The sequence below is a fragment of the Marinilactibacillus sp. XAAS-LB27 genome (assembly GCF_036039175.1).
Taxonomy (GTDB): domain Bacteria; phylum Bacillota; class Bacilli; order Lactobacillales; family Carnobacteriaceae_A; genus Marinilactibacillus.
The window spans coordinates 519,044-576,714 of record NZ_JAYXKP010000001.1 but is presented as its reverse complement, the minus strand read 5'-3'; the positions used below and the strand labels follow the sequence as shown (position 1 = coordinate 576,714).

56 protein-coding genes (2 of these 56 running past the window's edge) are annotated in these 57,671 nt (G+C 37.2%); 53 read left to right on the top strand and 3 right to left on the bottom strand.

Translation table 11 applies throughout. The annotated features are described in order from the left end of the window. The 26 genes from VXN63_RS02800 to VXN63_RS02675 all read left to right on the top strand — a co-directional run. Nucleotides 1-406, top strand: partial view of an alpha/beta hydrolase gene (locus VXN63_RS02800; RefSeq protein WP_327756436.1) — the 3' portion only. 212 nt of this gene lie to the left of the window's left edge; the window shows 406 of its 618 coding nt (coding positions 213-618); its start codon lies beyond the left edge, outside the window; the stop codon is at nucleotides 404-406. A 123-nt stretch (nucleotides 407-529) separates the two neighbouring features. Beyond that, nucleotides 530-895, top strand: a complete 366-nt coding sequence (locus VXN63_RS02795) for a DUF2187 domain-containing protein (protein ID WP_327756435.1) — start codon at nucleotides 530-532, stop codon at nucleotides 893-895. A gap of 243 nt (nucleotides 896-1,138) precedes the next feature. After that, a complete protein-coding gene (fabT, locus tag VXN63_RS02790) occupies nucleotides 1,139-1,594 on the top strand; it encodes a fatty acid biosynthesis transcriptional regulator FabT (RefSeq protein ID WP_327756434.1) in 456 nt (151 codons plus the stop codon). Beyond that, complete coding sequence (locus VXN63_RS02785; protein ID WP_327756433.1) at nucleotides 1,591-2,577, top strand: beta-ketoacyl-ACP synthase III; 987 nt, start codon at nucleotides 1,591-1,593, stop codon at nucleotides 2,575-2,577. The genes fabT and VXN63_RS02785 overlap by 4 nt, the downstream gene beginning before the upstream one ends. 21 nt (nucleotides 2,578-2,598) lie before the next feature. Next, nucleotides 2,599-2,826, top strand: coding sequence for an acyl carrier protein (locus VXN63_RS02780; RefSeq protein ID WP_225744172.1), 228 nt, complete (start codon nucleotides 2,599-2,601; stop codon nucleotides 2,824-2,826). Nucleotides 2,827-2,851: 25 nt separating this feature from the next. After that, nucleotides 2,852-3,805, top strand: a complete 954-nt coding sequence (fabK, locus tag VXN63_RS02775) for an enoyl-[acyl-carrier-protein] reductase FabK (RefSeq protein WP_327756432.1) — start codon at nucleotides 2,852-2,854, stop codon at nucleotides 3,803-3,805. A 162-nt stretch (nucleotides 3,806-3,967) separates the two neighbouring features. Then, nucleotides 3,968-4,903 (top strand): ACP S-malonyltransferase, encoded by a 936-nt coding sequence (gene fabD / locus VXN63_RS02770; RefSeq protein WP_327756431.1) that lies wholly within the window; start codon nucleotides 3,968-3,970, stop codon nucleotides 4,901-4,903. 17 nt (nucleotides 4,904-4,920) lie between these two features. Further along, a complete protein-coding gene (fabG, locus tag VXN63_RS02765) occupies nucleotides 4,921-5,658 on the top strand; it encodes a 3-oxoacyl-[acyl-carrier-protein] reductase (protein WP_327756430.1) in 738 nt (245 codons plus the stop codon). 16 nt (nucleotides 5,659-5,674) lie between these two features. Continuing rightward, on the top strand, nucleotides 5,675-6,916 hold the full coding sequence (gene fabF, locus VXN63_RS02760; protein WP_327756429.1) for a beta-ketoacyl-ACP synthase II: 1,242 nt from the start codon (nucleotides 5,675-5,677) through the stop codon (nucleotides 6,914-6,916). A 3-nt stretch (nucleotides 6,917-6,919) separates the two neighbouring features. Continuing rightward, the gene (gene accB / locus VXN63_RS02755; protein WP_327756428.1) at nucleotides 6,920-7,408 is read left to right on the top strand and encodes an acetyl-CoA carboxylase biotin carboxyl carrier protein; all 489 of its coding nucleotides are present in this window, start codon (nucleotides 6,920-6,922) and stop codon (nucleotides 7,406-7,408) included. Between the two features lie 51 nt (nucleotides 7,409-7,459). Beyond that, a complete protein-coding gene (gene fabZ / locus VXN63_RS02750; RefSeq protein WP_327756427.1) occupies nucleotides 7,460-7,891 on the top strand; it encodes a 3-hydroxyacyl-ACP dehydratase FabZ in 432 nt (143 codons plus the stop codon). A 75-nt stretch (nucleotides 7,892-7,966) separates the two neighbouring features. After that, entirely contained in the window at nucleotides 7,967-9,340 is a 1,374-nt protein-coding gene (locus VXN63_RS02745) for an acetyl-CoA carboxylase biotin carboxylase subunit (protein ID WP_327756426.1), read from the top strand. Nucleotides 9,341-9,342: 2 nt separating this feature from the next. Then, nucleotides 9,343-10,197: an acetyl-CoA carboxylase, carboxyltransferase subunit beta gene (gene accD / locus VXN63_RS02740; protein ID WP_327756425.1), complete on the top strand. Its 855-nt coding sequence runs from the start codon at nucleotides 9,343-9,345 to the stop codon at nucleotides 10,195-10,197. 67 nt (nucleotides 10,198-10,264) lie between these two features. Next, nucleotides 10,265-11,047, top strand: coding sequence for an acetyl-CoA carboxylase carboxyl transferase subunit alpha (locus VXN63_RS02735; RefSeq protein WP_327756424.1), 783 nt, complete (start codon nucleotides 10,265-10,267; stop codon nucleotides 11,045-11,047). A 312-nt stretch (nucleotides 11,048-11,359) separates the two neighbouring features. Then, nucleotides 11,360-12,112 carry a hypothetical protein gene (locus tag VXN63_RS02730; RefSeq protein ID WP_327756423.1) on the top strand — a complete coding sequence of 251 codons (753 nt, stop codon included), beginning with the start codon at nucleotides 11,360-11,362 and terminating at the stop codon, nucleotides 12,110-12,112. Nucleotides 12,113-12,315: 203 nt separating this feature from the next. Further along, nucleotides 12,316-13,623: a trigger factor gene (gene tig, locus VXN63_RS02725; protein WP_327756422.1), complete on the top strand. Its 1,308-nt coding sequence runs from the start codon at nucleotides 12,316-12,318 to the stop codon at nucleotides 13,621-13,623. A gap of 211 nt (nucleotides 13,624-13,834) precedes the next feature. Then, a complete protein-coding gene (gene clpX / locus VXN63_RS02720) occupies nucleotides 13,835-15,091 on the top strand; it encodes an ATP-dependent Clp protease ATP-binding subunit ClpX (protein ID WP_327756421.1) in 1,257 nt (418 codons plus the stop codon). 194 nt (nucleotides 15,092-15,285) lie between these two features. Beyond that, on the top strand, nucleotides 15,286-15,891 hold the full coding sequence (yihA, locus tag VXN63_RS02715; RefSeq protein WP_327756420.1) for a ribosome biogenesis GTP-binding protein YihA/YsxC: 606 nt from the start codon (nucleotides 15,286-15,288) through the stop codon (nucleotides 15,889-15,891). Next, nucleotides 15,888-17,045, top strand: coding sequence for a hypothetical protein (locus VXN63_RS02710; protein ID WP_327756419.1), 1,158 nt, complete (start codon nucleotides 15,888-15,890; stop codon nucleotides 17,043-17,045). The genes yihA and VXN63_RS02710 overlap by 4 nt, the downstream gene beginning before the upstream one ends. 166 nt (nucleotides 17,046-17,211) lie before the next feature. Next, nucleotides 17,212-18,513 (top strand): GTPase ObgE, encoded by a 1,302-nt coding sequence (gene obgE, locus VXN63_RS02705; RefSeq protein ID WP_327756418.1) that lies wholly within the window; start codon nucleotides 17,212-17,214, stop codon nucleotides 18,511-18,513. A 36-nt stretch (nucleotides 18,514-18,549) separates the two neighbouring features. Beyond that, entirely contained in the window at nucleotides 18,550-19,497 is a 948-nt protein-coding gene (gene rnz, locus VXN63_RS02700; protein WP_327756417.1) for a ribonuclease Z, read from the top strand. After that, nucleotides 19,497-20,285 carry an SDR family NAD(P)-dependent oxidoreductase gene (locus tag VXN63_RS02695; RefSeq protein WP_327756628.1) on the top strand — a complete coding sequence of 263 codons (789 nt, stop codon included), beginning with the start codon at nucleotides 19,497-19,499 and terminating at the stop codon, nucleotides 20,283-20,285. The genes rnz and VXN63_RS02695 overlap by 1 nt, the downstream gene beginning before the upstream one ends. 72 nt (nucleotides 20,286-20,357) lie before the next feature. Beyond that, complete coding sequence (locus VXN63_RS02690) at nucleotides 20,358-20,765, top strand: LapA family protein (protein WP_327756416.1); 408 nt, start codon at nucleotides 20,358-20,360, stop codon at nucleotides 20,763-20,765. A gap of 20 nt (nucleotides 20,766-20,785) precedes the next feature. After that, nucleotides 20,786-21,655, top strand: a complete 870-nt coding sequence (locus VXN63_RS02685) for a DegV family protein (protein ID WP_327756415.1) — start codon at nucleotides 20,786-20,788, stop codon at nucleotides 21,653-21,655. 86 nt (nucleotides 21,656-21,741) lie between these two features. Beyond that, a complete protein-coding gene (gene recJ, locus VXN63_RS02680; RefSeq protein WP_327756414.1) occupies nucleotides 21,742-24,057 on the top strand; it encodes a single-stranded-DNA-specific exonuclease RecJ in 2,316 nt (771 codons plus the stop codon). Between the two features lie 30 nt (nucleotides 24,058-24,087). Then, nucleotides 24,088-24,600 carry an adenine phosphoribosyltransferase gene (locus tag VXN63_RS02675; protein ID WP_327756413.1) on the top strand — a complete coding sequence of 171 codons (513 nt, stop codon included), beginning with the start codon at nucleotides 24,088-24,090 and terminating at the stop codon, nucleotides 24,598-24,600. Nucleotides 24,601-24,672: 72 nt separating this feature from the next. On the opposite strand, the gene VXN63_RS02670 is transcribed toward VXN63_RS02675, so the two are convergent. Continuing rightward, on the bottom strand, nucleotides 24,673-25,008 hold the full coding sequence (locus tag VXN63_RS02670; RefSeq protein WP_327756412.1) for a winged helix-turn-helix transcriptional regulator: 336 nt from the start codon (nucleotides 25,006-25,008) through the stop codon (nucleotides 24,673-24,675). Nucleotides 25,009-25,122: 114 nt separating this feature from the next. On the opposite strand from VXN63_RS02670, the gene VXN63_RS02665 reads away from it, so the two are divergent. Further along, on the top strand, nucleotides 25,123-26,196 hold the full coding sequence (locus VXN63_RS02665; protein WP_327756411.1) for an LLM class flavin-dependent oxidoreductase: 1,074 nt from the start codon (nucleotides 25,123-25,125) through the stop codon (nucleotides 26,194-26,196). Nucleotides 26,197-26,208: 12 nt separating this feature from the next. Beyond that, on the top strand, nucleotides 26,209-26,778 hold the full coding sequence (locus VXN63_RS02660; protein WP_327756410.1) for an NADPH-dependent FMN reductase: 570 nt from the start codon (nucleotides 26,209-26,211) through the stop codon (nucleotides 26,776-26,778). Nucleotides 26,779-26,846: 68 nt separating this feature from the next. Here VXN63_RS02660 and lexA read toward each other — a convergent pair whose 3' ends face one another. Further along, nucleotides 26,847-27,482: a transcriptional repressor LexA gene (gene lexA / locus VXN63_RS02655; protein WP_327756409.1), complete on the bottom strand. Its 636-nt coding sequence runs from the start codon at nucleotides 27,480-27,482 to the stop codon at nucleotides 26,847-26,849. A 269-nt stretch (nucleotides 27,483-27,751) separates the two neighbouring features. On the opposite strand from lexA, the gene VXN63_RS02650 reads away from it, so the two are divergent. From VXN63_RS02650 to VXN63_RS02630, 5 genes are all read left to right on the top strand, one after another. After that, a complete protein-coding gene (locus VXN63_RS02650) occupies nucleotides 27,752-27,994 on the top strand; it encodes a DUF896 domain-containing protein (RefSeq protein ID WP_327756408.1) in 243 nt (80 codons plus the stop codon). A 127-nt stretch (nucleotides 27,995-28,121) separates the two neighbouring features. Next, nucleotides 28,122-30,119 carry a transketolase gene (gene tkt, locus VXN63_RS02645; RefSeq protein WP_327756407.1) on the top strand — a complete coding sequence of 666 codons (1,998 nt, stop codon included), beginning with the start codon at nucleotides 28,122-28,124 and terminating at the stop codon, nucleotides 30,117-30,119. A 262-nt stretch (nucleotides 30,120-30,381) separates the two neighbouring features. Further along, on the top strand, nucleotides 30,382-30,627 hold the full coding sequence (locus VXN63_RS02640) for a YneF family protein (protein WP_327756406.1): 246 nt from the start codon (nucleotides 30,382-30,384) through the stop codon (nucleotides 30,625-30,627). A 167-nt stretch (nucleotides 30,628-30,794) separates the two neighbouring features. Continuing rightward, nucleotides 30,795-32,546, top strand: coding sequence for an ABC transporter ATP-binding protein (locus tag VXN63_RS02635; RefSeq protein WP_327756405.1), 1,752 nt, complete (start codon nucleotides 30,795-30,797; stop codon nucleotides 32,544-32,546). Continuing rightward, a complete protein-coding gene (locus VXN63_RS02630; protein WP_327756404.1) occupies nucleotides 32,546-34,336 on the top strand; it encodes an ABC transporter ATP-binding protein in 1,791 nt (596 codons plus the stop codon). Before VXN63_RS02635 ends, VXN63_RS02630 begins: the two co-directional genes overlap by 1 nt. A 35-nt stretch (nucleotides 34,337-34,371) precedes the next feature. Here VXN63_RS02630 and VXN63_RS02625 read toward each other — a convergent pair whose 3' ends face one another. Beyond that, on the bottom strand, nucleotides 34,372-34,965 hold the full coding sequence (locus VXN63_RS02625; RefSeq protein WP_327756403.1) for a lysophospholipid acyltransferase family protein: 594 nt from the start codon (nucleotides 34,963-34,965) through the stop codon (nucleotides 34,372-34,374). A gap of 241 nt (nucleotides 34,966-35,206) precedes the next feature. Here VXN63_RS02625 and rpsB point away from each other — a divergent pair, with 241 nt between their 5' ends. From rpsB to dnaK, 20 genes are all read left to right on the top strand, one after another. Then, a complete protein-coding gene (rpsB, locus tag VXN63_RS02620; protein WP_225744143.1) occupies nucleotides 35,207-35,965 on the top strand; it encodes a 30S ribosomal protein S2 in 759 nt (252 codons plus the stop codon). A 52-nt stretch (nucleotides 35,966-36,017) separates the two neighbouring features. After that, nucleotides 36,018-36,902, top strand: coding sequence for a translation elongation factor Ts (gene tsf, locus VXN63_RS02615; RefSeq protein WP_327756402.1), 885 nt, complete (start codon nucleotides 36,018-36,020; stop codon nucleotides 36,900-36,902). 145 nt (nucleotides 36,903-37,047) lie between these two features. Next, a complete protein-coding gene (gene pyrH, locus VXN63_RS02610) occupies nucleotides 37,048-37,779 on the top strand; it encodes a UMP kinase (protein WP_327756401.1) in 732 nt (243 codons plus the stop codon). Next, entirely contained in the window at nucleotides 37,772-38,329 is a 558-nt protein-coding gene (gene frr / locus VXN63_RS02605; RefSeq protein WP_327756400.1) for a ribosome recycling factor, read from the top strand. The genes pyrH and frr overlap by 8 nt, the downstream gene beginning before the upstream one ends. A gap of 391 nt (nucleotides 38,330-38,720) precedes the next feature. Further along, nucleotides 38,721-39,461 carry an isoprenyl transferase gene (locus tag VXN63_RS02600; protein WP_327756399.1) on the top strand — a complete coding sequence of 247 codons (741 nt, stop codon included), beginning with the start codon at nucleotides 38,721-38,723 and terminating at the stop codon, nucleotides 39,459-39,461. A gap of 23 nt (nucleotides 39,462-39,484) precedes the next feature. Continuing rightward, nucleotides 39,485-40,267, top strand: coding sequence for a phosphatidate cytidylyltransferase (locus VXN63_RS02595; RefSeq protein ID WP_327756398.1), 783 nt, complete (start codon nucleotides 39,485-39,487; stop codon nucleotides 40,265-40,267). 28 nt (nucleotides 40,268-40,295) lie between these two features. After that, nucleotides 40,296-41,555 carry an RIP metalloprotease RseP gene (gene rseP / locus VXN63_RS02590; protein ID WP_327756626.1) on the top strand — a complete coding sequence of 420 codons (1,260 nt, stop codon included), beginning with the start codon at nucleotides 40,296-40,298 and terminating at the stop codon, nucleotides 41,553-41,555. Nucleotides 41,556-41,576: 21 nt separating this feature from the next. Further along, entirely contained in the window at nucleotides 41,577-43,286 is a 1,710-nt protein-coding gene (locus VXN63_RS02585; RefSeq protein WP_327756397.1) for a proline--tRNA ligase, read from the top strand. A gap of 169 nt (nucleotides 43,287-43,455) precedes the next feature. After that, the gene (locus tag VXN63_RS02580; RefSeq protein WP_327756396.1) at nucleotides 43,456-47,787 is read left to right on the top strand and encodes a PolC-type DNA polymerase III; all 4,332 of its coding nucleotides are present in this window, start codon (nucleotides 43,456-43,458) and stop codon (nucleotides 47,785-47,787) included. Nucleotides 47,788-47,977: 190 nt separating this feature from the next. After that, nucleotides 47,978-48,448 carry a ribosome maturation factor RimP gene (gene rimP / locus VXN63_RS02575; protein WP_327756395.1) on the top strand — a complete coding sequence of 157 codons (471 nt, stop codon included), beginning with the start codon at nucleotides 47,978-47,980 and terminating at the stop codon, nucleotides 48,446-48,448. A 58-nt stretch (nucleotides 48,449-48,506) separates the two neighbouring features. Then, nucleotides 48,507-49,949: a transcription termination factor NusA gene (nusA, locus tag VXN63_RS02570; RefSeq protein ID WP_327756394.1), complete on the top strand. Its 1,443-nt coding sequence runs from the start codon at nucleotides 48,507-48,509 to the stop codon at nucleotides 49,947-49,949. A gap of 83 nt (nucleotides 49,950-50,032) precedes the next feature. After that, entirely contained in the window at nucleotides 50,033-50,326 is a 294-nt protein-coding gene (gene rnpM, locus VXN63_RS02565) for an RNase P modulator RnpM (RefSeq protein WP_327756393.1), read from the top strand. Next, a complete protein-coding gene (locus VXN63_RS02560) occupies nucleotides 50,319-50,618 on the top strand; it encodes a L7Ae/L30e/S12e/Gadd45 family ribosomal protein (protein WP_225744132.1) in 300 nt (99 codons plus the stop codon). The genes rnpM and VXN63_RS02560 overlap by 8 nt, the downstream gene beginning before the upstream one ends. Before the next feature lie 21 nt (nucleotides 50,619-50,639). Next, nucleotides 50,640-53,009: a translation initiation factor IF-2 gene (gene infB / locus VXN63_RS02555; RefSeq protein ID WP_327756392.1), complete on the top strand. Its 2,370-nt coding sequence runs from the start codon at nucleotides 50,640-50,642 to the stop codon at nucleotides 53,007-53,009. A 72-nt stretch (nucleotides 53,010-53,081) separates the two neighbouring features. Then, nucleotides 53,082-53,432 (top strand): 30S ribosome-binding factor RbfA, encoded by a 351-nt coding sequence (rbfA, locus tag VXN63_RS02550; protein WP_327756391.1) that lies wholly within the window; start codon nucleotides 53,082-53,084, stop codon nucleotides 53,430-53,432. A 160-nt stretch (nucleotides 53,433-53,592) separates the two neighbouring features. Further along, nucleotides 53,593-54,510 carry a tRNA pseudouridine(55) synthase TruB gene (gene truB, locus VXN63_RS02545; RefSeq protein WP_327756390.1) on the top strand — a complete coding sequence of 306 codons (918 nt, stop codon included), beginning with the start codon at nucleotides 53,593-53,595 and terminating at the stop codon, nucleotides 54,508-54,510. Nucleotides 54,511-54,518: 8 nt separating this feature from the next. Further along, nucleotides 54,519-55,475 carry a riboflavin biosynthesis protein RibF gene (gene ribF, locus VXN63_RS02540; RefSeq protein WP_327756389.1) on the top strand — a complete coding sequence of 319 codons (957 nt, stop codon included), beginning with the start codon at nucleotides 54,519-54,521 and terminating at the stop codon, nucleotides 55,473-55,475. 162 nt (nucleotides 55,476-55,637) lie between these two features. Further along, nucleotides 55,638-56,666, top strand: coding sequence for a heat-inducible transcriptional repressor HrcA (gene hrcA, locus VXN63_RS02535; protein ID WP_327756388.1), 1,029 nt, complete (start codon nucleotides 55,638-55,640; stop codon nucleotides 56,664-56,666). Between the two features lie 22 nt (nucleotides 56,667-56,688). After that, nucleotides 56,689-57,225: a nucleotide exchange factor GrpE gene (gene grpE / locus VXN63_RS02530; protein ID WP_327756387.1), complete on the top strand. Its 537-nt coding sequence runs from the start codon at nucleotides 56,689-56,691 to the stop codon at nucleotides 57,223-57,225. Between the two features lie 52 nt (nucleotides 57,226-57,277). Next, a protein-coding gene (gene dnaK, locus VXN63_RS02525; RefSeq protein ID WP_327756386.1) for a molecular chaperone DnaK crosses the window boundary here: on the top strand, nucleotides 57,278-57,671 show its beginning. It continues 1,442 nt past the right edge of the window; only the first 394 of its 1,836 coding nucleotides appear in the window; it begins with the start codon at nucleotides 57,278-57,280; its stop codon lies beyond the right edge, outside the window.

Below are 57,671 nucleotides of genomic sequence, written 5' to 3'. Positions count from 1 at the left end.
AGATGAAGACAGCTTAAAAGAAGAAACGGTTAAAATGTATGATTTTTTAAGCGCTGCTTCAAAAGAATATGCTTTTAATAAAAAACAATTAGTCGTCCTAGGTTATTCTAATGGCGCAAATATCGCTGGAAGTTTGCTATTTCACTATGATGATGCTTTTTATCAAGGGATGTTATTACATCCAATGGTGCCATTAAGATCTGTTCAATTACCAGATTTGTCAAATCAAAGAATTTTTATTGGTGCTGGTGAAAATGATCCGATTTGTCCGCCAGAAGAAACAAAAGAGCTTGAGCAATTATTAAAACAAGCGAATGCAAGTGTACAAATGTATTGGGGAAGAGACGGACATAGTCTTTCTAATGCAGAACTTGAAGCAGCTTCAATGTGGTATGAAAACCTGTAAAGTATCTTAAAACAGCAGATTCATGCCTTAGAATGACATTGATCGATTAAATGACTAATTTATGTTATAATAGATTAGAGACATTTAATATAGATCTGAAATTCTAAGACTAAGGAGATTTTTATGGCTAATGAAAAAATTACCGATGAAGTTCAAGTTTTAGTTGAAACCGAACTTCGAAAAGGTGCCAGCAACTCCCGAATTGCTAATTTACTGGATTTGCCTTATAAAGAAGCTGTCGAGATTATTGAATCGATAAAAGAAGATCTGAGACCGGATATTGGTGACGAAATCGTCTTTTTCTTTAGAGATGAACCAATGGAAGGTGTCATAGAAAAGTTGCTTATGAATAGCGCAATCGTTAAAATCAACTGGGATCAGTCAGCGGAAAGAATGCATGATTTGATGGAAGAAAAAACAGTTGTAAACTTCAAAGATATTGAAGGATTTAAAAAGCAAGTAAGCGACGAAACAGAAGAATTAGATTAATTAGTGTAATCAAATAACTTGGAGACCTACTCATATAGAGCCGGTCTTCAAGTTATTTTTTTTGTTAAATTAAAATATTCTTATTTTGATTTTTAGCGAAGCTTGGTATTGCGGGATTCGTGTAAGAGAAACTTAAGAAATAAATTTTTTCTTGACACTAATTCAAATGTATATTATATTTTGATAGTCAAATAATTTGATAATCAAAGTATATTGACTGAGTGAAGAAATGGAGGAGTTGGTGTGGACCCATTAGTTAATGAAATCAATAAATATCTTGTTACGATATTCAATGATGTATTGATGATTGAAGAGAAAACACTACAATCCAGTAGGTTTAAAGATGTTTCTATCAAAGAGATGCACACGATTGAAGCGATAGGCATGTACGAGCAACTTACGACCAGTGAAGTAGCAAAAAAATTGGGCGTAACAGCTGGGACATTAACGGTTTCGGTCAATAATTTAGTGCGTAAAAATTACGTCGAAAGAGTACGTACTGACCATGATAGAAGAGTTGTAAAACTATCTCTTAGCCCTACAGGACGTTTACTGTATAGACTTCATGATAAATTCCACAGAGATATGGTAAGGGAAACCATTGCAGAGATGGACAAAGACCAATCAGAAATTCTAATGCTAGGCTTGAAAAATCTACATGATTTCTTAGAGCGTACAAAGGAGCAGTTACCGAAGTGAGTAATCAAGCGAAAGTTAAAATTTGTTCAGTTGGAAAATATATTCCTGAAAAGATTCTTACAAATGAGGATCTGACAGAGTGGTTGGATACTTCTGACGAATGGATTAGTTCACGTACAGGTATAAAGCAAAGACATATTAGCACGACTGAGAATACCTCTGATCTAGGCACAAAAGCTGCTGAGAATGCATTAGCTAATAGCGGTGTAGACGTAAGTGAAATTGGATTGATTATTGTCGCAACAATGTCACCTGATTCACAGTCACCGTCAGTAGCGTGCAAGGTACAAGCTAATATTCAAGCAATAAATGCAATAGCATTTGACTTGAACGCTGCTTGTTCTGGATTTGTGTATGCCAGTTCGGTTGCTGAAAAAATGTTATCTGTTAGTTCCTATCGTTACGCGCTAGTTATTGGTGCAGAAGTGATGTCTAAAGTAGTGAATTGGTCAGATCGTTCTACCGCCGTGCTTTTCGGAGATGGAGCAGGGGCTATGTTACTTGAAAGAAATGATCATACCCAAAGCTTTATCAATGAAGATATTCATGCTGACGGATCTAGAGGAAGTGCGCTTACTTCTGGAGAAAGTTCGGTTCAGAATCCGCTGACTCCTGAAAAAGAAACGGATGCTCACCTGAAAATGAGCGGACGAGACATTTTCGATTTTGTTGTCAGATCTGTTCCAAAGAGTATTAACGATGTAGTAGAAAAAAGTCAACTTCAACTTGAAGATGTCGATTACTTTTTATTACATCAGGCAAATGCTCGATTGATCAAAGCAGTGTCTAAGAAACTTAAACAGCCATTAGACAAGTTTCCTCAAAATATCCAGCACTATGGAAATACATCGGCGGCTAGTATACCGATATTATTGGAAGAATTAATAGAAAATGGAGACATCCAGCTCGGAAATAATCAAACTATCGTGCTGACCGGCTTTGGTGGCGGGTTAGCATGGGGATCACTGTTAATCAAACTATAAAAAAATTTGGAGGAACAAATAATGTCAACTTTCGAAACTATTCAAGAAATCATCGTGGATCAATTAGATAAAGAAAAAGAAGAAGTACAATTAAACACAAACTTCCGTGAGGAATTAGAAGCAGACAGCTTAGACTTATTCCAAATCATCAACGATATTGAAGATGAATTTGATATCAAAATTGAAACTGAAGAAGGTTTAAATACTGTTCAAGATATCGTTAAATATGTAGATGAGCAACTAGCTTAATTAATATTTAGAAGGGAGCTCCTATATGAATCAGGCACTAATGGAAAAAATTGGAATCAACTATCCTATTATCCAAGGAGCAATGTCATGGGTAGGCACACCTAGCTTAGCGGCTGGGGTCTCAAATGCTGGTGGATTAGGTATGATAGGGGCTGGTCATGAACCGGGAGAATTCGTACGTAAATTGATCCGTGAAACTAAAGAAATGACAGATAAACCTTTTGGAGTAAACGTTCTTCTTCTATCACCTTACGTTGATGAAGTGGTTGAAGTCGTTTGCGAAGAAAAAGTTAAAGTCATTTCTACAGGTGCGGGTAGCCCGGGGAAATACATGAAAAAGTTCAAAGAAGCTGGTATCGTGGTCATTCCAGTTGTTGCTTCGGTTGCTCTTGCAAAACGAATGCAAAATGACGGCGCGGATGCAATTATCTGCGAAGGAATGGAAGCCGGTGGACATATCGGTAAATCTACAACTATGACACTTGTTCCTCAAGTGGTTGATGCAGTTACGATTCCTGTAATCGCTGCAGGCGGTATTGCGGACGGAAGAGGCGTTGCAGCTGCCATCATGTTAGGAGCTTCAGCTGTCCAGTTAGGTACTAGATTCGTTGTAGCTACTGAAAGTATCGCCCATGAGAACTTCAAAAAAAGAGTCATAAAAGCTAGAGATATTGACACTGTAGTAACAGGTCTCATTACCGGCCACCCAGTTCGTGTTTTAAGAAATAAACTGACACGAGAATATCTACAAGTCGAAAAAGAAATCACAAGTGACGAAAACCCAGATTTTTCTAGGTTAGAAGAATTAGGAAGAGGCGCACTTAGACGTGCAGTTGTTGATGGGGACAAGGATACAGGTTCTTTCATGGCAGGACAGAGTGCTGGACTAGTCAAAAAAGAACAATCATGTAAAGAAATTGTAGAAGAACTCATGCAAGAATACAAAGAGCTAACATCTAATCCTGTAGTATTTGCATAACAAAAAAGACCATCTATACTTTGAAAAAAATCAAAGTATAGCGGTCTTTTGATTATAAAGGGAATGTAGAACATATAAGTAGACTTCATTGCTTTATGACATTCCCTGGAAATAATCAATAAAAGAACGATAAAGCTTCGTAGTAGAAAGGATATCTATAATATGTCTACAGCATTTTTATTTAGCGGGCAAGGCGCTCAATACGACGGTATGGGTAAAGAATTATATGATCAATATGGAAGTGTAAAGCAAACCTTCGATAAAGCAAGTGAAGCACTATCTATAGATATAGCTGAATTAGCTTTTAATCAGAATGAGAAATTACATTGGACACCATTGACGCAGCCAGCCATTTTAACGTTAAGTCATGCGATTGAACAATTGATGCAAGAAGCCGGAATCAAACCCGATATGGTAGCAGGATTGAGTTTAGGTGAATATACTGCACTGGTTTCCTCAGAGGTTTTTACATTTGAAGATGCAGTAAAGCTTGTTCATAAAAGAGGACAATTTATGGACGAAGCCGTCCCAGAAGGTGTAGGCGCAATGGCCGCAGTTATGGGATTAGAATCTGAAGTCGTTGAAAAAATATGTGACGAGATCAGTGAGACGCATTATGTACAAGTAGCAAATTATAATATGCCAGGTCAAATTGTTGTCGCTGGAATAAAAGCCGGTGTCACTCAAGCTATTAAAGAGCTTGAAGATGCTGGTGCTAAAAAAGTGATTCCGCTAAATGTAAGTGGTCCATTCCACACCAAATTACTTGAGCCGGCAGCGAAAAATTTGGAAATTGAGCTAAAAAATATTAGAACAAAAGAATTTCTCTATCCTGTATACAGCAATACGAATGCGAGAACTTATGAGACTATAGACGAAGTCATACCGACACTTGTTCAACAAGTAATGTCTCCCGTAAGATTTGAACAGATGATTCGTCAGATGATCAAAGACGGAGCGGATAATTTTGTAGAATTGGGCCCGGGCAAAACACTGAAAACATTTGTCAAGAAAATAGATCGTAGTGTTTCAGTTATGAATGTAGAGAATGACAAGCAATTGCATAAAGCAATTGAAGCGCTTGCGCATACCAACTAACAATTAGAGGTGAAAAAGTGGTAGATAAGATTAAAACAGTTATCGTTACAGGAAGTTCACGAGGCATTGGAAAAGCTATTGCTTATGCTTTTGCTAAAGAAGGCCATAATATTGTATTGAACGGCCGTAAAGAAATTTCAGAAGAGCAAATTTCTGAATTAAGTGCATTCGGCGGAGAAGTCTTTGCTTGTGCTGGAGATATCAGTGATCCAGAATTTGCAACAAAGCTTATCAAAGATACGAAGAAGAAATTTGGTAGTGTAGATGTTTTAGTAAATAATGCTGGAATCACGAGAGACAACTTACTTTTAAGAATGACTGAAGAAGAGTTTGATCAAACGATTGATATCAACTTAAAAGGGACATTTTATACAACTAAAGCTGCTTCAAGATTTATGCTTAAGCAAAAAAGCGGAAGTATTATCAACCTAGCAAGTGTTGTAGGGCAAACTGGAAATGCTGGACAAGCTAACTATGCTGCAAGTAAAGCAGGTATTATCGGTTTCACTAAATCTGTAGCTAGAGAATTAGCGCCAAGAGGGATTACAGTAAATGCAATCGCTCCAGGATTTGTCGAATCTGACATGACCGATGTATTAGCAGACACAGTCAAAGACACGATTATGACTCAAATCCCATTACAGAGATTAGGTCAACCAGAAGAAGTGGCAGAAGCTGCTTTATTCTTAAGTAAACAAAACTATATTACTGGACAAGTCATCAATGTTGATGGCGGAATGGTAATGAACGGATAATTAGGAGGATATTAAAATGCGTAGAGTCGTTATAACAGGTTTAGGTGCAGTAACACCTTTAGGAAACAACGTAAATGAATTTTGGGATGGTTTGAAGACAGGTAAAAACGGAATCGGCCCTTTAACAAAATTTGACGGAACACCAATTAATGTCCATGTCGCTGGAGAAGTTAAAGATTTCAAAGCGAAAGATAGAATGGATGGCAAACTGGCTAAAAGAATGGATGTATTTTCTCAGTATGGTGTAGTAGCAGCACTTGAAGCGATGGAAGATTCTAAATTAGACGTTGATTCTATTGATGCAAGTCGTCTTGGCGTAATGGTAGGCTCTGGTATCGGTGGATTAAATGCGATGCAAAACCAAATCATTAAAATGCATGAAAAAGGATTGGACCGTGTAGCACCTTTCTTCGTACCGATGGCAATTGGTAACATGGTAGCAGGAAATATTTCAATTGCTACTGGTGCAAAAGGACCAAACTTATCCATCGTTACAGCTTGTGCTTCTGGTAATAACTCTATTGGTGAAGCCTTTAGAAATATCAAACATGGCTATGCAGATTATATGCTTGCGGGTGGTGCTGAAGCGAGTATTAACGAAATTGGAATGTCAGGATTTGCTGCTTTAACAGCTTTATCAAATGCTGAAGATCCAGATAGAGCGTCAATGCCATTTGACAAAGATCGTCAAGGATTTGTTATGGGTGAAGGTGCTGCGGTACTCTTGCTTGAAAGTCTAGAGAGCGCTCAAGAGCGTGGTGCGAAAATCTATGCTGAAATTGTAGGTTATGGCGCAACTGGAGATAGTTATCACATGACTGCTCCGACACCAACTGGTGAAGGTGCTGCTAATGCGATGATTCATGCAATGAAAGAAGCGAATATTGAACCTGCTCAAGTAGGATATATTAACGCTCACGGGACATCAACTCCTGCAAATGATTCTTCTGAAACAGTAGCACTTAAGAGAGCGCTTGGAGAAGAAGTAGCATACAATGTACCGATTTCAAGTACTAAAGGTAGTACAGGTCACCTTTTAGGTGGAGCGGGTGCCATTGAAGCGGTAGCATGTATCAAAGCACTGCAAGAAGGTATACTACCTCCAACAATCGGACTTGAAACTGCAGATGAAGATTGTGATCTAGATTATATTCCCAAAGAAGCAAGACATAAAGAAATCATGTATGCTTTAAATAACTCATTAGGCTTCGGAGGGCATAATGCAGTTACTTGTTTCAAAAAATGGGAGGATGCTTAACACATGGACTTTGGACAAATCAAAGAACTTATCGAAAAAATAGATGCTTCAAGTTTGAAGATCTTTGAATTATCGAATGAAGCCGTATCTATCAAGATGAGTAAAAACGATACAGCAGCTGTTTCTAATGAAGCGCCGCGACCGTCAGAAGTTGTTGCGCCTAAACCAGTGAGCAATGCTTCAAACGTGACTGACATCAGTTCGACAGTTAAAGAAGAAGTTACACCAGTAAGTGAAGATTTAGAAGGCGTTCATGAAGTGACCGCACCTATCGTGGGAACTTCTTATCTCGCTTCTTCTCCAGACAAACCTGCTTTTGTTAAGGCTGGAGATGTTATCGAAAAAGGTCAGCCTCTAGTCATTATTGAAGCAATGAAAGTCATGAACGAAATTAAAAGTGATGTTAGTGGAACAGTCCACAAAGTCTTAGTTGAAGATGGCCAGCCAATCGAATTTGGTCAACCACTCGTTCAAATCAAAGACGTAAAATAACACACGTATGTAAAAGACAATCTAAACTAACTATTTGAGGAGCACTTAAAAATGACTACTATGAACATTAAAGAAATCCAAGAACTAATTCCAAACCGTTACCCAATTTATTTTATTGATAAAGTAACTGAAATGATTCCTGGAGAACACGTTACAGCAATCAAGAACGTAACCATCAACGAAGAATTTTTCCAAGGACATTTCCCTGGCGAACCTGTAATGCCAGGTGTATTAATTGTTGAGAGTCTGGCTCAAGCTGGCTCGATTCCATTACTTAAATTGGATCAATTCCAAGGACAAACAGCTTATCTTGGTGGACTAAATAAAGTTAAATTTAGAAAAAAAGTTGTTCCAGGTGATATCTTAGAATTAAAAGTAGACATCGTTAAACTTAAACAATATGCTGGTATCGGAAAAGGTGTCGCATATGTTGATGGGAAAAAAGTCTGTGAAGTTGAAATGACGTTCATTATTGGCCGTTAAAAAAACTTTGTTTTAAAACACCTTACAATCTATTCTATATAGATTTACAATTTTGATTTTAAGGAAGGTCATATAATGTTTCAAAAGATATTGATTGCCAATCGAGGAGAAATAGCCGTTCGAATTATCAGAGCCTGTCAAGAAATGGGGATTCAAACTGTTGCTGTTTACTCAGAAGCAGATGAAGATGCACTTCACATGCAACTGGCTGATGAAGCAGTTTGTATAGGACCAGCTAAAGCAAGCGATTCTTATTTGAATATGCAAAACATTTTAAGTGCTGCTGTGATTACTGGAGCACAAGCCATTCACCCGGGATTTGGATTTCTTTCTGAAAATAGTACCTTCGCAGCCATGTGTGAAGAAGTCAATATTGTTTTTATTGGCCCTGATAAAGAAACCATTGACCAGATGGGGAACAAGGCAAATGCTCGAGAAATGATGCGTAAAGCAAATGTGCCGATCGTACCTGGTAGTGACGGATTCTTAGTCACTGACGAAGAAGTTCTTGAAACAGCAGAGCAGATCGGGTATCCTGTTATCGTTAAAGCCGTAGCCGGTGGTGGTGGTAAGGGTATGCGTGTTGTCGAATCTGAAGCACAATTGATTCAAGCTTTCAATCATGCTAAATCTGAAGCGAAAGCTGCTTTCGGTGATGACCGTATGTATATGGAAAAAATTATTTCTCCTGCTAAGCACATTGAAATTCAATTGCTTGGTGACCATCACGGTCATGTGATTCACATTGGAGAAAGAGATTGTTCAATGCAACGTAACCACCAGAAAATTCTTGAAGAAGCGCCTTCTCATGTACTTACAGAAGAACAAAGAGAAGAAATTGGCGCCGCTGCAGTAAGAGCTGCTGAATATGTAGGATACAAAAATGCAGGAACTGTAGAGTTTCTAATGGATGATAGTGGGGCTTTTTATTTCATGGAAATGAACACTAGAATTCAAGTAGAGCACCCGATTACTGAAATGATTTCAAATTTCGATATCGTACAAGAACAGATAAAAATAGCAAATAATGAACCTTTGTCAATAGATCAGGATACACTTAAGTTAAGTGGTCATGCATTGGAGTGCCGTATCAACGCTGAAAATCCTGCTTTTAACTTCGCACCGTCACCAGGTGTTATAAGCTACTTAAACCTGCCTTCTGGAGGTAATGGATTAAGAGTTGACACAGCATTATTTGCTGGTGGAGAGATCCCACCATATTATGACGCTATGATCGCTAAAGTCATCACGCACGGTAAAACGAGAGAAATTGCCATTGCCAAGATGAAAAGAGCTCTAAAAGAAATGATCGTTGAAGGGATACAGACCAATTTACAATTCCAGCTTGATCTGCTTGATGACGAAACATTTTTAAGTGGTAAGTATGATACAGAGTATCTTGAAAAAAGTTTTATTCCTAAATGGCAGAATGAGTTAGAGGAGGGATAAGTATGCGCCTTTTTAAAAAGCGTCCTTACATTTCTATACAAAAAGCAACACAGGACTCTGAAAGAGCGCCATTTGTTCCTGATGGTATGTTCGTTAAATGTCCCAACTGTAAACAATCCATCTATTCAAAAGATCTAGGAAATGAAAGAATTTGTCCTAACTGTCAGTATGCTTTTAGAATCAGTGCACAGGAGAGAGTAAACCTGACAATTGATGAAGGAACTTTTGTGGAGTGGGAAGAAGATATCGTTTCGACAGACCCATTGAATTTCCCAGGTTATGAAGAAAAGCTGAATAAAGCTCAAATCAATTCTGGATTAAGAGAAGCGATTTTGACTGGTGAGGCTAAAATCAGTGATCATAAAATAGCAATCGGTATTATGGATTCTAATTTTATTATGGGAAGCATGGGTCAAGCTGTTGGTGAGAAAGTCACACGCTTGTTTGAAAAAGCAACCAAAGAACAGTTGCCTGTCGTTTTATTTACAGCATCGGGTGGAGCTAGAATGCAAGAAGGTATTTTATCCCTAATGCAAATGGCTAAAACGAGTGCTGCAGTTAAGAATCATTCAGATAAAGGCCTGCTGTATTTAACTGTCCTTACAGATCCTACAACTGGTGGCGTAACGGCTAGTTTTGCAATGCAAGGCGACATCATCCTGGCTGAACCAGGTGCTTTGATTGGCTTTGCTGGAAGAAGAGTCATTGAGCAGACCATCAAAGAATCTGTGCCTGATGACTTTCAGTCGGCTGAAAAAGTGCTGGAAAATGGTTTTGTTGATCATATCGTACCTCGTAAAGAATTAAGAGACATGATCGGTAAACTATTAAACATGCATGCTCCTTTAACTCGCTAAGCATATTCTTTATAAACAATCGATTCGAGTGCAAGAGAGTATATATTTAAGAAAAAGAGGTGGTCATATGGCAGAGGCAATAGATATCGTATCAATTGCTAGACAAACAGACCGCATCACGACGACTGAATTGATCGAAGCGATATTTGACGACTTTGTAGAACTTCATGGGGATCGTTCCTATAAAGATGATGCTGCAATCGTTGGTGGAATCGGGATGTTGAATGGACAAGCCGTAACTATTATCGGTAATCAAAAAGGTCATGATCTTGAAGAAAACATGAAAAGAAACTTCGGTTCTCCACATCCTGAGGGGTATAGAAAATCTCTTAGATTGATGAAACAAGCTGAGAAGTTTAATAGACCGATAGTGACATTTGTCAATACTTCAGGAGCTTACTGTGGTGTAGAAGCTGAAGAAAGAGGTCAAGGCGAAGCGCTAGCTAGAAATCTTCTTGAAATGAGTAATCTTTCAGTACCTATATTATCTATTATCATCGGTGAAGGTGGTAGTGGTGGTGCACTCGCTTTAGCAGCGGGAGATCAAGTTTGGATGATGGAATTTTCAATCTATTCTATATTATCTCCAGAAGGTTTTGCTTCAATACTCTGGAAAGATTCAAAACGTTCAGGTGAGGCAGCTGAAATTATGAAGTTAACTTCATATGATTTACTGGATTTAGGCGTAATTGATCGAATTGTTTATGAAAATGACGATCAAGGTAAGATAGAAAGTAGCCAGGTTTTAGCGTCTATGAAGGAAGAAATCATCAAAGAACTTGATACATTAGCTCAGTTGCCAACAGATAAATTGATTCAAAAAAGGTATGAGCGTTTCCGAAAATTTTAATAAACATTTGTTTAAACCGATGAGTAGTCAGCACTCATTGGTTTATTTTTTTGAATTTTATTTTGAGAAAGTAGCTCATTCTCATTATAATAAAGAAACAGAAAGAAGGGATAGCCTATTGGTGAAAAAATAGAGTTTCCAAAAAACTATGAGCGGTATCTTTTTAAAGCAGAAAATCATCTTAAACTTAATGAGTTACCAAAAGCGTTAGAAGCCATCGAACAGGCATATGAACTAAGAAGAGAGATCGAGGGGAATATACTGTACGTAACAATTCTGATACAAGCAGAAAAGTACGATGAAGCATATGACATGACAGTTGATTTCGAAGAACAGTATACACAAGATCCCGAATATGGATCACTATTTATGTATCTTTTAATCAAAACGAACCAATTAAAAAAAGCTGAAAGTTTTCTTAACCAGTTAAATCAAGTAGATTCTATACCGGAATCAGAGAAAAGCAGTTTAAGAGAACAATTAGATGAAGCACTCCTTTTTGAAGAAGAAAAAGTTAACGTTAGAAAACTAGAAGTACTGAGAAAGCTATACGCCTTTTCAGAATATACTATAGAAGAACAGCTCAACTTAATTGAAGAGTCTGTAATCATCAAAAATAACGAGTTATCTGGCATTGTAAATAGTTTGTTCGGAAATCCGTTTATAGATGAACACATCAAAGCATTGTTTCTACAGCGACTGATTCAGAGCGAGTATGAAGCGAGTATTTCATTAAAAATAGTAAACCAAGAGGTTACAGTGAATCCAAATACCTTAGAGGAATTTGACAAAAATCCGCTTATTAAAACGCTCAACCAAGAACTTGAGAAGATTCTTGAAAAAGATCCCAGCTTAATGATGATGATCAAACCAGAACTTAATCGACATCTTCTAAGATTATACCCACTGATTGATACAATTGTTGAAGATGTCAAAGGGTGGATTGATATTTATGTGGATCGTTATGATTTCGAAGAATCTGTTAAATCTATTGAATCAAATAGAACAGATGAAAAGACAAGAATGAAAAAATGGATTGATGCAATCACTTTTGAAAACACTTGATTTGTGCGGTTTGTATTTACTTTTAGTCTAAACTATTGTATGATAACGTAGTATGCGTAATATGCTAAGTGGATAATATGTCAAAAAAATTTGAGCTCGATTTCATATCGTTCTTGAAGAGTATAGGTTAAATTTTCTTGAATTTGACAAATATCTCACTTAATTACAGATAATAAAAAAGAATTTCGGAGGGTAAAATAGTTATGGCAACTAATTTTGAAAAAACAGGTGCTACATCTGGACGTTTAACATTTTCAATTGATCAAGAAACAGTAAAAAATGGATTGGATCAAACATTCAAGAAAGTTCAGAAAACTCTTAATGTTCCAGGATTCCGTAAAGGTCGCGTTCCACGTAAAATGTTCAACCAAATGTACGGAGAAGCTGCATTGTATGAAGATACATTAAACGACTTATTACCTGATGCTTACTCTAAAGCAGTTGAAGAAGCTGGAATCGATCCAGTAGCTCAACCAAACATTGATATCGAATCAGTTGAAAAAGGTCAAGACTGGAAATTAGTAGCAGAAGTTACTTTGAAACCAGAAGTAGAGCTTGGACAATATAAAGAATTAGAAGTAACGAAACAAGACCGTGAAGTTACTGACGAAGCAGTTGAAAAAAATCTTGAAACACGCCGCGAAAACTTAGCGGAATTAACAGTTAAAGATGCTGCTGCTAAAAATGGCGACACTGTTGTAATCGACTTTGAAGGATTCAAGGGAGATACTGCTTTTGATGGTGGAAAAGGAGAGAACCATTCACTAGAATTAGGTTCAAACTCGTTTATTCCAGGATTCGAAGAACAACTTGTAGGCGTTAAAGCAGGAGAAGAAAAAGAAGTAACCGTTACTTTCCCTGAAGAATATCAAGCAGAAGACCTAGCTGGTGAAGAAGCTGTATTCAAAGTTAAAGTTCACGAAGTTAAGTCTAAAGAACTTCCAGAACTAGATGATGAATTTGCTAAAGATGCTGACGAAGAAGTTGAAACTTTAGATGAACTTAAAGCTAAAATTCGCAAAAACTTAGAAGAAGGTCGCACAAATTCTGCTAACGACGCTCGTGATGACGAAGCTATCCGTAAAGCAGTTGAAAATGCTAAAATTGAAGAGATTCCTCACGAAATGGCTCACGACGAAGTACACCGTCAAATGGACATGTTCTTGAACAATCTACAACAACAAGGCATTTCTCCTGAAATGTACTATGAAATGACAAATTCAACTGAGTCTGATCTTCACAAGCAATTTGAAGGCGAAGCAGAATTTAACGTTCGTACAAACCTTGTCTTAGAAGCAATCGTTGAAGCTGAGAAATTAGAAGCTGACGAAGCTGATATCGAAAAAGAAATCAAAGACTTAGCTGGTCAGTACAATATGCCTGAAGATCAAGTACGTAGCGTGCTTTCTCCAGACTTATTAACTAGAGATATTTCACTTAAAAAAGCAATCGATTTGATTACTTCTTCTGCGAAAGAAACTTTAGAGCCAACTGAAGATTCAGCTGAATAATTAATAAAATTAGATTAGTTGATCTTACGATAAGTTTCTCTGTAAATGGGCCAACTGATTGTAATCATATGAAAAGGGAATGCTATTGCAGCATTCCCATTTTTCATAATAAAAGTAGACTCTATATAGAGTCACAGTATTGGCAAGCACACATGTTCTATGTTACTATATGAAAAGTGAGAAGATTTTGAAGAATTGAGGTGAACCTGCCATGTTTGATAATGATGAAGAACAATCTGGAAATATCTCTTGTTCATTTTGTGGTAAATCACAAGACCAAGTTAAGAAGATTGTTGCAGGTCCAGGAGTATACATTTGTAACGAATGTATAGATCTTTGTAAAGAGATTATGGATGAAGAATTTAATAAACAAGTTTACACTGAAGATACTGAGGTTCCTAAACCTCAAGAAATTAAAGCAATTCTAAACGATTATATTATTGGCCAAGATTCAGCTAAAAAAGCTTTGTCTGTAGCTGTATATAATCACTATAAACGCGTCAACAACTTAGCAAATCAAGAAGATGATGTTGAATTGCAAAAAAGTAATATCTGCTTGATTGGTCCTACGGGATCTGGTAAAACCTATCTTGCTCAAACACTAGCTCGTATCTTGAATGTACCATTTGCTATTGCAGATGCTACGAACTTAACAGAAGCGGGTTATGTTGGTGAAGATGTAGAGAATATCTTACTAAAACTACTTCAATCTGCTGACTATGATGTTGAACGTGCACAGTACGGTATTATCTATGTTGATGAGATTGATAAAATTGCCAGAAAATCTGAGAATGTATCAATCACTCGAGATGTAAGTGGTGAAGGTGTTCAACAAGCCTTGCTGAAAATTTTAGAAGGAACAACTGCAAGCGTTCCTCCTCAAGGTGGACGTAAACATCCTCATCAAGAACTGATTCAAATCGATACGACAAATATCCTATTTATCGTTGGAGGCGCTTTTGACGGGATTGAAACAATGGTCAAAAATCGTCTTGGGGACAAAGTGATTGGATTTGGTGCTTCAAATACTCGCAAAGGATTCGATGAAAATGCTAGTATGATGCAACAAATCATTCCAGAGGACTTGTTGAAATATGGTTTAATACCAGAGTTTATCGGCCGTCTTCCAATCACAGCTGTACTTGAGAAGTTAACTGAAGAAGATCTAGTCGAAATTCTGACCAAGCCTAAGAGTGCATTAGTTAAGCAATACATGAAGTTGATGCAACTTGATAATGTGGAATTAGAGTTTGATGACAAAGCATTGATAGAGATTGGTAAGAAAGCGATAGAACGAGATACTGGTGCTAGGGGTCTACGCTCGATCATTGAAAGTATCATGATGGAAATTATGTTTGAAGTACCGAGTCGAGATGATATTCAAAAAGTGATTATTACACCAGAAGTAGTGGTTGGAACGGGCAGTCCCGTTTATTACAATCACGATGGAGAACTGGTCACTGTTTAAAAAAGTTTAAAAAAGATGTCTCTTATTAGGGGGCATCTTTTTTTACATTAACAGTTCGATCTTTGTCACACGTTTGTAACATAAGAGAGGTGTGTGACATACTCTTTAAATAAGTTCTTTAAAATATTTTTGATTATGATATACTTATACAGGATTATATCAATCGAAATAAATTATATTTAGGAGAAAAATAGATGAATACAGATAAAATTCATTATGCAGAAATCGTGATCAGTGCAGTTTCTCCGCTTCAGTATCCAAGTGATGGACTTCCAGAAGTTGCACTAGCTGGACGTTCTAATGTAGGTAAATCTTCTTTTATCAATACAATGGTAAATCGAAAAAAATTAGCGAGAACTTCTGGTAAGCCAGGCAAAACAAGAACCTTAAATTGGTTCAATATTGAAAATTCTCTTTTCTTTGTAGATGTTCCGGGATATGGCTATGCGAAAGTCTCGAATGCGGAACAGAAAAAATGGGGAGACATGATGAATGTCTATTTCTCAAGCAGAGAAGAGCTGACTTTAAGCATTCTGCTTGTTGACTTAAGACATCATCCAACAGAACTTGATATTCAAATGTACGATTTTTTGAAGTACTATGATTTACCTGTATTAGTTGTAGCGACCAAAGCAGATAAAATCAAGAAATCAAGACGAAATAAACACATCAACCAAGTTGTTCAGACACTTCAATTAGCTACTGAAGATAAAGTCATTATGTTTTCTTCTGAGACACGGGAAGGAAGAGAAGAAGTCTGGAATGAAATACTTGCTAGTACAAGGAATGATCATAATTGAAACTATTAATGTATGGTGTAAATCAAGATACCGTATCTATTGATGATATCGATCGATATAAACTTAGTGAGCAAGAAAAAATGACGCATCTAGAAGATATTAGTGCATTTCCAGGAGTACAGGAAGTGTGTATTATATCTTCAGAAGTACGTAGCGAGTACTATTTGAATGTTGACGAAAAGAGTTTCAAGCATGGTGATCTACTAAGGTATCTTTCTAAGCACACGGATAAACCTTTAAAAGAAATCATTTTAGAAACTTATAGTAAATTCAATAAGGATGTTATCAACCATTTACTATCAACTTTAAGTGGAATGGAGACCAAAGCTAAAGGTTCTCTCGCAACACTAAAATATGCTGAAGCTGCTATGAAATCAGCTGATGAGAAAAGTGTTCTAGGAAATGTTCTTAGAAAACTATTCCAAAAAGCCATTGATTTTTCTAAAAAAATGCGTATCTCTGAAGCCATGCGTCCGCTCTATCTGACGGATCCTTCTAAAGCGATTGAGATACTCGAAGATAGAATGGAATCACTTTCAGAACAGAAATTTGTATTGTTTGGTACAGATTATGATACGGTTCATTTAGCTAAGTTATTACTAGAGTTGAATGCAGAATCGATTACAGTAATCCATCAAGATGCAGAAATCAGTCAAAAAATGATTTCCACACTAAAAGATTGGGCTTATTTAACAAATATAGAAGAAAAACAAACCCGTCTACATGCTGCAGATTTAACTTCTGTCGGTTTCAGATTTTGTAATGCGGATGGTATTATTGTTGCTTCTTCATTTGATAGTAAACTTTTATCAGAAGATCTTATGACGCGTATTGAAAATATACGACAAACTGAGAAAAAACAGGTCGTTGTAGATTTTTCAGAGGAAAGACAGAAAGCATTTGAATCATTAGGTACTCTAGTGCATTACGAAGCACCAAGTATGTATCATAATAATGATTTTACAGATGAACAAATCTCGAATGCAGAGATCTTTTTCGAAGAAAATATGACGCAAGTAACTGAACGTTTCATGGAAGAATATCAACAAATGACTGAATTGTCTTTAAATCAGGACCCGAATCGAGCTTATTTCAATTTAGCAGTCGGTTCACAAGGATCCTTTGACTCAATATCCAAACCATCAAAAGCTTAACCGTTAGTATAAAGCTGAATGGTACTTGTGATGGATTGAATTGAATACAAAGAGAAGCGGGCCTGTCCCGCTTTTATTATGCCCTCATTTAAGATGATTAGTATTATAAGGTGTAATAGTGTAAAATGAATAGCAAGAGTACTGCACAGGAGAGAAGGATTTATAGATGTCAATGTTTTTAGATCAAGTAAAAGTAAATGTTAAGGCAGGTAATGGCGGAGACGGCATGGTTGCTTTTAGACGTGAAAAGTATGTACCAGATGGTGGACCAGCTGGTGGAGACGGTGGTCTCGGAGGGAACATTATCTTTGTAGTAGATGAAGGTCTTAGGACCCTAATGGATTTCAGGTACAATAGACACTTCAAAGCTAAAAATGGGGACAATGGAATGTCCAAAAGTAAGCATGGTCGCGGTGCACAGGATCTTTATGTGAAAGTACCACCTGGTACAATTGTAAAAGATGCTGAAACCGGACAAATGTATGCTGACTTGGTCAACCACGGTCAAGAAGCTGTTATTGCAAAAGGAGGACGTGGAGGACGTGGAAATATTCGTTTTGCCACACCTCGTAATCCTGCGCCGGAAATCGCTGAAAATGGTGAGCCCGGTGAAGAAAAAGAAATTGAGCTTGAATTAAAAGTTCTTGCTGATGTAGGTTTGATTGGTTTCCCATCTGTTGGTAAATCTACTTTGCTTTCTGTTGTTTCAGCTGCTAGACCAAAAATTGGTGCCTACCACTTTACAACAATCGTACCAAATCTTGGTATGGTAGAGACGGATGAAGGTCAAAGTTTCGTACTGGCAGATATGCCTGGACTGATTGAAGGTGCTTCTCAAGGAGTAGGTTTAGGAATTGAGTTCCTTAGACATATTGAGCGTACTAGAGTACTTCTTCATGTTGTCGATATGAGCGGAATCGAAGGAAGAGTTCCAATCGATGACTATATTACAATCAACAATGAACTAGAAGTGTATGATCTTAAGTTGAGAGAAAGACCGCAGATCATTATTGCCAATAAAATGGATATGCCAGAATCTGCCGAAAATCTTCGTATTTTCAGAGAAAAATTAGATGAACTTGAAGAGGCATATGAACTCTTTGAAGTTTCTGCTTTATCTAAACGTGGTTTAACTGCTGTATTATCTAGAACTGCTGAATTACTTGAAACTACACCTGAATTCCCACTTTATGATGAAGAAACTGAGCAAGAAGAAAGAGTATTGTACAAGCACACTCCTTCAGTTGATCACTTCAATATCATGAGAGAACCTGATGGTACTTGGATACTTTCAGGAGAAAAACTTGAAAAACTATATAAAATGACGAACTTTGCCCACGATGAATCGATTATGAGATTTGCTCGTCAGATTCGTGGAATGGGTATAGATGAAGCACTCAGATCAAAAGGTGCTAAAAATGGCGATATCGTTCGAATCGATAACTTTGAATTTGAATTCGTCGAATAAAAATCATCAAGTTTGAATTAAAATTAGGGGACAGTTATGGATTTATTATTTTTAGGAACTGGGTCCGGTGTTCCGGCTAAACACAGAAATGTTTCAAGTATCGCATTGAAGCTGCTTGAAGAAAGAAATAGTATTTGGATGTTTGACTGTGGAGAAGCTACTCAGCACCAGATTCTGCATACGACCTTAAAACCTAGAAAAATCGAAAAAATATTTATTACGCATATGCACGGAGACCATATCTTTGGTCTCCCGGGTTTGCTAAGTAGTAGGGCTTTTCAAGGTGGAGAAACACCATTAACGATATATGGTCCAGTTGGTATTAAGCAGTATGTTTTATCAAGTCTGAGATTTTCAGCTACTCATATAAAATATCCAATAAAATTCGTTGAATTTAGCGATAATGAATGTATTTTTCAAGACACACAATTTAAAGTAACGGTTAGAAAACTAAAACATGGTATTCCTTCCTATGGATTTAGGATCGAAGAATCTGATCATGAAGGTACATTACAAGCGGATGCATTAAAGGCTGCTGGTGTACCTTTTGGTCCTATGTTTGGTAAACTTAAAAATGGCGAAAAGGTTATACTTGAAGACGGTACGGTTATTGATGGAAAAGATTTTGTAGGCCCTTCCCAAAAAGGAAGAGTGGTTACAATTCTTGGAGATACAGTGAGAACGAATGCGAGTATCGAGTTGGCAGAAAATGCAGATGTGCTGGTTCATGAGAGTACATTCACGCATAAAGATGTTAAACTGGCAACAAGTTACAATCATTCAACGAATGTCCAGGCTGCTGAGACCGCTAAACAAGCAAATGCAAAAAAACTTTTATTAACACATATCAGTGCTCGCTATTTGAGTAATGACGTTTATGAATTACAAAAAGAAGCACAGACTATTTTTCCAGAAACTTATGTTATGCAGGATCTTAAAGAAATCTCTATTCCACTTGAAAGAAAAGGAGACGAACTTAAATGATGGAACTTAAAAATAAAGTCGTTTTAATTACTGGTGCTTCATCAGGAATTGGTGAAGAAATGGCATATGCTGCTGCTAGTAAAGGTGCAACCTTAATTTTGTGTGCAAGAAGAGAAGATAAACTTGAAGAAGTTAAAAATCGTTGTTTGAGTACGACAACTTCGGATGTATATATCTATCCTTTAGATGTGTCTGATCCTGATGCAATTGAAGAAACAATGAATAAAGTAAAGACAGAGGTTGGTACTATAGATGTATTGATCAACAATGCAGGTTTTGGTCATACAGAAGAATTTATTAAATATGACTTAAACAAAGCAGAGAATATGTTCAGAGTTAATGTTCTGGGCGTTATGTACTTAACTCAACTAGCGGCTTTGCAGATGGCGGACAAACAAAGTGGACATATCATAAATGTTGCTTCTATTGCTGGTAAAATAGCAACACCTAAGTCAGCCGTTTATTCTGCTACTAAATTTGCCGTAATTGGCTTTAGTAACGCATTGAGGCTCGAATTAGCACCACTAAATATCAAAGTAACAACAATCAATCCGGGTCCAGTTGATACAGCCTTTTTTGATGAATTTGATCCATCTGGAAGTTATTTGGAAAAAATCCAAGCTTTTGTACTGACTAGCCAAGAAGTTGCTGAAAAAACGATCAATATTATTGGTACAAATAAAAGAGAAGTCACTTTACCACTAAGCTTGAACATTGCTTCTAAATTTTATTCTATGTTCCCTAGACTGGGAGATTACATCATTTTGAACAATTTCGATATGAAATAATTCACTATAAATGAAATATTTCACTTAACATGTTATTCTTCAATTAGAATAGGTTAAAAGGGGACTAGAATAATGAAAAAACAATGGAGTTTTGTTGGGGCGTTTATCTTATTATTTCTCGGAGCAATTTTATCCGTATTGAACGTGGATTCAGTACCGGTTAACTTTGGTTTTGCAACGTACGAATGGCCTTTGATTATAGTGATTTTAGGATCACTTCTACTAGGCGCGCTCATTGCTACGCTACTTTCGACGGTTAAAATTTATCAAGAAACGAAAATACGTAAAGATGCCGAAAAATCTTCTGTTTCAGCTAAAGAACATGAAAATGCTAGAGTAAATGAGCTAGAAGATAGATATAATAAAGAAATTGACCAACTTAAAGAAGAAATTAGAATAAAAGAAAAAGCGCTTCAAACAGAACGATCGAAAAATACGATTGATGCAACTTCTACTTCCATGGAAGATAGCACTCTATAAAGAACAGATAGGAGTACCCTATGAATAAAGAAAAAATTGCGATCATGACAGATTCTGGAGCAGATGTTCCAGAGGAAATAAAAGAAAAATACAACGTCAAAGTAATCCCTTTAAAAATTATTTTTAAAGATGGAGAATACACTGACAAGTTAAACATAACTGCTGAAGAAGTTTATAAGCGCATGGAAAAAGAAATTCCTAAAACATCTCTTCCAGACGGAGAGATTATAAAAGGCATTTTCGACGAAATTAAAGCAGAAGGTTACGAAAAACTCCTTGCGATTACTATTTCGAGCGGTCTTAGTGGTACAAATAATATGGTTAGGTTGGTTTCTGAAGATTACGAAGGCTTAGATGTTTTTGTATTAGATACTAAAAATATTGGAATCGGATCAGGACTTTCCGTAGTCGAAGCTGCCTTACAAGTAGAACAAGGCTTGACGTTTGAAGAAATCAAACAGAACCTTCAGAAAAGCGTTAAAAAAGCGAAAGTATATTTTCACGTTCCAACACTGGAGTATCTTCAAAAAGGTGGAAGAATTGGTTTGGTTCAGTCCGTTTTAGGTAGCGTTATGAACCTTAAGCCAATTATCACTTGTAATGAAGATGGTATCTATACAACAATCGCTAAAGTACGAGGAAAAGCCAAGTCTGTTAACAAAACAATCGAATTAGTTGAGACTTATGCTGCAAACTCTAAAAAGTACAATATAGGCGTTGCTTATGGTGGAGAGACAGCAATAGAGGAAGCTAAAGCTATTCGGGAAGATCTTAAGAAAAGACTGCCGAACTATGAACACATCTTTTTCGATCAAGTTAGTCCAGCACTTGGTGTTCACACAGGACCAGGCTTGATTGGGATAGGCGTCCAGCTTCTAGACGAAAAATAGAACTAAAAGCAAGAGCTCTGGAGTAAGTATTGCCATTGCTCATGCTTTTTTTATTGTGAGAGTAATCGATTCAAGGAGTGGATATTTTGAGTTTTAAACAATCAAAGAAATGGATCATTAATTCTAAGAACGACTCAGGAAAAATACAGGAGCTTTCTGAACAATTAAATCGTTCACCTTTTTTTATCAATTTATGCCTCAACAGAGGATTGGAAACCAAGGAAGAAATCCTTAGATTTATCAGTCCAGATGAGTCTTGGTTTCATGATCCTTTTTTATTACATGATATGCAAAAAACTGTAGATAGAATTGCTGAAGCGATTGAATCTGGAGAAAAAATCATGATCTATGGAGATTATGATGCAGATGGTGTAACTAGTACAGCGATCTTGTACGAAACATTGGAATCCATTGGTGCAAATGTGGAGTACTTTATTCCTGATCGCTTCATCGATGGATATGGTCCTAATGTAAAAGCTTTTACTTATTTTCAAGAAAATGGAACACAACTAATTATTACTGTAGATAATGGAGTCGCAGGACATGAAGCCATTCAAAAAGTTCAAGAAAATGGTGTGGATGTTATTGTCACTGATCATCATGAAATACCTGATACGCTTCCAGCAGCTTATGCGGTCATTCATCCAAATCACCCAGAGGGCGCATATCCCTTCAGCGATTTGTCTGGAGCTGGAGTCGCTTTAAAGCTAGCTACAGCGCTCTTAGGAGATTTGCCAATCGAACTATTAGATCTGGCGGCAATTGGAACGATCGCTGATTTGGTTTCCTTAACTGATGAGAATAGAGCAATTGTAGATTTTGGATTAAAAGCACTCAAACAAACTCAAAGAGTAGGTGTTTTAAGTCTTTTTAATGCATTGTCACTCTCTCTTAAGGAAATTGACGAAACAACTATCGGTTTCAAGATTGCTCCGCCAATCAATGCAATTGGTCGATTAGGAGATGCAACACCCGTAGTAGAATTACTGACGACTTTTGATGAAGAAAAAGCACAAGAAATTGCAACCTTACTAGATTCTAAAAATAAAGAAAGAAAAGAGATTGTATCCAAAATTTCAGGAGAAGCACTTGAGATTTTAAAAGAACAAGAAGCGTCTTCTGTTTATGTTTTAGCAAAAGAAGGATGGCACGAAGGTGTTTTAGGTATTGTCGCTAGCCGAATCGTCAGTGAAACCGGAAAACCGGCTGTTATATTGAATATTAATCCTTCCACTCAAGAAGCTAAAGGTTCTGCTAGAAGTATTAAAGCCTTTAACCTCTATGAAAGTGGCAACAAAGTAAGAACCTTATTCAAACACTTTGGTGGACACCAAATGGCAGCAGGGATGACTCTACCAGTTGAGAATATCCAATCTTTGAAACAGTCATTGAATGAAGAAGCAGAAAAACTTCAGGAAACAACTGAATTTATGGACGAGTTGGCTGTAGAAGAAGAAAGTAAGATAAAAGACATCAGTGTGGATGCAATCAAAGAGATAGAATTGTTGAAACCTTTTGGAACAGACAATCCAAAACCAGTATTTCTTTTTTCAGAGGTTACACCATTAGATGCTAGAGCCATTGGAGCAGACCGAGCACATTTGAAATTAAAAGTAGATCAAGAGGGTACACCTTTAGATGTTATTGCGTTTAATTATGGATCAATCGCGGATGCATTAAAATCTGATACACCCATTTCAGTAGTTGGTACGGTAGAAATTAATGAATGGAACGGAAATAAAAAACCTCAAATGCAGTTAACGGATATGAAGTTTTTGAATCAAGTTATTATAGACAAAAGAACTACTGATCTAAAAAAATCAGATTTACTGATGGAAGGCGTTACGTATCTTTTTTATAATAAGCAGAATTTTACTAAGTATAGTCCCTTTGTGACGAATCAATCTGATAGCTTATTGATTGAAACAACAAAAGATGCTTTGAGTTTTAATGCTCAAAGTGCTTATGTCATTGTAGACTGTCCTGAGTCGATGGAACTAATCAAAAATACGGTACTTCACAATGAAGAACAAACCTTATACTGTATCTTTTATACAAAAAGTAAGGATTATTTACTCGGTATGCCTTCAAGAGAACAGTTTGCTAAACTATATAAATTTTTAGCAAAACATAAAAATATTGATCTTAAAGAAAAAGGAACTCTACTTGCAGATTATCTAAAAATGGACAAAACGATTCTAAAATTCATAATCAGGGTGTTTTTAGAAGCCGGATTTGTTACAATAGAAGGCGGACTGCTCAGTGTGAATTCTGAGGCGAGTAAAATGGCTATTGAAGAGACAAAAGTTTACAAGCAGAGACTTGAAAATATTGCTGTGGAAGAAACCGTTGTTTATAGTTCATTCAAAGAACTGACAGAAGCACTGAAAAATTTAAAATAAATGCACTTGTATAATAAAAGGAGACTTATAATGGACTTAAAAAATTATGTTGCAGATGTTCCCGATTTTCCACAGGAAGGTATTACTTTTAGAGATATCTCTCCATTGATGGCTGACGGAAAAGCGTACAGTGAAGCGACTCAAAAAATCGTAGAATATGCTAAAGATAAAGAAGTAGACATGATTGTTGGACCAGAGGCAAGAGGCTTTATTGTTGGATGTCCTGTAGCTTTTGAATTAGGGATAGGCTTTGCCCCATGTCGTAAAAAAGGCAAACTACCTAGAAAAACCATTGAAGTGAGTTATGGTTTGGAATATGGTAGTGATGTCCTTCAACTACACGAAGACTCAATCAAACCTGGACAAAAGGTTTTAGTATGTGATGACCTGTTAGCTACTGGTGGAACAATTGCTGCTACGATAGAGCTTGTTGAAAAACTTGGTGGCGAAGTTGTTGGAACAGCATTCTTTATCGAATTGAAAGACCTTAATGGTCGAGAGAAAATTAAAGGTTACGATATCTTCACTTTAATGGAATACTAAAATAAAAAAAGTACTGTACTTGTCTTAAGACTGAAAGTTGAAATCAGTCTATGACAGTACAGTACTTTTTTATCAATTTTCAAGTAATTTCTTTTTGTGTGCATTTCCCCATTGATGGAGAGCATCAAGAATGGGTTCCAACGTTCTACCATAGGCAGTGACGGAATACTCCACCCTAGGGGGAACTTCTGGAAAAACTTCTCTGGTTATAATCAGTTGAGATTCCAATTCACGTAATTGCTTAGTTAACATTTTTTGTGTGATTTCCGGAATGGCTCTCTTAATTTCGCTGAAACGCATTGGACTGGTATGCATTAAATTCAATAAAATAACAGGGGTCCATTTACCAAATAAGATGTCTAAAGGTTCATTTACTTTGCAATGTTCTGGTTCTAGATCAGATATCATCTGTACACCTCCATTAGTATATTAAGTATACTATAGCACTATAAAGTACCTACTTCAATAGATAAAGAATCATGTTATAATTAACTTACTAATTATAAGAGGAATGATACATTTATGATCAACAATCGAATTTTACCAAAAATTGATGAAAGTAAAGGGCTTGAGTTTGGCTTATACACACTTGGAGACCATTTACCAAATCCACATACTGGAAAAAGAATTTCTGCTCAACAAAGAATCAAAGAGATTATAGAGACGGCTGTACTAGCTGATGAAGCTGGGATAGATATTTTTCAACTTGGGGAATCTCACCAAGATCATTTTGTATCGCAAGCACATATGATCATTTTATCGGCTATAGCACAAGCTACAAATCAGATCAAAATATCATCAGGATCAACAATTATCAGTACGTCTGATCCGGTCCGTGTTTTTGAAGATGCCGCAACAATCGATCTATTATCTAATGGTCGTATGGAAATCGTAGCGGGTCGTGCTTCAAGAGTAGGCTTATACGATTTGCTAGGATATGATCTTAGAGACTATGAAGCGTTATTTGAAGAAAAGTTTAACTTATTACTAGGAATCAATGAAAATGAAAGGTTGAGTTGGAAAGGGGAATACCGTGCACCTCTAAATGATGCACACGTTATACCTAGACCAGATAACGACCAGAATGGTCTACCAATATGGAGAGCAGTGGGAGGCTCTTATGCTTCTGCACAAAAAGCGGGATTAATGGGTGTTCCAATGTATCAAGCGCACTTGGGAGGACCGGCATCTGAATTCAAGAAACCGATTGATCTTTACAGAGAAACAGCTGCCGAAGCTGGGTACGATATTAAAACATTACCAGTAGCAACAGCAGGCTTCTTTTATGCTAGTACGAATAAAATGGACGCCTTCCGAGAATACTATCCTCACGTTAATGAAGGAATGAAAAAAACAAATGGACAAGGATTTCCTAAGCAAGCATTTGCTCACGGACAAGACTACAGAAGTGTCATCAATGTAGGAGACCCAGAATTAATTATTGAAAAAATACTTTATCAGCATGAATTATTCGGAAATCAACGCTACATTGCCCAACTGGATTTTGGTGGTGTTACTATGGATGATATTAAGAAAAATATTGACATTATTGGTGAGAAAATCTTACCAGCGATTAGAAAGCACACTAAAAAATAAGGAGTAGATTAGATGAATATCGTCGTATTAGCAGGTTCAAACGTCGGGGAGAAGTCTTCTATAGTGGCTAATAAAGTCATGGCTGAACTTGAAGTAAAGTATGGCGGAGATCATATGTATTCGCTATTGGATTTAAAAGATTATGAGATGCAATTTAGTGATGGAAGAAATTATCTTGATTATACTGGGGATAATAAACTGATCACAGAAACCATTATGGCAGCAGATATCCTTATTATCGCGACACCGATATTCCAAGCATCCATACCTGCTGTATTGAAAAACGTCTTTGATTTACTACCACAAAGCGCTTTACAAAATAAAGTTTCGGCAATCATTGCAACAGCAGGGTCAAATAGACATTATTTAATACCTGAGCAGCAACTTAAGCCTATCCTCAGCTATATGAAATCTAATATTGTACCAAATTATGTTTTCTTGTTGGATACAGACTATACAGCTGGAAAAATTAATAATGACGATATTCATTTCAGACTTGAAAAACTCATTGAGGATACAGTTATACTTGCAACCGCCTATAAAGGAATTTGGGGAGCACAAGAAGAAGCATACGGATTCTAAAAAAAGGCAGCCATGACTATGAAGTGTTTTACCTTCACAGCATGACTGCCTTTTCGTTTTAACCTATTCTAGTAGATATGTGATCTGTATAAAGAAACAACTTTACCTAAGATAGAGACATCAGATAATATAATCGGATCCATCGTATCATTTTCTGGTTGAAGGCGAATATAACCTTGTTCTTTATAGAATCTTTTGCACGTTGCTTCTTCATCATCAGTCATTGCAATAACGACGTCACCATTTTGAGCGGATTCTTGTTTTCTGACGATGACTTGGTCACCATCAAAAATTCCAGCATTAATCATACTGTTACCACGAATGGTCAACATGAAAAGATTACCTTTATCAATTTCTAAGTCATTAGGAATTGGAAAATAATCCGTTGCTTCTTCAACGGCTAAGATAGGTTCTCCGGCGGTAACAACACCTAATAATGGAATATGATTTTCAAATTCATCAATTCCAATTTTAATCAAACCTTCTTTAGTGAATTCAATTGCTCTTGGTTTTGAAGGATCTCTCAAGATAAAGCCATTCTTTTCTAGTCTAGCTAAATGGCCATGCACAGTAGAAGTGGAAGATAATTCAGTGGCAGATCCAATTTCTCGAACAGTAGGTGGATATCCTCTTTTGTTTACTTGTTCATGAATATAACGTAAAATTTCGATTTGTTTTTCGCCTTTACGGCCTCTAGTAGTCATATTGTAACACCTCATCCCTTCAAATTGTCGTTTAAATTAAGTATAATAATAGTCTAGTGTATGATTCAGTGAATAAGAGTTCACAATGTTCGTAAACTTTAGTAAAATTATATCATATACCGAACATCTAATCAAACGAATGTTCGAAATAAGCTTGGATTTCCCTAGGAAATTAGATTCTTAAGCACATTTGTATTACAATGGTTGTTCGCAATAGGATGCACTAAAAGAAAAAGTATAGGCTAGAAAGCCTAATAGGAGGATATAAAATGTTAGCAAAAGACCAATTAGATAGAATTAATGAGTTAGTTAGAAAACAAAGAAGCGAAGGTTTGACACAGGAAGAAGTAACTGAGCAGAAAGATCTTAGAGAAAAATACATTAAAGCTTTTAGATCTGGTATGAGAAATCATATAGAAGGAATGAAAATTGTAGATCCAGATGGTCAAGACGTTACCCCAGAAAAACTTAAAGGGATTCAAAAAGATAAAGGAATCCATAATAGAGACTAATCTCCTTCCAAATAAAGACGTACGGACAAATTTACGAATGTTCTATGAAAGCGTTGAATAAAACTAATATAAATAGTACAATGATTAGGAGCGTTACCACTTTTAGCAATAGGAAGGAATGAGTTACTTGTTTGATAAAACTGATCAAATGGCTGTAGATACAATTCGAACTCTTAGTATTGACGGCGTTCAAAAAGCAAATTCTGGACACCCTGGATTACCAATGGGTGCTGCACCAATGGCTTACACACTATGGACACGTCACTTGAATGTTAATCCGAAAAATTCGAAATGGTTCGATCGCGATCGCTTTGTTTTGTCTGCTGGACACGGATCAATGTTACTTTATAGCTTATTGCATTTAGCAGGTTATGATGTAACAGTTGATGATTTGAAGAATTTCCGTCAGCTAGATAGTCGTACACCAGGACACCCTGAAGTACACTATACTGACGGTGTTGAAGCAACGACTGGTCCTTTAGGACAAGGCGTAGCGAATGCAGTAGGTATGGCTATGGCAGAAGCGCACTTGGCTTCAACCTATAATCAGGGAGACCACAACATCGTTGATCACTACACATATGCACTATGTGGAGATGGTGATTTAATGGAAGGCGTATCTCAAGAAGCGGCTTCTCTAGCAGGACACCTTAAATTAGGTAAAATGATCATGCTTTATGATTCCAACGACATTTCTTTGGATGGGCCTACTTCAAAAGCTTTCACCGAAAACGTTGGGAAACGTTTTGAAGCTTATGGTTGGGAACATATTCTTGTTGAAGATGGTAACGATTTGGACGCTATTGATAAAGCCATTACGGCTGCAAAAGAATCAACTGATAAACCAACTTTAATTGAAGTTAAAACTGTTATCGGCTTTGGTGCTCCTAATGCAGGAACACACACTGTTCACGGCGCTCCTCTTGGGGCCGAAGGTGTAACAGCTGCTAAAAAAGCGTATGGATGGGAAGGCGAAGACTTCTTTGTACCAGAAGAAGTTGCCAAACGATTCAAAGAGCTTATGGTCGATAAAGGCCAAACAGCAGAAGAGAATTGGAACAAAGCGCTTGAAGATTATACAAGTACACACTCAGAACTAGCTGAGAAATTCAAATTAGCATTAAGTGGAGAACTACCAGAAAACTGGGATGAATCATTGCCAGTCTATTCTGTAGAAGACAGCGCTTCTGCTACGCGAGCAACGAGTGGAGAAGTATTGAACGCACTATCTGATTCAATTCCAAATCTTTGGGGTGGATCTGCTGACTTATCAGGCTCTAATAATACTATGATGAAAAATCAGACTGATTTTGAACCAGGTCATTATGAAGGAAGAAATATCTGGTATGGTGTTAGAGAATTTGCTATGACAGCGGCCTTGAACGGTATCTTATTACACGGAGGAACGAAGTCTTACGTAGGTACATTCTTCGTATTCAGTGATTACCTTCGCCCAGCTGTTCGTCTTGCTGCACTTTCAAAAATCCCGGCAATCTATGTATTGACACATGATTCAGTTGCTGTAGGAGAAGACGGCCCAACACACGAACCCGTTGAACAATTGTCTAGTTTTAGAGGTATGCACAACCTTTCTCTAATCAGACCAGCTGATGGTAATGAAGTAGCGGCTGCTTGGGAGATTGCTTTGAAATCTACTGACAGACCGACTATGCTGGTATTGACTCGTCAAAACTTACCTGTTTTAACAAACTCTAAAGAAATGGCTAGAGAAAATGTTAAAAAAGGTGCGTATGTTATTTCACCTGCTGAAAGCGAAACGCCAGAAGGTATTTTAATTGCTACAGGTTCTGAAGTCGCATTAGCGATTGAAGCGCAAAAAGAATTAAGAGCACAAGGTAAAAACGTTTCTGTTGTTTCTATGCCAAGTACAGACTTGTTCGATATGCAATCTGCTGAGTACAAAGAATCTGTACTGCCTGCTTCAGTAACAAAACGTATCTCTATCGAAATGGGATCTTCATTTGGATGGGATCGTTATACTGGGACTTACGGTAAGAGTGTCGCAATCGATAAGTTTGGTGCAAGTGGTAATGGACCAGCTGTCGTGGAGTCTTATGGCTTCACATCAGATAACGTTGTTCAAACATATCTATCATTAGGCTAATGAAGACAACAAATTAAACTAATAGAGATCAAGATTAGTTTCTACTTTGAAGAAGAGAAAGGCTGCTGCCTTTCTCTTCTTTTATATGAGTAGTTAAAAATGTCCTATTTGAGTGTTTTGAAATTTAAAATTCACTTTTGGTTTATTTTTCTGTCTAAGTTGTGTAGAATAGTTGAGTGAGTGTTTCGAATCATACTAGCTTTAATAGAAGCCCAAAAGATGATTTTGAATATACTAGAACGTATAGAAAGGAGTTAATGAAATGAATACAGGACTAGCAATACTTTTAATAATCCTAGCTTTAATTGGTGGACTGGTTGGAGGATTCTTCATATCTAGAAAATATATGATGGATTATTTTGAGAAAAACCCACCGATTGATGAAAATATGCTACGTATGATGATGCTACAAATGGGTCAAAAACCTTCTGAAAGAAAAATCAATCAGATGATGAGCCAGATGAAAGCGCAAAACAAAAAAACTCCAAAAAATAAAAATAAGAAGTAATAAGTTTTGACTAATGAGCTTATTTAGTCAATAATCACATTACGGTTCAATTTTGTGTAGCGGGCAGCGTCTTTGCCCGTTCTTTTTTTCAACACTTATGACACGGTGTCATAATCAGTTATATCGGTAGAGGGGTTTAAAAACTAAAGAACAGGAGAAAAGTGTACATGGATATATTCAAGCGGTTAGGGTGGTTTTTCCGTAGAGAAAAAAAGTCATACATGATAGGGATTTTTTCCCTTGTTACAGTGGCTTTACTTCAACTGATTCCCCCTAGAATCATAGGGATAGTAGTAGATGAAATTGAGACAAATAGTATTACGAGCCAGTCATTAACATTTTGGTTAGGTATTCTGGCGGCATCTGCAGTTGGACAATATGTATTTAGATATATTTGGCGCATGAGGATTTGGGGGAACGCTGCAAAACTGGAACAATTAGTCAGAGAGCAATTATATAATCATTTTACCAGTATGGACAGCCAGTTTTTTCAGAAGTACCGGGCGGGAGACTTAATGGCCCATGCTACAAATGACCTAAGAGGTTTGCGGATGGTCGCAGGTGGCGGTATTTTGACGATGGCGGATGCAATTAGTGTAGGGTTGACTACATTGCTAGCAATGATTTTCCTCGTTGATTGGAGACTGACACTTTTAGCGGTATTCCCATTACCTTTACTAGCAATCACTTCAAGAATATTAGGCCGAAAACTTCATCTACGATTTAAGGATGCCCAAGCTTCTTTTTCACAATTAAATGACAAGGTGCAAGAAAGCATTCAAGGTGTTAAAGTCTTGAAAACATTCGGACAAGAAAAAGAAGATATCGAAGAATTCAAGATTCAAACGGATAACGTTGTCGCGAAAAATAGATTGGTTTACAAGATAGACTCTTTATTTGATCCAGCTATTACGCTTATTATGGGGGTTTCTTATTTCCTTACAATACTAGTCGGCGGAATTTTGATTACAGGAAATGAGATCACAATTGGTGATTTTGTCACGTTTATCAATTATATAGGGATGCTCGTCTGGCCAATGTTTGCTATTGGTAGATTGTTCAATATTATTGAAAGAGGATCAGCAAGTTACGACCGAATAGAAAACCTTTTAAGAGAAGAATCTTCTATTGTAGAAAGAGATGGGTCAATAGAAACACCTATAAACGGAAATCTTGATTTTGATATCAAAAAATTCTCTTATCCAGATGATGAGACAGTTACTTTACAAAATGTTCACTTCAAGTTAAATAAAGGTCATACAATGGGGCTTGTTGGTAAGACTGGAGCAGGTAAAACAACCATATTGAAACTACTATTGAGAGAGTACGATGCTTACAAAGGGCATATTCAATATGGTGGACATGACATTAGAGACTACACGTTAAATGCTTTGCTCCAACAAGTTGGGTACGTGCCTCAGGATAATTATTTATTTTCAACAACGATCAGAGATAATATTCGCTTTGCTGATCCAACTATGCCCCAAAGCGTTGTAGAAGAAGCGGCTAAGCTTGCGGATATACATGAAGATATTCTTAACTTACCAAATGGATATGACACGCAAGTAGGTGAACGTGGTGTTTCGCTTTCAGGTGGTCAGAAACAAAGGATTTCTATTGCTAGAGCAATCATTACAAATCCAGAACTTATGATTTTAGATGATTCGCTCTCAGCAGTTGATGCGAAAACAGAAGAAAGTATTCTTTCTGGATTGAAACGTAAACGCCGTAACCAAACGACAATTATTGCTGCTCACAGAATAAGTTCTGTAATGCACGCGGAAGAAATTATTGTAGTAGAACAAGGGACCATCGTAGAGCGAGGAACCCATAAAGAATTACTAGAGTTAGATGGTTGGTATAAAGATATGTATCAACAGCAACAACTTGAACAAAAACTGGAAGGGGAGGATATATAATGGAGCAGCAAGAAACAATAAAGAACAAAACGATGCCTTTTAAGCAACAAATGCATGTGCTTAAAAGAATTCTCAAATATGCTCATCCTTATAGATTCCAGTTTGCATTTGCCATTGGATTAAGTATTGTATTGGCGATTATCAACGCTATTCTTCCCAGGATCATACAAGTATTTATAGATGATCACATTACACCTGGTGCAGCCACACTTAGCACAATAATATTCTTTGCATCCCTTCATTTTGGGGTTACATTGATTAGAATGGTTGTGTGGTATTTTGAACTTTATATCTTCAACATGGCTTCTGAAAAAACGGTCAAGAATATTAGGGAAAGTCTTTATACCAAGTTACACAGTCTAGGAATGCGCTTTTTCGATCAGACCTCTACAGGATGGATCATTACAAGAGCGACAAATGATACAGAAGCAATGAAAGATTTCTGGAATGTTTTCTTGACCATTATGCAAGGTGTGTTCGGTGTAGTCATTTCATTGGGGGCAATGTTCTTCCTAGATGCATCGGTCGCTATATGGATTTTATTGTTTGCGCCCGTTTTACTACTGGTCATTAGATTTTATCAAGTCTATAGTTCAAAGACCTATATTGAAATGAAATCTAAGTTGAGTTCTTTGAATACGAAACTTGCTGAGACCATTAATGGTATGTCGATCATTCAGCAATTCAGACAGGAACGAAGATTGCAGAAAGAATTCGAGGAGACGAATCAATCTTACTATGATTCAAGATACTCAATGGTTAGAATCAATGCCATTCTATTAAGCCCGGTCATTAATTTCTTATACACCTTAGCAGTTGTTCTAATACTCGCTATCTTCGGAGTGAATGCACTGCAAAGTCCTGTAGAAGTCGGGATTATCTATGCCTTTACGTCTTATGCAAATGACTTTTTTAGACCATTAACAAGACTGATGGATAGTTTAAGCTTGTTCCAAGACGGGATTATTTCAAGCAGTCGTATTCTGACTGTTATGGACAATGAAGAATATGTACCTGAGCAAGAAGACAACCCTGATGCAACCATCGAAATAGGGAAAATCGAATTCAAAGATGTTTCATTTTCATATGATGGAAAAACAGACGTCCTTAAAAATATCAATTTTACTGTTAATCCAGGAGAAACGGTAGCTTTAGTTGGTCATACAGGGAGTGGAAAGTCTTCAATTATCAATGTTTTGATGCGGTTCTACGACTTCCAGAGCGGAGAAGTTCTGATTGACGGTCGATCCATTAAAGAATATCCGATGAGAGAGTTAAGACAAAAAACGGGACTTGTTCTACAAGACTCTTTCCTTTTCTATGGAACAATAAAAGACAATATACGAATTAAAAATGATCAAATCAAAGATGGTGAGATTATAAAAGCGGCAAAATTCGTGCAAGCAGATCAATTTATTGAAGACCTACCTGGACAATACGATGCGAAAGTTGTTGAACGTGGAGCAAGCTTCTCAAGTGGACAGAAACAATTGATTTCGTTTGCGAGCACCATTGTTAGAGATCCAAAAATCCTAATACTAGACGAAGCAACGGCTAATATTGATACTGAAACGGAAGCACTTATTCAAGAAGGGTTGAATCGTATGAGAAAAGGGCGTACTACAGTAGCTATTGCCCATAGACTCTCAACGATTAGAGACGCAGATCAAATACTTGTACTGGATAACGGCAGAATTATCGAACGTGGCTCTCACGATGAACTGATTGCTAGTGGTGGGAAATACAAAGATATGTATGAACTACAAAATATTGGATTACAGTTGAGTTAGAAAAAGCATGGCCCTCAACGGGGCCATGCTTTTTATTATTTATTTAATCGGTCAAGTTCTTCAAAGGATTTTTGAATTTTGTCAGAGTAATACTGATTGACATCTTCAATGCCTTCAATCTTTCTTTCTACATAAAAAGGGTCACCAATTTTAACGACAGCTTTTTTTCGAGTGAATATTTCTTTGATTGAATAAGGGCCTTCGTAAACAACAGGAACGATCTGACGCTTACTCATTCTCGCGATTGTTACAGCACCACCTTTAAGTTCTTGGGAGTGTCTTGTACCTGTCGGGAAAATCACTAAACTTAACTTGTTTTCTTTCAATATTTTAACCGGTTGTTTTATTGCACTTGGTTTTGGATTATCTCTATCTACTGGAAATGCATTTAATTTGGAGATAAACCAACCAAAAATTTTATGATCAAATAATTCTTTTTTAGCCATAAAACAGAATTGACGCGGACTAGCCGCCAATGCGATAAAAACAGGATCAATTAATGATCGATGGGGTGCAATGATCACGTAAGTTTCATCTTTGGGCAATTTTTCGCGATTGATATAAGTTGGCTTACCATTAAAAATCAATATCAAAATACGTATAAAGCCACGAACAAAAGAAAAGAACACGGATAAACACTTCCTTTAACAATTTCACTGAACCTCATTAGTATGCGATAATCATATAGAAGAATCAAGTTTTATTTTTTTGATTTGCAATTTGGATTTTTAATGTGTATACTTAAAGACGGTGTAAAAATACACTAAATTTCACACTTTGTTGGATGTAATGAAAGGTGCTCTGTAGCCATGGAGTCTTCATACAAGTGAAAACAGAGGAAGAAAAAAACCATAATGGAGGAATGTACAAATGGCAGTAGTATCAATGAAACAACTATTAGAATCAGGAGTTCACTTTGGACACCAGACACGTCGCTGGAACCCGAAAATGAAACGTTATATCTTTACAGAAAGAAACGGAATCTACATCATCGATTTACAAAAAACAGTTCGTATGATCGACCAAGCATACAACTATGTTCGTGAAATCGCTGAAGATGGTGGAACAGTTCTTTTTGTAGGAACTAAAAAACAAGCTCAAGATGCTATCAAAGAAGAAGCAATCAGAGCAGGCGCTTACTATATCAATCACCGTTGGTTAGGTGGAACACTTACTAACTGGGATACAATCCAAAAACGTATTACTCGCTTAAAACAACTTGAAAAAATGGAAGAAGACGGAACTTTCGAAGCACTTCCTAAAAAAGAAGTTGGTCTTTTAATCAAAGAACGCGATCGTCTAGAAAAATTCTTGGGCGGAATCAAAGATATGCCTAAACGTCCTGACGCTCTATTTATTGTTGATCCTCGTAAAGAGCACATCGCAGTAAAAGAAGCTCAAAAATTAAACATCCCTATCATCGCTATGGTAGATACTAACTGTGATCCAGACGAAATCGATGTAATCATCCCTTCAAATGACGATGCAATCCGTGCAGTTAAATTATTAACTAAAACTGTTGCTGACGCTATTATCGAAGGTAACCAAGGTGAAGAAGGATTTGAAGAAGAAGTTAAATCTGACTCACTTGATGAAATTGTAGAAGTTGTAGAAGGCGACAACGCATAATTTTTAATCTAACTACTAAAAATTAGGTACAATTCGATTAGGAGGAAAAACATTGGCAAACATTAAAGCAGCTCAAGTAAAAGAATTGCGCGACAAAACAGGCGTTGGAATGATGGACGCTAAAAAAGCACTTGTAGAAACAGACGGAGATTTAAACGCAGCGGTAGATTACCTACGCGAAAAAGGTGTTTCTAAAGCAGCTAAAAAAGCAGACCGTATCGCGGCTGAAGGATTAGCAAACGTTTATGCAGCAGGAAACTCTGCAGCAATTGCTGAGATTAACTCTGAAACTGACTTTGTTTCTAAAAATGAAAAATTCCAAAACCTTGTTAAAGGTATTTCTAAATCAATCGTTGAAAACAACCCTGCTACTGTTGAAGAAGCATTGGAAGTTGAAATGAATGGTGAAACTGTTGGAGCTGTCATTACTGAAGCAACTCAAACAATCGGAGAGAAAATTACTCTACGTCGTTTCGCTCGTTTAGAAAAAACTGACAACCAAGTTTTCGGTGACTATGAGCACATGGGTGGACGTATTACAGTTCTTGCACTTGTTGAAGGAACTGATAACGAAGAGATCGCTCGTAATGTTGCTATGCACATTGCAGCAATCAACCCTAAATACATCACTCGTGATGAAGTGCCTCAAGAAACACGCGATCACGAATTAAGCGTGCTTTCAGAACAAGCTAAAAACGAAGGTAAACCAGCTAATATCGTTGAAAAAATGGTCCAAGGCCGTTTAAGCAAATGGTTAGCTGAAATCAGTCTTGTAGATCAGCCTTACGTTAAAGATTCAGACAAAACTGTTGGTCAATATTTGAAAGAGAATGGCGCAACAATCAAATCATTCATCCGTTATGAAGTTGGAGAAGGAATTGAAAAACGTTCTGAAGATTTTGCTGCTGAAGTACAAAGCCAACTAGCTAAAAAATAAGGCATAGTCTTTAAAATGGGTGGGAACGTAGTAATTAGCGTTCCTGCCTTTTTTAGAGTCTGATACATATAAAAGCCTTTTTTTGTAATGACCAGCAAGATGGAATATGGTAAACTAGTCCTGTATGACTGATGGAGGGAATAAGATGTTAGAACCTAAATATAAAAGAATTGTTTTAAAATTAAGTGGAGAAGCATTGGCTGGAGACTCTGGTTTTGGTATTCAACCTCCAACTATTGACGAAATCTGCCAAGAGATCAAAGAAGTACATGATCTAGGTATTGAAATGGCCATCGTCGTTGGCGGCGGGAACATATGGAGAGGCCATGTAGGCTCTGAAATGGGTATGGAACGTTCTCAAGCTGATTATATGGGTATGATTGCTACAGTGATGAACGCTTTAGCCTTACAAGATTGTCTTGAAAACAATGGTGTACCGACACGTGTTCAGACTTCTATTGAAATGAGACAAGTTGCTGAACCATATATCCGTAGAAAAGCGATTCGTCACCTTGAAAAAGGTCGTGTAGTTATTTTTGCAGGTGGAATTGGTAGTCCGTATTTTTCAACAGATACTACTGCAGCTTTAAGAGCAGCTGAAATCAATGCTGATGTAATCATGATGGCCAAGAACAACGTTGATGGTATTTACTCAGCTGATCCGAATAAAGATGCGACTGCTGTTAAATACGAAAAACTGACTTATTTAGAAATTATCAATCAGTCACTACAAGTAATGGACACAACAGCTTCATCGTTAAGTATGGATAATGACATGCCACTAGTTGTATTCAATTTAAATGAAACAGGTAATATCAAAAGAGCAGTATTAGGAGAAAATATCGGAACAACTGTTAGGAGGACACATGATGAGTGATGCAATATTAAAAGACACACAATCAAGAATGAAAAAAGCAGAGCAATCTTATGTACGTGAATTAGGTTCAATTAGAGCTGGAAGAGCGAATCCAAGCCTACTGAATAGAGTGAATGTTGAATATTATGGTGCAGAAACACCACTTAATCAATTAGCTCAAATTTCAGTTCCTGAAGCTAGAGTACTATTGATCACACCTTATGATCAAAGTTCAGTTGGAGACATTGAAAAGGCATTGAATCAGTCTGACATAGGTATTCCACCTTCAAGTGACGGAACAGTGATTCGTCTGGTTGTTCCAGCGCTTACTGAAGAGCGAAGAAAAGAAATTGCTAAACAAGTAGGTAAAGAAGCAGAAAACGCTAAAATTTCTATTCGTAATATTCGTCGCGATGCAATAGATGCGTTGAAAAAAGCAGAGAAAAATGGAGAGTTAACTAAGGACGATCTTCATGACTATGAAGAAGAAGTTCAAAAAGTTACCAACAGCAGCGTTGCTGCAATCGACAAATTATCTGAAGAAAAAGAAAAAGAAATTTTAGACGTATAAAAAAATGCAAGGAGATTTTTTATAAATCTCCTTGCATTCTTTGTTTTATTTACATAAAGTGAGTAAAGGTTTATAGTTTATCAATAATATACTTATTGACTAATTTAGTCACGATAGTTGTAATAATTAACCCAATAATATATTTTTTAAAATTCTGTTTCATGCTTAAACGCCTCCTTAAGATTGTTCAAAGATATACTATAAATAGTATATCAAATAAAGAGCTGATTTAATAATCTAAAGATTTATACAGGCATTTCCCCTTGTATTAAAGCATGAATTTGCACGACACAAAGAATCCTTATAGTAATTTTATATATTTGATGTGGTAATTTAAAGGATTATTTACTACAATAGAATAGATGTATATTGAATACTTGGAGGTTTTGATGTGGGAGATCAACCACAATTCATTAAAGATAATAAATTTATTCCAGATCACGTTGCTGTTATTATGGATGGTAACGGTCGCTGGGCGCAAAAGACAGGGAAAGACCGTAAAGAAGGTCATCAAGAAGGCATGGAAGCGATCAGACGTGTCTCGATACGTGCGAGTGAAAGAGGCGTCAAAGTCTTGACCTTGTATGCTTTTTCTACTGAGAACTGGAAGAGACCACCGCAAGAAGTGAAATTTCTTATGCAACTTCCTGTTAATTTCTTTGATCGATTTGTGCCTGAACTTCAGGAGAACAATATTAAAGTAAATATGATAGGATTCAAGGATAAAGTGCCGGGTCCAACAAAACGTTCAATTGAAAAAGCAATCAGTGAGACTAAGGATAATACAGGAATGATTCTAAACTTCGCATTCAACTATGGTGGAAGATCGGAAATCGTTGAAGCCACTAAATCAGTTGTGGATAAAGTCTTGAGCGGAGAATTGAATAGAAAAGATATCACAGAAGACGTATTGCAAGGCGAACTGCTTACACGTTCGATACAACCTTATGATGAGGTTGATCTGTTGATCAGAAGTAGTGGAGAACAAAGGTTAAGCAATTTTCTACTCTGGCAAAATGCCTATAGTGAATTCTATTTTTCAAAATTATTCTGGCCAGATTTTACAGGAGATATTCTAGACGAAGCTTTGCTAGATTATCAAAACAGAAGCCGTCGCTACGGAGCACTTTAAAAAAGAAATTCAGGAGGAGACGGATGGTACAACGTTCTTTAACAGCCATTATCGCATTACTATTTTTTGTACCGATCATCTGGATCGGTTCATGGGTATTAGAAGCATTCATTGTTTTATTAGCCATTACAGCTCTAATAGAAATACATCAGATGAAAGGAATCGAGCCATTATCGATTCCGACAGGTATATCTTCACTAGCTTTAATTTACATTATCTTATATTCACGTGTCCATGAGCTTTTGCCGGAATTGTCTCAGAATGGTTCAGTTTTCGCGTTTTTCATTGTTCTTTTACTAGGACTCACATTGATTGTTAAAGATTATACGATTGAAGATGTCGGTGTTTCTTTCATGGGTATACTATATTTAGGTACCGGATTCCATTCCTTTATATTGACTAGAGAAAACAATCTTCACTTACTCATTTTATCTTTGATTATCATCTATTCTACAGATACGGGAGCTTATCTGGTTGGTAGAAAAATAGGGAAGCACAAATTAGCGCCGTCTATTTCGCCAAATAAAACCGTAGAAGGATCTATTGGTGGGGTAGTGATTTCACTACTAATCTCTATAATTTATCTGTTGTTTTTCCCTTCGACGTATTCATTAATTGTCGTTATTCCATTAATTGTGATTCTTTCTATAGCAGGTCAGATTGGTGATTTAATCGAATCTGCAATCAAACGACACTTTGGAACAAAAGACTCTGGGAATATCCTTCCCGGACACGGTGGGATTTTTGATCGATTTGATAGCTTGATATTTGTTTTATCCATGATATTTATTATGGGATTGGTTTAATCGTAGATCTTAAAGGAGAATAGAGATGATTCAAAATATATTGGTCTTTTTACTAGTATTCGGAATAATTGTTGTTGTTCATGAATTTGGGCATTTTTACTTTGCTAAAAGGGCCGGTATTCTGGTCAGAGAATTTTCGATTGGGTTTGGACCGAAAATCTTTTTCCATAGAAAAGGAGAAACAACTTATACAATCAGACTATTACCAGTTGGTGGATATGTCAGAATGGCTGGTTATGAAGAAGAAGCCGATCTGAGAGCAGGTATGCCGGTTTCCCTGTTCTTAAATAAACAGAATCAAGTAGAGAAAATAGATATACAAAATAAAGTACAAAACGTAGATAGTTTGCCAATTGAAGTGACTAGTTTTGATCTTGAAGATCAGTTGTTTATTGCTGGGAGAGCCGAAGGTCAAGAAGAAATTCAAACTTTTACTGTTTCTGAGACAGCTCTTTTAGTGGAAAAAGACGGAACAATTCTTCAAATTGCACCTAGAAAACGTCAATTCCAGTCAGCATCCCTTCCTAATAGAATGTTGACCAATTTTGCTGGACCGTTAAATAACTTTATTTTAGCAATCGTAGCTTTTATCCTTCTAGCCTTTTTACAGGGAGGCGTACCATCAGAAGAAGCTGTTATTGGTGAGGTTGCACCTGATATGCCAGCTGCAGAAGCTGGACTTGAGGATGGCGATAGAGTTCTTTCAATCGATGGAACCGAAGTAGACTCATGGAGAGAAATGGTAACGGTAATTTCAGCTTCACCTGATACTGAACTTGATTTTGAAGTAGAAAAAACTGACGGAACAATTTCAGAAACAACCGTTACTCCTGAAGCCAGTGAAAATCAAGAAGGTGCAGTGATTGGGATTGCTTCCTCTATGGATCAATCGTTCTGGAGTAAAATCACTTACGGATTCACTCAACCCGTATCTCTTGTGATTCAAATTCTGACAATTTTAGGTTCGTTTTTAACCGGGGGATTCAGCCTTGACCAACTAGGAGGACCGGTTGCAATCTATGCGACAACTCAGACAGTTGTTCAAAGTGGTTTATTTGGTATTGTAAGGTGGATAGGATTTTTGAGTGTCAACTTGGGAATTATGAACCTTCTACCCATTCCTGCTTTAGATGGCGGTAAGTTGTTACTCAATATTGTAGAAGGTATTCGGAAAAAGCCGATCAGTGAAGAAAAAGAAGGTATTATTACGCTTATTGGCGTGGGTTTCTTGCTTCTCCTGATGCTAGCTGTCACGTGGAACGATATTCAAACATTTTTCTTAAATTAGTACTTGAAGGAGACAAAAACAATGAAACAATCAAGAATTTTTGCACCAACACTTAGAGATACACCAAATGATGCGGATGTTATTAGTCATCAGTTATTACTCAGAGCAGGATATATCAGACAGATTTCGTCTGGTATTTATACTTATCTTCCGCTAGCAAACCGTGTTCTTGAGAACATCAAGTCCATTATTAGAGAAGAAATGGATCATATTGATGGATCAGAAATGCTACTTCCAACATTAATTCCTGCAGATTTATGGAAAGAGTCAGGAAGATATGAAACATACGGAGAAGATCTGATCAAGTTACAGGATCGTCACGAGAGAGACTTTATCCTTGGGCCTACGCATGAAGAAACGTTTACGAGCTTGATCAGAGATGAAATCAAGTCTTATAAAAAACTACCTTTAATGCTTTATCAATTCCAAACGAAATTCCGCGATGAAAAAAGACCTAGATTTGGCTTGATGCGTGGGCGTGAATTCATCATGAAGGATGCATACACATTCCACGATAGTTATGAAAGTCTGGATGAGTCTTACAATGCGATTTCGCAAGCATACTCTAATGCATTCACAAGAATTGGATTAAATTTCCGTTCAATCATCGGTGATGCTGGAGCAATGGGTGGAAAAGATTCCATTGAATTTATGGCTTTAGCTGATTCTGGCGAAGATGTTGTCGTGTATTCGGATTCCAGCGAATATGCTGCAAATCTAGAAATGGCTACAAGCTTGTACAAATCTTCTCCTAAAACAACTGTCCAACATGGAAAAGAATTAGTGGACACGCCAGATACAAAAACAGTAAGTGATGTTGCAGCGTTCTTAGGTGTAAATCTGGATCAAGTATTAAAATCTGTTCTTTATGTAACAAACGATGAAAGACCAGTATTAGCGATTGTTCGTGGAGACCATGAAGTGAATGAAGTGAAGCTACGTACAATTGTAGAAGCTCAAGAAGTGGAGCCAGCTACAGAAGAACAAATTACAACATTATTCAAGACAGTAGCGGGTTACGTTGGACCGGTCGACTTGACGGAAGAAGTAACTGTCGTAGCTGATTTATATGTTCAAGATATTTCGAATGCCGTTTCTGGAGCAAACCAAGAAGGCAAACACTATAAGAACGTCAATCCTGGAGAAGATTTCAAACCAGATCACTATGCAGACATTCGAATCGTAGCTGAGAACGAATTAGCCCCTGACGGTGAAGGAAGACTACAATTCACAAAAGGAATCGAAATTGGTCACATCTTTAAGTTAGGTACACGTTACTCAGAATCAATGAATGCAACCGTGCTTGATAATAACGGAAGACAAACACCTGTCATCATGGGTAGTTACGGTATTGGGGTCAGTCGTCTCTTATCGGCTGTTGCGGAACAATATGCAGATGAAAAAGGACTTGTATGGCCAAAAGCCATCGCGCCGTTTGATGTACACATTATTCCGATTCAAATGAAAGATGACGCGCAAAGAGAATTAGCGCAGGAATTATATGAAGTTCTTGAAAAAGAACAGTTATCGGTATTGATTGATGATAGAATAGAACGTCCAGGCGTTAAATTTACAGATGCTGAACTGATTGGTATTCCTGTTAGGATAACCGTTGGTAAAAAAGCTTCTGAAGGAATCGTAGAAGTGACTTTCAGAAAAAGCGGAGAAATGGTTGAGATCATGAAAGATGATCTTATGGACACATTAAGTATTTTAAATCATAATAAATAAAAACATATCAGGAGAAACCAGAGTAGTTGTTAAAGACTTTCTATTATGAAGAGAGTGTCTTATAGGATTTTATCTATAAGACACCTACTTTTCGGTGGAAAGGATTTTAAACTTATGAAAGGATTCTCCTTTTATTTGTCACTACGTTTCAGGAAAGAAGGCAAGTATTTTGAGTTTAAATCAAACGGAACTATTCAAGACACTTCTTGAACAGATCAATTTTCATCCTACACCAGATCAGAATCTTGTTCTTGGTAATGGAGAAGTCGAATCAGTCGTTGTCCGCAAACAGTCGAAAGTATGGCATATAACCCTGAAATTTCCAGATCTTTTACCTTTTGAGACGTTTATTCAGTTAAAAGATAATCTTCAAAGAGGATTCAAAGAAATCGCAGAAATTCAATTGTCTATTACGACAGAAAATCCAAATATTACAGAAGAAAAATTGGTTCAGTATTGGAAAGCTGCTTGTCAGGCCAGTGAGATCGATTCTCCTTTATGTAATGATATGTTTGAAAATGGCTATCCCGTTTTAAACGGTAAAAAAGTTTTGTTTTATATTGAACATGAGCTGACCAAAGAAAAGTTCTCAGAAGAGTTTTTCCCTAAAATCGAAGCACAATATATCAAAATGGGTTTTCCTAAACACTTCAAAATTGTACCGATGGTTGATGAAAAATTAAGTGATGAAAAGTTAACTGCTTTCAAACTTCAAAAAGAAGAAGAAGACCTTCAACTTGCTGAACGATTAACTAAAAACATCGAACAGGCTACAATTAACAAAGAAAAGAAAAAAGATTCTGCTCCTTCAGGTCCAATCAAGTTGGGTAGAAATATTCAAAATAATGAACCTGTGAAACAAATGAGTGAAATATTTGAAGAAGAACGAAGCGTAACAATAGAAGGATACGTATTTGATGTTGAAGTGAGAGAACTCAGATCTAAACGTAAACTACTGATATTTAAAGTTACAGATTATACTTCTTCTTTTACTTGTAAGAAATTCTCAAACAATGCCTCTGATGAAGAGATTTTTGAAAATTTTAAAAAAGGTATGTGGTTAAAAGTCAGAGGGAGTGTCCAAGAAGATACCTTCATGAGAGATCTTGTAGTAAATGCTCAAGATGTACAGGAGACAAATCATGAATCACGAAAAGACACCGAACCAGATGATGAAAAAAGAGTCGAATTACACGCGCATACTACGATGAGTCAGATGGATGCTACTGTTAGTGCAACAGATTTAGTTGAACAAGCAGCTAGATGGGGGCACAAAGCCATTGCCATAACAGATCACGGTGTTGCCCAGTCTTATCCAGATGCGCATTCTGCAGGTAAGAAAAACAATGTTAAGGTCATCTACGGATTAGAGGCTAATTTAGTAGATGATGGTGTTCCAATTGCTTACAATGCTGTTGAGGAAGACCTTCAAGAAGCTACTTATGTTGTATTCGATGTGGAGACAACAGGCTTGTCGGCAATTTACGATAATATTATTGAGTTAGCTGCTGTGAAGCTGCATAAAGGAAATGTCATTGGAGAGTTCCAGGAATTTATAGATCCAGGACACCCCTTGTCAGATACGACAATTAATCTGACTGGGATCACGGATGATATGGTTAGAGGATCAAAAACAGAAGCAGAAGTTTTAGAAGGTTTTAAGGCCTTTAGTGAAAACACAATACTTGTCGCACATAATGCGAGTTTCGATATGGGGTTCTTGAATACTGCGTATCAAAAAAATGATATGCCCGTAACCAAACTACCTGTAATCGATACGCTTGAACTATCTAGATTTCTTCATCCAACATTTAAAACACACCGACTGAATACTTTAGCTAAACGATATGGCGTCGCCTTGGAGCAACATCACCGTGCAATCTATGATGCTGAAACAACGGCTCATTTGCTCTGGGCATTTCTAAAAGAAGCAGCCGAAGAGTATTCTATCGGATCTCATCATCAATTAAATGATTATATGGGACAAGGGGACGCATATAAAAGAACGAGACCTAGCCATGTCACCATACTGGCGCAATCTCAAAAAGGATTGAAAAATCTCTTCAAACTGATTTCTGCTTCACTTACAGAATACTTTTACCGTGTTCCTCGAGTGCCTCGTTCCCTTCTAGAAAAATATAGAGAAGGGCTGATTGTTGGATCTGGATGTGCGCAAGGTGAAGTGTTTGAGGCTATGATGCAAAAAGGTTATGACGAAGCTAAAAAGTTAGCACATCATTATGACTATCTTGAAATCATGCCAAAAGGGGCTTATGATCATTTACTAGACAGAGAAATGGTTAATAGCGAAAAAGATTTAGAGGATATTTTATCGAATATTGTTCAAATTGGTAAAGAACTAGATATACCTGTAGTTGCCACAGGGAATGTTCACTATTTGAATCCTGAAGATTCTATTTATAGAGATATTTTACTGGAAACTTTAAATAAGGGTGGATTTAAAAAGTCGAAAAATCCGACCGTTCATTTCAGAACAACAGGAGAAATGTTAGAAGACTTATCGTTCCTTGGAAAAGCTGTTGCGAAACAAGTGGTTGTGACGAATAGTCACATGATTGCGGATAAAATCGATGATGGTATTTCACCAGTTAAACAAGACTTGTTCACTCCAAAAATGGAAGGATCAGAGCAAGAGATTCGGGACATGAGTTACAATGAGGCTCATCGATTATATGGAAACCCTCTTCCGGAGATTATAGAAAAACGTCTTGAAAAAGAGTTAGATAGTATTATCGGGAATGGATTCTCAGTGATTTATTTGATCTCACAAAAACTGGTTCATAAAAGTGTGAATGATGGATACTTGGTTGGTTCCAGGGGGTCAGTTGGTTCAAGCTTTGTGGCGACGATGACAGGGATAACAGAAGTAAACCCTATGCCACCACATTACCGTTGTCCAGCGTGTCAGCATTCTGAATTCTTCACTGAAGGAGAAATCGGTTCTGGGTTCGATTTACCGCCTAAAAAATGTCCGCACTGTGAAGCTCAACTGGTTACCGATGGTCAAGATATTCCATTTGAGACGTTCTTAGGTTTCAATGGAGATAAGGTACCCGATATTGATTTGAACTTTTCCGGAGAATACCAGTCTAAAGCGCATCATTACACAAAAGAACTCTTTGGAGATGAATATGTCTACAAAGCAGGAACGATTGGAACGATTGCAGACCGAACAGCTTTCGGTTTTGTAAAAGGGTATGAACGAGATAATCAGATGACGATTCGTTCGGCTGAGATCGATAGACTTGCTAAAGGCGTGACAGGGGTTAAAAGAACAACGGGGCAACACCCTGGAGGCATTATCGTTATCCCAGAATATATGGATGTGTATGACTTTTCTCCGATTCAGTATCCAGCAGATGATCAGGATGCTAATTGGAAAACAACGCATTTCGATTTCCATTCTATCCATGACAATGTATTAAAACTTGATATACTTGGTCACGATGATCCAACAATGATCAGAATGCTACAGGATTTATCGGGAATTGATCCCGTTACCATCCCACCAAATGACCCTGGAGTAATGAAATTGTTCAGTGGTACAGAGATTCTTGGTGTAGATGAAAGTCAGATTTTTTCTAAGACAGGTACATTAGGTGTACCTGAGTTTGGTACGAGATTCGTTCGTCAGATGCTTGAACAGACTAAACCGACGACATTTGCGGAGTTACTACAGATATCCGGACTTTCTCATGGTACGGATGTGTGGCTCGGCAATGCTGAAGAATTGATTAGACAACAAGATATTCCTTTAGCAGAAGTTATCGGATGTCGAGATGATATTATGGTTTACCTGCAGCATAAAGGGATCGATGACAGTATCGCGTTCCAGATAATGGAGCATGTGCGTAAAGGTAAAGGTATACCAGATGAGTGGCAAGTGATCATGAGAGAGAATAACGTTCCCAAATGGTACATTGATTCTTGCTTGAAGATTAAGTATATGTTCCCGAAAGCCCATGCGGCAGCCTATGTATTAATGGCACTTCGAGTCGCTTACTTCAAAGTTCACCACCCACTCTATTATTATGCAGCTTATTTTTCTGTTAGAGCCAGCGATTTTGATCTTCAGGCAATGGCACAAGGAAAAGCTTCTATTAAAGCAAGAATGAAAGAAATTACAGATAAAGGCTTGGACGCATCTACAAAAGAGAAAAACTTGTTAACGGTGCTTGAACTTGCAAATGAAATGGTAGAGCGTGGCTATGAATTCAAAATGGTTGATGTAGAAAGATCGCATGCTTCAGACTTTTTGATTGAAGACAATGCTTTACTTGCGCCCTTTAGATGTATTCCATCTTTAGGTGGTAACGTAGCAAATGCAATCGTTGATGCCAGACAGGCTAGTCCGTTTCTATCCAAAGAAGACTTGTCTAAGAGAGGTAAAGTCTCTAAAACCGTTATTGAATATATGGATGTTAATGGTGTCTTAACGCATCTTCCTGATGAAAATCAATTGTCTTTGTTTGATATCTAATCAGATAAGAAAAGAGCAAGCGATTGAAACCATTTCTTGTTCTTTACAGAGAAGCGCACACAAGTTGCGTGAGCAATCCATTTATGCTAAAATAACTAGTGTGTAAAGGAATATTCTTCGAGAGTGAGCGTATCCCGCTCACTCTTTTTAATGAAAAATTTAACAATCAACTATTGAGAGGAGATGCTTTTTGAGTACAGTAGATAAAGTAACAGCTATTGCCGATCCAGTTGCTGCAGAATTGGGTTATGAATTAGTAGATGTGGAGTATGTCAAAGAGGGTAAGAACTGGTTCTTACGTATATATATCGACAAAGATGGTGGCATAGATCTCGACGATTGTACTCGTTTCAGCGAAAAAATCGGCGAAACTCTGGATTCACAGAAGACGGATCCTATTCCTCATCCATATTATCTAGAAGTGTCTTCACCTGGTGCTGAGCGCCCTTTGAAAAAAGACCAAGACCTGAGAAATGCTGTTGAAAAATATATTCATGTATCATTGTATCAGCAGATCGATGGAGAAAACATCTTTGAGGGGACTTTGAAAGAAGTTACAGACGATAGTATTAAACTTGTGATCAGAATCAAGACAAGAGAAAAAGAACTCACTATCGAAAGAGCCAATATTGCGAAAGCAAGATTAGCAATCAAATTTTAACACCAGATGATCTATAACGGAATTTAGATAAATCATTCATAAGTAAGGGAGTAGTAAAATGAGTAAAGAATTAGCGGCAGCCCTAGAAACGCTTGAAAAAGAAAAAGGCATTTCCAAGGAAATCGTAGTAGACGCATTAGAAGCCGCATTGGTTTCTGCTTACAAGAGAAACTACGGAACTTCTCAAAACGTAGAAGTTGTTTTTGATGATGACAATGGTGATATTAAAGTATACCAAGTAAGAGAAGTGTCTGAGGAAGTCTATGACTCTCAATTAGAGATTAGTTTGACGGATGCTTTAGAAATAAACAAAGCTTACGAAATTGGAGACGAGATTCGCTTTGAAGTGACACCAAAGAATTTCGGTAGAATTGCAGCTCAAACTGCAAAACAAGTCATCATGCAGAGAATGCGCGAAGCAGAACGTTCTATCGTTTATAACGAGTACATTGAATATGCTGATGATCTTATGACAGGAACAGTTGAAAGACAAGATAATCGCTTCATTTATATCAACTTAGGTAAAGTTGAAGCTGTTTTATCTAAACGTGATCAAATCGAAAATGAGCGTTATAACACACACGACAGAATCAAAGTGTATGTGAGTAATGTGGAAAATTCTACTAAAGGACCTCAAGTCTTTGTAAGTAGAACACATCCAAATCTGATCAAACGCCTTTTTGAGCAAGAAGTTCCTGAAATCTTTGATGGAACAGTAGAAATCATCTCAATTGCACGTGAAGCAGGAGATCGTTCTAAAATTGCTGTGATGTCACGTGACGAGAACGTTGATCCGGTTGGAACTTGTGTCGGACCTAAAGGTGCTCGTGTACAAGCAATCGTAAATGAGTTGAATGGTGAAAACATGGATATCGTTGAGTGGGACGAAGATCCATCAGTCTTTATTAAAAATGCATTGAACCCAGCACAAGTTGTTGAAGTGATGTTTGATAAAGAAAACAAAAGCTGCGTGATTGTTGTTCCAGACTACCAACTGTCTCTAGCAATTGGTAAAAGAGGACAAAATGTTCGTTTAGCTGCTAAGCTGACTGGTTTTAAAATTGATATCAAGTCAGAAAGTGATATGGAAGAATTGGAAGAAGTATCAGAGGAACTTACAAACGATTCATTCTTTGAGGCATTAAACGAAGGTGAAGAAGTTGCAGAGCAAGAAGTGGATGCATTGGAAAATGCTGAAGATTCATTTTTTGAAGCGACTGAGGGTGTTGAAGTTGAAGATATCGACGATATTCAAGCATCCGCATCTGAAACGGTTAATTCTGATCTTTATGCTAACGAAGCACCAGATATGGATCAGCCGGGTGAACCTGTCGAAGATACTGATTTTGAAGAAGGCGAATTAAATCCAGAAGATATGGAAGATATGATTGAATACGCTGAACAACGTGACGGCATGGATGAAGAGTTAGACTCTACTGCGTCAATGGAAGAAATTCAGGAAATAACTCAAGATACTGATGAAGATGAAGAATCGTTTTAATTTATTCGACTGAAAAGCTTGTTTGAGTTATGATATAGATAATATTAATGATTTAAAGTGTTATCATTAAAGGTGGGATGACTATGCGGCAACGAAAAGTACCAATGAGAAAATGTGTTGCATCCAATGAAATGAAACCAAAAAAAGATATGGTACGTGTTGTCAGAGACAAAGAAGGAACAGTGTCTCTTGACCCTACTGGCAAGCAGAACGGAAGAGGTGCCTATATCTCACTTGATCCCGAATTAGTTAAAAAGGCTCAAAGCAAACAAATGCTGAACCAAGCACTGAATGCTAAGGTTGAAGACGCCTTTTACGAAGAATTGCTTGAGTATGTAGAGTATCAGAAGGCTAGAATGGAACTGAAAAATGGATAATGTACAAAAAAGTCTAAACTTATTAGGCTTGGCACAGCGCTCGGGTAACCTGATTTCAGGGGAAGCGATCGTTCTCAATGCAGTTAGAAGTCGTCAAGCAAAGATTGTCATATTGGCATCTGACGCTAGTGAAAATACCAAAAAGCAATTTTTGAATAAATGTGAGCACTATAGTATCCCAGTGCGAGAAGATTTCGATAGAAACGCGATATCAAACGCTATTGGGAAAATACGAACAGTCGCTGCCATTACAGACGGAGGATTTGCACGGTCCCTTCAAAAATTGCAATAATAGGAATAGGAAGGTGATTGCATGGGCAAAAAACGCGTCTATGAATTCGCAAAAGAAAAGAATATCGAAAGTAAGCAGATTATCGAAAAAGCAAAAGAGCTTGGCATCGATTATAAAAGCCATATGTCATCTATGGATGACGGAGATGTTGATAAATTGAGTAAAGCTTTCACTCAAAAAAGTCAGCCATCTGCTTCAAGTAAGCCAGCAGATAATCAAACGAATAAAGCTCCAAAACAAACAAACCGTTCTAATTCAAACAATACTAACAACTCTGTCAGAAAACCAGCTGCTAATCAGAACGGAAATCAGAATGGTACTGACAAATCTCAGAACAGTAAAGGACAAAACAAAATACAATCTCAAAATAGAGCACCAAAAAAATCGAATACTGATACGAAGAAATCAACGACTGATAACAAAAAACCAGTAACACAAGCTAAGGCGGCTCCAGCAGTTCAAAAGAGAACAACTGATGAGCAACAAAAACAACAGTTCCAGCAATCCAATAAAAGAAACTCTCGTCAGCACCGCGGCATTAATGGTGGACCAGCAGGCGGAAGAAGACGTAAAGGTAAGAAAAATCATCAACCTTCACAAGTGCCAGCGACTCCACGTAAAAACAAAGAGTTGCCTAAAGTACTTGAGTATACAGATGGAAATACAGTAGCAGATATTGCTAAAAAAATTCACCGTGAACCAGCTGAAATCGTTAAAAAACTATTTATGATGGGTGTAGTCGCAACACAAAACCAATCACTTGATAGCGAAACGATTGAATTACTGGCTTCTGATTATGGAATTGAAACAGAAGAAAAAGTTCAGGTTGATCTAACAGATTTCAATACATTCTTCAACAAAGAAGTTGTAGAAGAAAATCTTGTTACTCGTCCAGCAACGGTAACAATCATGGGTCACGTTGACCACGGTAAAACGACTTTACTAGATACATTGCGTAATACAAATGTAACTGGCGGAGAAGCTGGAGGAATCACTCAGCATATCGGTGCTTATCAAGTTGAAGAAAATGGCAAGTTGATCACTTTCTTGGATACTCCTGGCCATGCTGCGTTTACAACAATGCGTGCTAGAGGGGCAGACATCACAGATATCGCGATCATCGTTGTTGCTGCAGATGATGGGGTTATGCCTCAGACAGTCGAAGCAATCAATCATGCTAAAGCTGCTCAAGTACCAATCATTGTTGCAGTAAACAAAGTCGACAAACCTGGAGCAAATCCAGACCGCGTTATGCAAGAGTTAACTGAATACGAACTTGTTCCAGAAGACTGGGGCGGCGATACGATTTTCGTTCAAATCTCAGCGCTATTCAACAAAAACCTAGATGAATTGTTAGATATGGTTTTACTTGTAGCAGAAGTTGAAGAATTGAAAGCAGATCCTACACGTCAATCAATCGGATCTGTTATTGAAGCAAGACTTGATAAAGCTAAAGGACCTATTGCTACATTACTTGTTCAAGAAGGTACACTTTCTCAAGGAGATCCAATTGTAGTTGGAAACACATTTGGTCGCGTGCGTACGATGACAAATGACAAGGGACGCAGAGTTAAATCTGCAACACCTTCGACGCCGGTTGAGATTACTGGGTTAAATGCTACACCACAAGCTGGAGATCGTTTTGTAGTCTTTGAAGACGAAAAAACAGCTAGACAGGTTGGAGAATCAAGAGCCATCGTTGCGACTGAGGCTAACCGTTCTAAAATGAATAAAGTTACCCTTGAAAACTTATTTGAAAGTCTTGAAGAAGGCGAAATCAAAGAAGTGAACGTTATCGTTAAGGCGGACGTTCAAGGTTCAGTAGAAGCACTAGCTTCAAGTCTGAAGAAAATTGAAGTAGAAGGCGCGAAAGTGAACATTATTCACACTGGAGTTGGTGCAATCAACGAAAGTGATGTCACATTAGCATCTGCTAGTTCTGCTATCGTAATCGGATTTAACGTTCGTCCTACGGTTCAAGCAAAAGAAAGTGCTTCTCGTGAAGAAGTAGATATCAGAACACACCGTGTAATCTACAATGCTATCGATGAGATCGAAGCTGCAATGACAGGTATGCTAGATCCTGAATTTGAAGAACAAGTTACGGGTCAAGCAACAGTTCGTGAAACGTATGCTGTTTCAAAAGTTGGAACGATTGCAGGATGTTTCGTCAGTGATGGCGTTATCAAACGTAGCAGTTCTATCCGTCTAGTTCGTAATGGAATCGTTCAGTTCGAAGGCGAATTGTCTAGTCTGAAACGTTTCAAAGATGACGCGAAAGAAGTTAAAAAAGGCTTCGAGTGTGGTATTACAATTGAAGGATACAACGATATCAAGGTTGACGATGTTGTTGAAGCATTCGAAATGGTTGAAATTGAAAGAAAATCCTAATATGATGGTATCAGCCATCAATGATAATGATGGATTGAACTAGAAAACATATATAAGGATAGGTGAGCAAACATGCCAAATTATCGAGTTGGGCGAGTCTCCCAAGAAATTCAAAAAGAAATTAACGATATTATGCAAAAGCGCGTAAGAGAACCTCGTGTTCAAGGAATTACGATAACAGATGTTGAAGTTACCGGAGACCTACAACAAGCTAAAGTCTATTATAGTACGTTGAAAGATGATGAAAAGACTGTTACTGATACTCAAGAAGGCTTAGAAAAAGCTAAAGGTTTAATCAGAAAAGAACTTGGAAGTCGTCTGTCTATTCACAAAACACCAGAGTTATTCTTTGCTCGTGATGAATCCGTAGCTTACGGAAGTCACATTGATGAATTATTGAATCAATTAAAAAAAGAAGATTGATCCAACGTTCATTTGAATAATAAATCACAATCGAATCATAATTGATTGAAGTGGAAAGAGAGTCAATTGTCTTAACTGGCAGTGATTCTCTTTTTCCACGTTCAATCACTTTACATAGAGATATGCTATAATAGAAACATTGAGTATTGGAGGAATGAACATGGAGGGGATCATACCTTTATGGAAAGAAAAGGGCATGACAAGTCATGATTGCGTATATAAACTGAGAAAAATATTAAAGACTAAAAAGGTCGGCCACTCTGGCACACTGGATCCGGATGTAGAAGGTGTATTGCCTATTGCTATTGGTAAAGCGACAAAAGTACTAGAGTATATGGTGAATACGGGTAAAACATATGAAGGTGAAGTAACATTAGGTTACTCTACAACTACAGAAGACCGTTCAGGAGAAATCGTTGATAGAAAAGCGGTAGATCTTCAATTGTCACAGGGAGCTATCGATAAAGCCATTACATCTCTAACAGGAGAAATCACACAAACCCCACCGATGTATTCAGCAGTGAAAGTGAACGGAAAAAGATTGTATGAATATGCTCGAGCTGGAGAAGTAATTGAGAGACCTTCGAGACAAGTGACTATTCACAGTTACGAAAGAACGTCAGATGTCATCATAGATGAAGAGCAAGAGACTCTCTCGTTCAGATTTAAAGTTTCTTGTAGTAAAGGGACATATATTCGTACGTTAGCCGTTGATACAGGTGCCTTGTTGGGCTATCCAGCACATATGTCGGATCTGACACGAACAGAGAGCGGAGGCTATCGGTCTGCTCAGGCGGTCACTTTGAGACAGGTGCAGGAAGCAGTAGATGAAAATCATCTTTCAGCTATATTGAATCCTCTAGAATCTGCATTAACGTCTTTCCCTTCTTACGAATTGTCTGAAGAAGAATGGAGTAAAGTGAAAAACGGAACAGTTTTCATGAAATCAGAATTACCAATTTTTTCAGAGTTTCCAATTGTTTTTTATAAAGACAGCAAAGCTGTTGCGATTTATTCAGAACATCCAACAAAATTAGATAGGATCAAACCAATCAAAGTATTGAGAACAGAAGTGTAGGTGAACGTATGAAAATTATCAAGATCCATCATCCTTATGATCCATCAGCTATTTTTCCAGACGATATTGTATTAATACTAGGGTTTTTCGATGGTATTCATAAAGGACATAAAGCCGTTATTGAAACAGGTGTAAAATTAGCAAAAGAAAAAGGCATAAAAGCAGCTATGATGACGTTTAACCGCCATCCTGCATTTGTATATAGAAAATTTGATCCAGAGTATCATTATTATTTGACACCTATAAAGAGAAAAGAAGAACTACTTGAGCAGACAGGTATTGATATTTTATATGAAGTAGATTTCACTTCAAGCTTTGGTACTTTAGCGCCACAAGAATTTGTGGATCAGTATATCGTGGGGTGGAATGCTAAGGCAGTCGTAGCAGGCTTTGACTACACTTATGGTAAAGCAGACATTGCTAATATGGACAATCTAGATCAATTTGCTAAAGGTCGATTTGAAATTCATCAAGTGCAAAAACAATTGGCGTCTGAACAGAAAATCAGTTCTACTCGTATTAGAAAGTGTATTGTTGAAGGTAACATGGACGAAGCAAATGATCTTTTAGGCTATATTTATGAAACCTCAGGCTTCGTAATCCATGGAGATGCTAGAGGGCGTACAATTGGCTATCCAACAGCGAATGTCTTATCAGATCCAGACGTCTTTATGCCCAGAATTGGAGTGTATGCAGTTAAGATGTTTGTGGATGACGTATGGCATGATGGAATGGCTTCGATTGGTTACAACCCGACATTCGGCTATAGGAAAGATATCTCTGTTGAAGTAAACATTTTCGATTACAAAAAAGAAATATATGGTGAAAATGTTCGAATCAAATGGGTTAAGTACTTGAGAGATGAAGTGAAATATGAATCCAAAGAAGGATTGATTGATCAACTCATTCTTGATGAAAAAGAATCTAGAGCTATTTTATCAAAGGTCAAAATAAATCAAATTTAATAGTTGACAAGTTAAGGATCATTTGTTAAATTATAGTTGTGTTAGCACTCGGTTATGTCGAGTGCTAATTTAATGAAAGTGTTAAGGTGGAAGACTTTAGGTCTCTACTATTAAATGATTGAAATTATAGATGTCTCTAGCGTGCTTAGGGAGATGATGCACATGTTGACAAAGAGACAGTTGGCTATTCTGGAGACAATCATCAGGATATACACAACAACAAGTATGCCTGTTGGTTCAAAAAGATTAGTCGACGAAACAAATATCGATGCGAGTTCTGCAACGATTCGGAATGAAATGAGTTATCTTGAGAAAATGGGCTTTATCGAAAAGACGCATTCGTCTTCGGGTAGGGTACCTTCTTTGAAAGGTTATCGATTTTATGTCGATCATCTCATTCGTCCAAAAAAGGTCGAACAAGATCAGATTGTTATGATCAATAATACATTTGATAGTCATGTACGTCAGATGGATGATTTGTTTCATCAGTCCGCTCAATTATTGTCGCAGCTAACAAGTTACACAGCTTTCGTTCTTGGACCTCAAGGAAAGACAAGTAAATTAACTGGTTTCAGACTTGTATTACTGAATCATCAACAAGTTATGGCCATCATTCAAACGGATACGGGTGCAATAGAAAACACAGTTTTCCAGATACCTGAATACGTCAATGAGTCAGATATCGAAAAAGTGACGAACATTTTTAACCAGCATTTAGTGGGAAGGTCGCTATATGAGGTTTATCAGAAACTTCAAAACGATATACCACTGCTGGTCAACAAGTACGCTGCCACTGCTTCAGATATGTTGATGACCATTCAAACTGTCTTTGGTGAGTCACAAGAAGAACGGCTGCATGTTTCAGGGAAAATGAATCTACTTGATTTCACTGAAAACATGGATAGGAAAAAGTTGAAGTCTTTGTATGAATTGCTAGATAACGATCTGGATCTGAACACGATTTTAAGTCGCGTAACAGAAGATTTTGAAGTGAAGATCGGTAGTGAACTCAATCACGAATTGTTTGATGAATTCAGCTTAGTCACGGCTACTTACAAAGTGGACGGTCATGGGGATGGAATAATAGCTGTTCTCGGGCCGACAAGTATGCCTTACGACCAAACTTTTGGTGTATTAGAAGCATTCAGAAAGCAATTATCAGCTAATTTACTCAGATTTTATCTAGAATAATGTTTAAAGTGAGGGACTATATATGGAAGATAATAACGAAGAAATTTTAGATCAAGAAGTTGAAGCGACAGAAGATGAAACAGAACAAGTTGAACTTGATCCAGTTCAAGAAGAACTTGAAAAAACAAAACAAGAATTAGAAGAAGTTCAAGACCGTTATATCCGACTTCAAGCAGAACTAGCAAACATTCAAAAGAGAAACCAAAGAGAAAGAGAACAAGCTACTCGCTACCGTTCTCAGGATCTGGCAAAGCAATTGTTACCAGCGTTAGATAATTTGGAACGTGCATTAACCATTGAAGTTGAAGATGAAGCTGGAAAGAACTTGAAAAAAGGAATTGAAATGGTTGTAGAAAGTATGAACCATGCGCTAAAATCAGAAGGTATTGAAGTGATTGAAGCTGAAGGTCAGCCATTTGATCCAAACTTCCATGAAGCATACACTCAAGTGCCTGCTCAAGAAGGTCAAGACAGCAATGTTGTTGCACAAGTTTTTGAAAAAGGATATAAATTAAATGACCGTGTTTTACGTGCGGCGAAAGTAACCGTAACACTTTAATTGTTAAAGCTATAGAAAAACAAAAATATTAAGAAGCAAAGGTGAGATTATAATGGGTAAAATTATTGGTATTGATTTAGGAACAACAAACTCTGCTGTAGCAGTTCTTGAAGGTGGAGAATCTAAGATCATTCCTAACAAAGAAGGAAACCGTACGACTCCTTCAGTTGTTTCTTTCAAAGATGGCGAAATTCAAGTAGGGGAAGTTGCTAAAAGACAAGCAATCACTAACCCGAACACTGTGATTTCAATTAAACGTCATATGGGTGAAAACTATACAGTTGAAGCTGAAGGAAAAGAATATTCTCCTCAACAAGTTTCTGCTTTTATTCTTCAACACTTAAAAGCTTACGCTGAAGATTATCTTGGTGAAGAAGTAACAAATGCAGTTATTACTGTACCAGCTTACTTTAATGACTCACAACGTCAAGCAACTAAAGATGCAG

Coding starts and splice junctions, on each gene's coding strand:
- tig (WP_327756422.1), top strand. CDS start 12,316: ATGGCAACTAATTTTGAAAAAACAGGTGCTACATCTGGACGTTTAACA.
- VXN63_RS02650 (WP_327756408.1), top strand. CDS start 27,752: ATGTTAGCAAAAGACCAATTAGATAGAATTAATGAGTTAGTTAGAAAA.
- VXN63_RS02745 (WP_327756426.1), top strand. CDS start 7,967: ATGTTTCAAAAGATATTGATTGCCAATCGAGGAGAAATAGCCGTTCGA.
- VXN63_RS02665 (WP_327756411.1), top strand. CDS start 25,123: ATGATCAACAATCGAATTTTACCAAAAATTGATGAAAGTAAAGGGCTT.
- yihA (WP_327756420.1), top strand. CDS start 15,286: ATGAATACAGATAAAATTCATTATGCAGAAATCGTGATCAGTGCAGTT.
- VXN63_RS02585 (WP_327756397.1), top strand. CDS start 41,577: ATGAAACAATCAAGAATTTTTGCACCAACACTTAGAGATACACCAAAT.
- obgE (WP_327756418.1), top strand. CDS start 17,212: ATGTCAATGTTTTTAGATCAAGTAAAAGTAAATGTTAAGGCAGGTAAT.
- ribF (WP_327756389.1), top strand. CDS start 54,519: ATGAAAATTATCAAGATCCATCATCCTTATGATCCATCAGCTATTTTT.
- VXN63_RS02670 (WP_327756412.1), bottom strand. CDS start 25,008: ATGATATCTGATCTAGAACCAGAACATTGCAAAGTAAATGAACCTTTA.
- VXN63_RS02660 (WP_327756410.1), top strand. CDS start 26,209: ATGAATATCGTCGTATTAGCAGGTTCAAACGTCGGGGAGAAGTCTTCT.
- VXN63_RS02595 (WP_327756398.1), top strand. CDS start 39,485: ATGGTACAACGTTCTTTAACAGCCATTATCGCATTACTATTTTTTGTA.
- VXN63_RS02695 (WP_327756628.1), top strand. CDS start 19,497: ATGGAACTTAAAAATAAAGTCGTTTTAATTACTGGTGCTTCATCAGGA.
- fabF (WP_327756429.1), top strand. CDS start 5,675: ATGCGTAGAGTCGTTATAACAGGTTTAGGTGCAGTAACACCTTTAGGA.
- nusA (WP_327756394.1), top strand. CDS start 48,507: ATGAGTAAAGAATTAGCGGCAGCCCTAGAAACGCTTGAAAAAGAAAAA.
- VXN63_RS02690 (WP_327756416.1), top strand. CDS start 20,358: ATGAAAAAACAATGGAGTTTTGTTGGGGCGTTTATCTTATTATTTCTC.
- grpE (WP_327756387.1), top strand. CDS start 56,689: ATGGAAGATAATAACGAAGAAATTTTAGATCAAGAAGTTGAAGCGACA.
- hrcA (WP_327756388.1), top strand. CDS start 55,638: ATGTTGACAAAGAGACAGTTGGCTATTCTGGAGACAATCATCAGGATA.
- rbfA (WP_327756391.1), top strand. CDS start 53,082: ATGCCAAATTATCGAGTTGGGCGAGTCTCCCAAGAAATTCAAAAAGAA.
- VXN63_RS02560 (WP_225744132.1), top strand. CDS start 50,319: ATGGATAATGTACAAAAAAGTCTAAACTTATTAGGCTTGGCACAGCGC.
- VXN63_RS02635 (WP_327756405.1), top strand. CDS start 30,795: ATGGATATATTCAAGCGGTTAGGGTGGTTTTTCCGTAGAGAAAAAAAG.
- rnz (WP_327756417.1), top strand. CDS start 18,550: ATGGATTTATTATTTTTAGGAACTGGGTCCGGTGTTCCGGCTAAACAC.
- accB (WP_327756428.1), top strand. CDS start 6,920: ATGGACTTTGGACAAATCAAAGAACTTATCGAAAAAATAGATGCTTCA.
- lexA (WP_327756409.1), bottom strand. CDS start 27,482: ATGACTACTAGAGGCCGTAAAGGCGAAAAACAAATCGAAATTTTACGT.
- infB (WP_327756392.1), top strand. CDS start 50,640: ATGGGCAAAAAACGCGTCTATGAATTCGCAAAAGAAAAGAATATCGAA.
- truB (WP_327756390.1), top strand. CDS start 53,593: ATGGAGGGGATCATACCTTTATGGAAAGAAAAGGGCATGACAAGTCAT.
- rnpM (WP_327756393.1), top strand. CDS start 50,033: ATGCGGCAACGAAAAGTACCAATGAGAAAATGTGTTGCATCCAATGAA.
- rpsB (WP_225744143.1), top strand. CDS start 35,207: ATGGCAGTAGTATCAATGAAACAACTATTAGAATCAGGAGTTCACTTT.
- fabZ (WP_327756427.1), top strand. CDS start 7,460: ATGACTACTATGAACATTAAAGAAATCCAAGAACTAATTCCAAACCGT.
- VXN63_RS02730 (WP_327756423.1), top strand. CDS start 11,360: ATGACAGTTGATTTCGAAGAACAGTATACACAAGATCCCGAATATGGA.
- fabD (WP_327756431.1), top strand. CDS start 3,968: ATGTCTACAGCATTTTTATTTAGCGGGCAAGGCGCTCAATACGACGGT.
- clpX (WP_327756421.1), top strand. CDS start 13,835: ATGTTTGATAATGATGAAGAACAATCTGGAAATATCTCTTGTTCATTT.
- VXN63_RS02685 (WP_327756415.1), top strand. CDS start 20,786: ATGAATAAAGAAAAAATTGCGATCATGACAGATTCTGGAGCAGATGTT.
- accD (WP_327756425.1), top strand. CDS start 9,343: ATGCGCCTTTTTAAAAAGCGTCCTTACATTTCTATACAAAAAGCAACA.
- VXN63_RS02675 (WP_327756413.1), top strand. CDS start 24,088: ATGGACTTAAAAAATTATGTTGCAGATGTTCCCGATTTTCCACAGGAA.
- fabK (WP_327756432.1), top strand. CDS start 2,852: ATGAATCAGGCACTAATGGAAAAAATTGGAATCAACTATCCTATTATC.
- VXN63_RS02630 (WP_327756404.1), top strand. CDS start 32,546: ATGGAGCAGCAAGAAACAATAAAGAACAAAACGATGCCTTTTAAGCAA.
- frr (WP_327756400.1), top strand. CDS start 37,772: ATGAGTGATGCAATATTAAAAGACACACAATCAAGAATGAAAAAAGCA.
- VXN63_RS02795 (WP_327756435.1), top strand. CDS start 530: ATGGCTAATGAAAAAATTACCGATGAAGTTCAAGTTTTAGTTGAAACC.
- VXN63_RS02780 (WP_225744172.1), top strand. CDS start 2,599: ATGTCAACTTTCGAAACTATTCAAGAAATCATCGTGGATCAATTAGAT.
- VXN63_RS02735 (WP_327756424.1), top strand. CDS start 10,265: ATGGCAGAGGCAATAGATATCGTATCAATTGCTAGACAAACAGACCGC.
- VXN63_RS02640 (WP_327756406.1), top strand. CDS start 30,382: ATGAATACAGGACTAGCAATACTTTTAATAATCCTAGCTTTAATTGGT.
- pyrH (WP_327756401.1), top strand. CDS start 37,048: ATGTTAGAACCTAAATATAAAAGAATTGTTTTAAAATTAAGTGGAGAA.